The following is a 55,558-nucleotide window of genomic DNA, read 5'->3' on the forward strand; positions in this document are numbered from 1 at the left end:
CTTCGCCGGATACTCCCGATGCATCTGCGCAAGCAGCGCATCCTTATCTTCCCACAACTGATTGATCCACCCCTGAAACTGCAAGCGATACTCGCCATCCTGGTCGTAATTCTTGCCAATGAACTGCGGCGGAATATTCAGTTCCTGAAAATGCACCACCACATCCTTGACATTCCCGCACAGCAAATCCCAATAACCCGGGCGTCCGGCCGGGTAATGAATGGTGACGTTGACGATCGACTCCAACTGTTCGCCCATAGCATCCAGCACAAACGCGATACCACCGGCCTTGGGTTTAAGCAGGTAACGGAATGGAGAGCTCTGCTGTGCGTGCTTGCCCTTGGTGAAGCGCGTGCCTTCGACGAAGTTGAAAATCCCCACCGGGTTATTGCGGAACTTGTCGCAAGTCTTGCGGGTGGTTTCCAGGTCTTTGCCTTTCTTCTCGGGGTGCTTCTCCAGATAGGCTTTGGAGTAACGCTTCATGAACGGAAAGCCGAGCGCCCACCACGCCAGACCAATCACGGGGACCCAGATCAGTTCCTGTTTGAGGAAAAATTTCAGCGGGCGGATGCGCCGGTTCAGCACGTACTGCAACACCATGATGTCGACCCAGCTCTGGTGGTTGCTGGTGATCAGGTAAGAGTGCTGATAGTCCAGGCCGTCGAGCCCGCTGAGCTTCCAGCGTGTGTGCCCGAGCAAATCCATCCAGGCCTTGTTGTTGCTGATCCACGCTTCATGGATGTGGCTCATCAGCCAGTCGGTGACGCGTTGGGCAGCCGGGAAGGGCAACAGCAGTTTGAAGATCGCCACCACGAACAGCGGCGTGCAGCAGAGGATAGTGTTCAGCGCCAACAGCAGTGCGGCGATCACGCCGCGTACAGGTGCAGGTAGAGAATCCAGCATTTAAACATCCATAGGTCGGTTGGCGGCTTGAATCGCGGTCAGGGCGATGGTGTAGACGATGTCGTCGACTTGTGCGCCGCGCGGCAGGTCGTTCACCGGCTTGCGCAGGCCTTGCAGCATCGGCCCGAGGCTGACGCAATCGGCGCTGCGCTGCACGGCCTTGTGGGTGGTGTTGCCGGTGTTCAGGTCGGGGAACACGAACACCGTGGCACGGCCGGCGACCTGGCTGTTCGGCGCCAGTTGCCGGGCGACCGATTCGTTGGCCGCTGCGTCGTATTGCAACGGGCCGTCGATCAGCAGTAAGTTTTGTGCTTCATGGGCCAGCAGGGTGGCTTCGCGGACCTTTTCGACTTCTTCGCCGCTGGCCGATTCGCCGCTGGAATAGCTGATCATCGCCACCCGAGGGGTGATGCCGAACGCCGCCGCCGAATCTGCACTTTGCAGGGCGATCTCGGCCAGTTCAGTGGCGCTTGGATGCGGGTTCATCACGCAGTCGCCATAGACCAGCACCTGCTCCGGGAACAGCATGAAAAACACCGACGAGACCAAGGTGCAGCCCGGTGCGGTCTTTATCAGCTGCAGGGCCGGGCGGATGGTGTTGGCGGTGGAGTGAATGACTCCCGAGACCAGGCCATCCACTTCATCCAGCGCCAGCATCATGGTGCCGATCACCACAGTGTCTTCCAGTTGCTGTTCGGCCATCGGCGCGTTGAGGCTTTTGGTTTTGCGCAGGGCGACCATCGGCTCGACATAACGCTGACGAATCAGGTCCGGATCGAGAATCTCCAGACCTTCCGGCAGCTCGATGCCTTGGGCGCGGGCCACCGCTTGCACATCGTCGGGCTTGGCCAGCAATACGCAACGGGCAATGCCGCGGGCCTGACAGATGGCGGCGGCCTGCACGGTCAGTGGGTCGCTGCCTTCCGGCAAGACAATGCGCTTGTTGGCGGCCTGGGCGCGCTGGATCAGTTGGTAACGGAACACCGCCGGAGTCAGGCGCATTTCCCGTGGTGTGCCGCAGCGTTGATGCAGCCATTTCGCATCCAGATGGCCAGCGACGAAATCGGTGATGATTTCCGCGCGTTCACGGTCATCGATCGGGATTTCCTTGTTCAGCCCGTTCAACTGGTTGGCGGTGTCGTAGGAGCCAGTGCTCACCGACAGCACCGGTAGGCCGGCCTGCAAGGCGCCCCGGCACAGATCCATTATCTGTGGGTCGGGCAGGGTATCGCTGGTCAGCAACAGGCCGGCCAGCGGCACGCCGTTTATGGCTGCGAGGCTGACGGCGAGGATGATGTCGTCGCGATCCCCTGGGGTAACCACCAGTACGCCGGGCTTGAGCAGCTCGACCGTGTTGCGCATGGTCCGGGCACAGATGATGATTTTGCTCATGCGCCGGGTTTCGTAGTCACCGGGGTTGAGCACCTGGGCGCCAAGCAGGTCGGCCACATCACGGGTGCGCGGGGCGTTCAGTTCCGGCCGGAAGGGGATGCAGCCGAGCAGCCGGAAGTCGCCACTGCGCAGCAAAGGCGAGTGTTCTTTCAGGCGCGCGGCGAAGGCCTCCATGCTTTCATCGGTGCGGACCTTGTTCAGGATCACGCCGAGGACTTTCGGGTCTTTCGGTCCACCGAACAACTGGGCTTGCAACTCGACCCGCCCTGACAGCTCGGTGAGTACTTCGTTTTCCGGCGCGGACACCAGGATCACCTCGGCATCCAGGCTTTTCGCCAGGTGCAGGTTGACCCGCGCGGCATAGCTGGCGCTACGGGTCGGGACCATGCCTTCGACAATCAGCACGTCTTTGCCGATGGCCGCTTCCTGGTACAGGGTAATGATTTCTTCCAGCAACTCGTCCAGCTGGCCATCGCCGAGCATTCGTTCGACATGGGCCAGGCCCAGCGGTTTTGGTGGTTTCAGGCCATGGGTGCGGGCCACCAGTTCAGTCGACCGCTCAGGTCCCAGGTCGCCCGGGTGGGGCTGGGCAATGGGTTTGAAAAAGCCGACTTTAAGCCCGGCCCGTTCAAGGGTACGCACCAGCCCGAGGCTGATGGAGGTCAGACCCACACCAAAATCGGTGGGCGCGATAAAAAAAGTCTGCATGCGAGATTCTCGGAATGTGCGCAAGGGTGATCGCCTATGCCTGGCCATCTACCGGATATCAATCGCTAAGGTTATCGCTATCCGGGCCTTGAGCACACCAACCGCAGGCAAAGGGCTGACCTATTTTTTCCTGACGTCGCACAGGATCCATCACCCAGCCCCGGGATTGCCACGGTGGCTGGTGGCGCAGGTGCTGGGTGTGGCCGCAGGACAGCTCGACAACCCAGTGCCGATCTTCATCTTGACGAAAGCCAATGATCGTCGAGCCTTTCGAAGCGACCCGTTTGTCCGGGTTCTGTTCGCTTTCGGGCGTTTGCTTCGCTAAACTTGAACATTCTTTATTCTTTTGCAAAAGGTCTCGCCCCATGCTGATCGCCGCCAATAAGGCTGTCTCCATCGACTATACCCTGACCAACGACGCTGGTGAGGTCATCGACAGCTCCGCCGGCGGCGCGCCGCTGGTCTACCTGCAAGGCGCAGGTAACATCATTCCGGGCCTGGAGAAGGCTCTGGAAGGCAAAAAGGTCGGTGACGAACTGACTGTTGCCGTAGAACCTGAAGATGCCTACGGCGAATACTCAGCCGAACTGGTCAGCACCCTGAGCCGCAGCATGTTCGAAGGCGTCGACGAACTGGAAGTGGGCATGCAGTTCCACGCCTCCGCTCCGGACGGCCAAATGCAGATCGTCACCATCCGTGACCTGGACGGCGACGAGGTTACCGTCGACGGCAACCACCCGTTGGCTGGCCAGCATTTGAATTTCCAGGTCAAAATCGTTGATATCCGCGATGCCAGCCAGGAAGAAATCGCTCATGGTCACGTCCATGGCGAAGGTGGTCACCACCACTGATTTTCTGCGCTAAGCTCAGAATTCTGGAGAGGCGCCCGTGGGCGCCTTTTTAGTCCGCGGCTGTTCCTGACTGCAATGCGCTGCACTGTCGAGTAGCTATTTCGAGAAGAACACGGGAAATTTGGAGTTCGTCATGAGTGCTTTTCACGACCTAACATTGAAAGCTCTGGATGGCCAGGACCTACCTCTCGCGCCGTTGAAGGGGAAAGTCGTGCTGGTGGTCAACGTCGCCTCCAAGTGTGGCTTGACTCCACAATACAAAGAGCTTGAAGCGCTTTATCAACGCTACAAGGATCAAGGTTTCAGTGTGCTGGGCTTGCCGTGCAATCAATTTGCCGGACAGGAACCAGGCTCCGAAGCAGAGATCAAAGAGTTTTGCAGCCTCAACTACAACGTGACGTTTCCCTTGAGCAGCAAGCTCGAGGTCAACGGGCAAGATCGTCACTCCTTGTATCGCCTGTTGGCGGGCGAGGGTGCGGAGTTCCCGGGTGAAATCACCTGGAACTTCGAGAAATTCCTGCTGGGTAAGGACGGACGTGTGCTGGCGCGTTTCTCGCCACGGACCACTCCCGATGATCCTGCAGTTGTTCAGGCCATCGAAAAAGCGCTGGGCTGAAACGCAGACAGCAAAGATCAAAAGATCAAAAGATCAAAAGATCAAAAGATCGCAGCCTTCGGCAGCTCCTACACGCGCTGCGATCTTTTGTTTCTCCTGCATCCCCGCCTTCTACCCCTCAATCACCGAAATCAATAGTGCTTCTCAAGTCGTGCGGCTCTCAATATTATCGCCGTCATAAAACTTCCGTCCCGTCGATACTGTTTTCGTGGAGCGCCCCATGCCCGTCAAAGCCCTGTTCAAACCGTTCAATCTTGGCAACCTCGAACTGCCGAGCCGCGTCGTCATGGCGCCGATGACCCGGTCTTTCTCCCCGGGCGGCGTGCCGAACCCGAAAGTCATCGAGTACTACCGTCGTCGGGCCGCCGCTGGCGTGGGTCTGATCATCACCGAAGGCACTACCGTCGATCACAAGGCTTCCAATGGCTACCCGAACGTTCCGCATTTCTACGGTGAAACGGCATTGGCTGGCTGGAAGAAAGTCGTCGATGCAGTGCACGCTGAAGGCGGCAAGATTGTTCCGCAGCTGTGGCACGTGGGTAGCGTTCGGCGTATCGGCACCGAGCCGGATGCCAGCGTGCCAGGCTATGGTCCTTCGGAAAAGCTCAAGGACGGCCAGGTCGTCGTGCATGGCATGACTCAACTAGACATAAAGGACGTCATCGACGCGTTCGCCCAGGCCGCCAAAGACGCTCAGAGCATCGGCATGGACGGTGTGGAGATTCACGGTGCCCACGGCTATCTGGTGGATCAGTTCTTCTGGGAGGGCAGCAACCAGCGCACCGACGAATATGGCGGCAGCCTGGCCAATCGTTCACGTTTCGCCATCGAGCTGATTCAGGCCGTACGCGCCGCGGTCGGCCCGGGATTCCCGATCATTTTCCGCTTCTCCCAATGGAAGCAGCAGAACTACACGGCTCGTCTGGTGCAAACCCCGGAAGCCTTGGGTGAGTTCCTCCAACCGTTGTCCGACGCCGGTGTGGATATTTTCCACTGCTCGACGCGACGTTTCTGGGAGCCAGAGTTCGACGGTTCCGAGCTGAACCTGGCCGGCTGGACCCGCAAGCTGACCGGCAAGCCGACCATCACCGTGGGCAGCGTTGGCCTGGACGGTGAATTCCTGCAGTTCATGGTCAACACCGACAAGGTCGCCCAGCCGGCGAGCCTGGGGAAACTGCTGGAGCGTCTGAACAACGAAGAATTCGACCTGGTTGCCGTCGGCCGCGCGCTGCTGGTCGACCCGGACTGGGCGCTGAAAGTGCGTGAAGGCCGTGAGCAGGACATCCTGCCGTTCAGCCGTGAGGCGTTGATGAGCCTGGTTTAAGCGGCGTCTGGACAGCCCCTGTGGCAAGGGGGCTTGCCCCAATGCCACGGACCACCGGCTCTTCCTGACAAGCCCCACGCAATTGGCTTTCCAACTGCTCAATCACCGCCGCCCAACCTTGTCGGCTGGCATGTTGGCGGGCATTGAGGCGTACCCGCCGCAAGGTTTCGTGCTCCTCCAGCAACCAGCACGCCACATCGCAGAACGCATCCTCGTCGCCGGGCATGGCCAGCACGCCGCTGTAACCATGTCGAATGTGTTGCCCCGCCGCCGCCTGATCGTATGCCACCACCCCCAGGCCAGAAGCCAGCGCCTCAAGCACCACGTTGCCGAAGGTTTCGGTCAGGCTTGGGAACAGAAACAGATCCCCAGACGCATAGTGGCTTGCCAGTGCTTCCCCGCGTTGTGTGCCGCAAAAAATCCCGTCCGGCAGTTCCTGCTCCAGCGCTGCGCGTTGCGGACCATCACCGACCACCACCAATTTCATCCGCCGCTGTGGATAAGCAGCCTGCAAGGCGTCGAAACTGCGCTTGAGCAACCCGAGGTTCTTCTCCGGTGCGAGGCGTCCTACGTGGATGACGGCAATATCGTTATCCTCCAGGCCCCAGGATTCACGCAGCGCATTCAGACGTTTGGCCGGGTGAAACAGCTGGCTGTCGACGCCACGGGAGAGCAGCGCCAGGCGTTCGAAGCTCCTGCGCTCCAGCTCCATGCGCTGGCTGGCGCTGGGCACCAGGGTCAATTGCGAACGGTTGTGAAACCAGCGCAGATAGTGCGTCAGCAGCCGGGTCAGCAGGCTCAGGCCGTACTGGCTGGTGTACTGCTGAAAGTTGGTGTGGAAGCCACTGACCACCGAGATGCCCAGGCGTCGAGCAGCCCGGAGTGCCGCCAGGCCCATCGGTCCTTCGGTGGCGATGTACAGCACATCCGGCCGCTGGCGCTTCCAGCGCCGCAGCAACTTGTGCATCGAGCAAACCCCCCATTGCAAGCCGGGATAGCCGGGCAGCGGCCAGCCGCGACAGAGCAGCAGTTGTTCGTCACCTGGCGGGCCCTGGTCATGGTGCTGACGTGGCCGGATCAGTTCGACCTGATGCCCGCGCGCGCGCAAGCCGTCGTAAAAGCGCCCAAGAGTATTGGCCACGCCATTGATTTCCGGAGGGAAGGTTTCGGTGATCAGAGAGATACGCAGAGCTGTCGTCATGACCTCAGTGTCGGCTGAGGCCATGTCGTCATTGTGTCAGCACGATGATGGATTTGTGACGAGATCAGCGCTGGTTGACCACCAGGTTCTCAGCGCCGCGCTCACGCACCCAGAACAAGGTCGCCCCGGCCACCGCTGCCGGCATCATCAGGATGTTGACCAGCGGAATCAGCAGCACCAGATAGACGATTCCACCGAAGCTCAGGCTCTGCCAGCGTTTCTCCCGCAGCCAGGCGAGCATTTCGTTCCAGCCGAGCTTGTGGTTGTCCGCCGGGTAGTCGATGTATTGGATCGCCATCATCCACACGCCGAACAGCAGCCACAGTGGCGCGGCGACCAGGTTGAGCACGGGGATGAACGAGAGGATGAACAATGCAATGGCTCGCGGCAGGAAATAGCCGAGCTTGCGCATTTCACGCGCCAGGGTGCGGGGGACCATGGCAAACAATTCACCCCAGCTGAAGGCCGGGAAGTCATCGGTGCCGCGTACCACCACTTCGACTTTTTCCGCGAGAAAACCATTGAACGGCGCGGCGATGACGTTGGCCAGCATGGTGAAGGTGAAGAACACCATCAGCACCACCAGCACCACGAACAGCGGCCAGATCAGGTAGCTGAGGAAACTCAGCCAATCTGGCAGCGACGGCATCAGGGTATCGACCCACAGGCTGAACTGATGGCTGGCCAGATAGATCAATCCGACGAACAGCACCAGGTTGATCGCCAGCGGTAAAAGGACAAATAAACGAAGGCCGGGGCTCAAGACCAGCTTCAGGCCTTCGCGCAGGTATTGCGGGCCGGACAGAACGGGGGCGGGCATAACAGAGTCCTTGCAATGGGTAAACGCGCCGACCTTACCGGCTTTACCTTGCAGGCGAAAGCGCGGCACTGGCGTCGACATTAACTGTAACAAAGGCGTCCTTAAATCCGCTTCATGGAGATAGAGACCGCCTATGAGCTGGATTGTTAATCCGTATTTCCTTAATCTTCGCCCCCTCGATACGCTGCATCCATATTTTTCAGGACTGTCGGGTTCAAGCCTTCCCCAAGTGCTTTCGCAGTCCTTTTTTTATTCCAGCCGGTTTCCGGCGTTCCGCGCCAGAGTCCCGGGCCGGTCAATAGGAGTGAGTCATGTCTGATGTACGTCATTCGCGAGTGATTATTCTCGGTTCCGGCCCTGCCGGATACAGCGCTGCGGTCTATGCCGCCCGTGCCAACCTCAAGCCTTTGCTGATCACCGGCATGCAGGCCGGCGGCCAACTGACCACCACCACTGAAGTCGACAACTGGCCGGGCGATGTCCATGGCCTGACCGGCCCGGCGTTGATGGACCGCATGAAAGAGCATGCCGAGCGTTTTGAAACCGAAATCGTGTTCGACCACATCAACGCTGTCGATTTCGCCGCCAAGCCTTACACCCTGACCGGTGACAGCGCTACTTACACCTGCGACGCACTGATCATCGCCACCGGCGCCAGCGCCCGTTACCTGGGTCTGCCTTCGGAAGAAGCCTTCATGGGCAAAGGCGTTTCGGCCTGCGCCACCTGCGATGGTTTCTTCTACCGCAACCGTGAAGTGGCCGTGGTCGGCGGCGGCAATACCGCCGTTGAGGAAGCACTGTACCTGGCCAACATCGCCAGCAAGGTCACGCTGATCCATCGTCGCGAAACCTTCCGCGCCGAGAAGATCCTGATCGACAAACTGCACGCGCGGGTTGCCGAGGGCAAGATCGTCCTCAAGCTGAATTCGACCCTCGACGAAGTGCTGGGCGACAACATGGGCGTGACCGGCGCGCGCCTGAAGAACAACGATGGCAGCTTCGACGAGCTGAAAGTCGACGGCGTGTTCATCGCGATCGGCCACACCCCGAACACTTCGTTGTTCGAAGGTCAGCTGACATTGAAAGACGGCTATCTGGTAGTGCAGGGCGGGCGTGAAGGCAATGCCACCGCGACCAGCCTCGAAGGTATCTTTGCCGCCGGTGACGTGGCTGACCACGTTTACCGTCAGGCCATCACCTCGGCCGGCGCCGGCTGCATGGCTGCACTGGATGCTGAGCGTTATCTGGACGATCTGCAGAACGCCAGGTTCTGAATCTGATGAAATGAAAAAAAACCGGCGAAAGCCGGTTTTTTTATGATCTGCAATTGGCTTCAATCTCTGCAACTTTCGAAAAGATCGCAGGCTTCGCCAGCTCCTGCGCTGACCCTGTACACCCGTGATTGACCGGTTGTACGCCCCCCGTAGGAGCTGCCGCAGGCTGCGATCTTTTGATCTTCCAATCAGCGGCGCTGCAGTGGCTGTGCTACGAACGTCACTCCTGCCAACCCATGAGCGATCAACGCGCGGATGTTGCCGTGGTCGCTGCCATCCGGGGTCGCTACCACTGAGCGATAATGCTCACCGAATGCCAGCAAGGCTTCTTCGTCGCTCAAGCCTTCCAGCAGCGCCAGACCCAGGGTCTTGCACGAACCTTCGTTTTGCCCGGCAGCGTTTTCCACACCGCCGTTGTTGAAGGCCTGAGGCTGGTAATCGTAGCCCGCGGCGATAAACGCCAGGGTATCGGCGAAAGCGTGTTCGCCGCTTTTCAGGCTGGCGCGCAGGGTGTTCAGATCAGTCATGGGTTTTTCCTTTGGCGAACGCCGCTTGCTGTTCGGCGCTGGCTTCTTGCTGGTATTTGGCTTTCCATTCGGCGTACGGCATGCCGTAAACCACTTCACGGGCATCGTCCATGCTGACCTCGATCCGGCGATCGTCGGCCTCGGCCTTGTACCACTTGGACAGGCAGTTGCGGCAGAATCCGGCGAGGTTCATCAGGTCGATGTTTTGCACATCCTTGCGGCTATCCAGGTGCGCGACCAGGCGGCGGAAGGCGGCGGCTTCGAGTTCGAGGCGTTGTTGCTCGGTCATGATGGGCTCTGTGCGATCTATCGTGGCGCGGATGATAAAAGTCTGGCGGGCAATTGGCCAGACGCGGGTCAGCGACTTGCGGCGAGGGTGATCGACACCGACTCGGCAAAACGCAGGGCATGGGGTTTGTCGACTTCGACTTCGGCGTACAGTACCGATACGTTGCTCATCACCAGATCGAGCAATTCCTGGGTCAGGCGCTCGAGCAGGGCAAAACGGTTGCCCTCTACGTGGGCAATGATCGCCTTGGTGATGGTCCGGTAGTTCAGCGCGTGGTCGATGTCATTGTCGCGCACGGCATCCTGCGCGGCATACAGGATGGTCAGGTTGATCAGCACATCCTGCTTGTTGAGTATCTCGTCCTCGTTGATCCCGATATAGGTACGCAAACACAGGTCCTTGACCCGGATGCGTGCCATTCCTGGTTGAAGTTGTGGCATTGCTACTTGCTCCGTCCAATCAATTGCAGGAACTCCTGGCGGGTGGTGCTCGAGTCGCGAAAGGCGCCGAGCATCACTGAGGTGTTCATGGTCGAATTCTGCTTCTCGACGCCGCGCATCATCATGCACATGTGTTTGGCCTCGATCACCACCGCGACACCGGCGGCATGGGTCACGCGCTGAACCGCCTCGGCGATTTCCCGGGTGAGATTTTCCTGGATCTGCAGGCGGCGGGCGAACATATCGACGATCCGCGCGATCTTTGACAGCCCCAGCACCTTGCCGGTTGGAATATAAGCCACATGCGCCTTGCCGATGAAGGGCAGCAGATGATGTTCGCAGAGTGAGTAGAGTTCGATGTTGTCGACGATCACCATCTCGTCGTTATCAGAGTCGAACAGCGCCCCGTTGACGATCTCCTCCACGCTTTGTTCATAGCCATGACAGAGGTACTGCATGGCCTTGGCTGCACGGGCGGGAGTGTCGAGCAAACCCTCGCGATCCGGATTTTCACCCAGGCCGATCAGGATCTCGCGGTAATTCTGGGGTAGGGATAACGTCATACAACATCCTCGCGGGGCGGCTTACTTGAGGTGCCGTCCGCCGTTGACTGTCAGGGTCGTTCCTGTGACATAAGGGTTGTCCAGCAGATAGCGCAGGCTCTGGTAAATCACCTCGCTGCCGGGTTCGATACCCAGCGCGGACTTGGCCAGTGCCTTGGAGCGATACGCTGCATCGTCCTCGGGGTTGAACAATAGCAGGGCCGGGGCGATGCCATTGACTTTGATCCGCGGGGCGTATTTCGCCGCGAAGGACAGGGTCAGGCTGTCGAGCCCGGCTTTGCTGGCGCAGTAGGCGATGTGTCTGCTGCTGCCCTTGCGGGTCACATCGTCGCTGATATGCACGATGTCCGCCGGCTTCGAGCGCTCCAGCAAGTCAGCACAATGCAGGTTGATCAGATAGGGCGCAAGCATATGCACGCTGAACATCCGGGTGAATGCGGCGGTTTCGCTATCGGGCGTTTCGGCCAGCCAGGCCGAGGCGTTATGCACTATCGCCCGCAGGCGATCGGTGTGGGTTTTCAGTTCGGCGATGAACGCCAGGATGCCGGCTTCGCTGGAGAAGTCGGCAAACAGCGCAATGGCCCCGCGTTCGCGCAGGGCTTGCACGCCAGGCCGCTCGCTGCGGTAACTGATAATTACCGGATGACCTTCCTCCAGCAGCCGCAACGCGCAATGCAGGCCGACGCGCTGGCCGGCACCGGTGATCAGGATCGGGGCAGGAGAAAGATTCATTGACGGCTCGGCTCGCAGGTAAGGGAAAACTATACCAGCGACCATGGGTGTACAGCCATGGAGCCTTTGTGGAAGCGCGATTGCCCGCGAAACAAGCGCCGCGCAGTGTCAGGCAGAACCGGTCATCGTTCTTCGCGGACAAGCCCGCAAGTTGCACCGGGCGATGATCGTGCAGGTGCAGTGTTCAACCAGCCTGCCAGCAGGCGGGTGGACAGCGGGATAAAGAAATACACCATCAATGGCGTCAGGGCCAGGGTGCTGAGCAATACCCGGCTCAACAGGTCCAACTCGCCCAGTAACGGACCCAGCAGCAGGTTGAACATTAACGAGACCGGAAAGAATGCCAGCCAGATCGCCACTGCCTGCTTCCAGCGGGGTGGACGTTGACCGACGGCGCCAAACCAGCCATCGATACCGCTGACCCGATGTTCCGAAGGATGCGCGAACAAGTCGCTGCCCCGCACCAGCCAGGCACTGCGCGAGGCGGAGTGTTCCCAGGCATGCAAGGTCTGTTCATTGGAAAAGCGGAAGATGATCTGGAATTCGTCATCACCCGGCGGCGGCGCAAGCACGCCAGAACCGAGGTAGCCGGGGAAGTCGGTGGCCAGTTGTTCGCCTTCGCCAAGCCAGGCGATCAAGTCCTGGTAACGACCATTGGCGACGCGGCGCGCGACCATCAAAGTGACAGGTGAGGCAGACATTATGTATCTCCGTATTGCAGGCGTGCGCTCCCGGATAGGGCACGCACGGCACGCAGCACCGGGGTGGTGGGCTGCGTTTAAGTACAAGCAAGGATTATTCCTGATTTCGTCAAATACACCAGTGGTGTTGATCGACTATCCACCCCTTGGATGAACGGTACTGATTGAGCGTAGAATCGGATCCAATTTATCGGCTGAGACTCAGTACCCAGATGACCGTCACTACTGAACTTGCCCCGGCTTCACTGAAATCTCGCCAACTTGAGCAGGAACACCTGTTCCCGATCCGGGAGGTGGCACGGCTGACAGGCGTCAACCCGGTGACCCTGCGCGCCTGGGAGCGACGTTACGGGTTGATAGTTCCTACACGTACCGAGAGTGGGCATCGGTTGTACTCAATGACCGATATCGACAAAGTGCGCAGTATCCTCAGCTGGATTGAACGTGGGGTTGCGGTCAGTAAGGTCGACAAGATCCTGGCCAAAACCGGCGCGGCACCAGCACTGTCCAATGACTATTGCAGTGAAGATGCCCAAAGCGAATATGGGCAATGGCAGATGCAACTCAAGACTGCTGTCAGTGCGTTTGATGACCTGCAACTGGAACGGCTTTATGGGCGGATTTTTTCCAGTTACCCACAGACTGTGGTGTTTCAGGACATTTTGATGCCTCTCTGGAAACAGCTGGTGCCACAACAAAATACCTTTGGTCAGACCAGCGAGTGGCTGTTCCTGGATGGCTTCTTGCGTGCTCGGGTTGTGCAACGTTTACTGTTGCTGCGCGGCTCGCAACCGCAACGGGTGCTGCTGACAGCCAAGGTCAGAGAGTGTCGCGAGCTTGAATTGCTGGTGGCTGCCTTGTTCATGGGAAGCCCGGAGGTCGGTGTCAGGGTACTGACGGTGGGGCAACCGTACGATGAGTTGGCCTTGGTCTGCGAAAAAATCAAACCTCAGGGGCTGGTGCTGTTCTCCAGCCATGCGCCGGCTCCCGATTTACCCAGACGTTTGAGCCGTCTGGCCATGACCCTGAATTGTCCGGTAATGCTGGCGGGTGAGGTGGCGGATCTGGCGCAGGAGAGTCTGGCGGGGTCGTCGATCGGGTGTCTTGGCAGCGATGGTCTGGTGATGCAGCAGCGCCTGCAACGATTCCTGGCAGGTACACTGGATACCTGAGAAGGAGTGGCCGTCAGGCGTGCAGTGCGGGATGGGTCAAGCGATGCTGCTGGAGAATGTACTGGCGCAGGCGCTCGGTCTCGTCCTTGTCGCCCTGGTTCAGACAATAGGCGTAATAGCCGTGCTCGGTTTCCCGTTCGAAGGTGCCACGCAGAGCGATGCGTTCGTAACCTGAAGGGCTGAACCAAAGGGCGAAGTGCTTCGGCGGCTTGGTTCGGTTGCGAATCTCCAGCAACACCCCTTTGAACGAAATTTCGTGGACCCACAGTGTCCCCGGTTGGCCCTTGGCGTTTTCCAGAGCAACCGGTTCCTCCAGCATCAAACGCCATGGCCGGACCATGGGCCCGTCTTCATAAATGCTCGGCACACCGAGGCGCAAATGCAACGCGTGAAATTCGTCTTCCACCAGGTGCAGCGGAAAGGTCATTTGCTGATTTTCGAAGGTTGCCTGGATGGTCACCTGCTCATGAGCGGCCAGGCGCGTGAGCAAATCGCGAATCTGTGAACCACCGTTGACCAGCAGGCTCGAGTTTGCATCCCGCACGTTGAGCTGCGGGTTGTGCTGCATCGTCTGGATAAAATCCAGCTCATCCTGGGTCAGGAGTGCGTTGCGGTGCATGGTTTGCTCGAAAAAAAGAGTACAGAGTCGTTGGTGATTGTAGTTAGTGACACCTAATTCGCAGATTGGTTTAAACCGTTCGTCGCCTTTAGCGCTGCGAGTTCGGCTTTGACCTCTGCCAATTGCGCTTCAAGCTCTTCTACCCGGCGCTGAGCCTTGACCTGCAGGGTGACATCTTTTTGCACGCCAACGAAATAAGTCTGTCTATCGCCATCATTGAACACTGTCGATAGTGACAGTTCATTCCAGAAATGTGTGCCGTCTTTACGGTAGTTCCGCAAAACTTCCCGGCAAGCTGTGCCTGAACCCAGCGCCTTGCGAATCAACTCGAGTGCCGGTTGATCGCGGTCACCGGACTGAAGAAAGCGGCAGTCCTGATACAGGATCTCTTCGCTGCTGTAACCCGTCAGGCGTTCGAATGCCGGATTTACATAAATCAGAATGTTGTCTTCACCTTCTTTTTCGGCGATCACAATGCCGTCGTTGGAGGCGTTTATCACCATTTGCATCAATTGAGCATTGATCATCGATAGAGTCCGTCCTGTGTCGATTGGGGCGCAGCATTCTATTACCTCCTGTCCACCTGCCGTCAGCGTGAATCGAGGGGCACCCGCAGGTTTTCGTGCGCGTGCTGTTAATATCCTGTTCTTTTACTCAGTTTCAGGATCAGATTGATGAAAGTCGCCATTCTTTCCGGCTCGGTATACGGCACGGCTGAAGAAGTTGCCCGGCATGCTGCAAAAATTTTAAATGATGCAGGTTTCGAGGCCTGGCACAACCCGCGCGTGAGCCTGGCCGATATCCTGGCCTTTGGCCCCGAGGCTTTTCTGGCGGTGACCTCGACCACCGGCATGGGTGAATTGCCGGACAACCTGCAACCGCTGTACTCGATGATTCATGATCAATTACCAGCGGCCTGGCGCGGCCTGCCAGGCGCAGTGATCGGTTTGGGTGATTCCAGCTACGGTGACACTTTTTGTGGCGGCGGCGAGCAGATGCGTGAACTGTTCGCCGAACTCGGCCTGCGTGAAGTCCAGGAAATGCTGCGTCTGGACGCCAGCGAAAGCGTCACCCCGCAAACCGATGCCGAGCCTTGGCTGGCGCAGTTGGTCAAGGCTTTGCGCGACTGACCGGATACTCGCGCAGCAGCGCCCGCCAGGCCTGCGCCGCTTTTGATAGATACGCTCCCTGACGCCAGATGAAGGCGATGTCCCAGCGCAGATACTCGGGCGCCTTCAGTGTCAACCGCACGACGCCTGGTCTGACCAGGCCGCGTGCGACGACTCTGGGCAGTAACACCACGCCCTGGCCCGCAGCCACCAGCGCCGCGAGAAAGTCCGCCTGACCGCTGCGTCCGCTCAATCACCACGCCCTTCGCCATGTCTTTGGCCCATGACCTGGGTGGCGTGCCGGAATTGACCGCCGTCTTCGTGATGTTCACCGGGGTCAGTCGGGCCCATGAAGTGGGGGGCGAAGAAGGTTCGGTGGCGGGGCTGGTGATGGTCCTGACCGGGCTATTGAATCTATTTGCGGCGCCTTTATTGGCGTCTATGCTTTGACACCGAGTTGAACCGATTGATACCAGGCTCAGGTCTGACTCGCACGGCCAGTAAGCTGGCTGCCAATGCAACTACCCCAACTCGAGAGGCTGGCTAGACTGGACGGACATTAACAAAAAATAATAAAAAACCAACGTCTGCCGAGGTCCTTGCCGTGAGCGTAGTCCCCGTCCAATCGACACCGAATGTGAAAGACCAGGTCAGTGCCGCCGAGTGGCAGGCCCGGGTAGATTTGGCCGCGTGCTATCGGCTGGTGGCAATGCATGGTTGGGACGATCTGGTGTTCACGCATATTTCGGCCAAGGTTCCGGGCACTGAAGATTTTCTGATCAATCCCTTTGGTTTGATGTTTCACGAAATCACCGCTTCCAGCCTGGTGAAGGTCGATCAGGCCGGCAACAAGCTGATGGATAGCCCCTACGAGATCAATCCTGCGGGTTACACCATCCATAGCGCTGTACACGAAGTGCGACACGATGTGGTCTGTGTCCTGCATACCCACACCGCCGCCGGCGTCGCGGTTTCCGCGCAGAAGCAGGGCATATTGCCGATCAGCCAGCAATCGCTGTTTGTGCTCTCAAGCCTGGCCTGTCACGCCTATGAGGGCGTCGCGCTGAACCATGAAGAGAAGGCCCGGTTGCAAGCCGATCTGGGCGAGAACAATTTCCTGATGCTGCACAACCACGGTCTGTTGACCTGTGGCGGCACCATCGCCGATACCTTCCTGATGATGTTTACCTTCCAGCGTGCCTGCGAAATCCAGGTGCTGGCGCAGAGCGGAGCGGCGGAACTGATCGTCATCGAACCGCAGATTCTCGCAGGGGCCAAGGCGATGATCGCCGGGGTCACCAAAAGCGCCCAAGGCATGGGCGGCACGCTGGCCTGGCCGGCGCTGCTGCGCAAACTCGACAAACAAGACCCGGGGTACAGACTCTAATGCCACTCGCCGAGATTCCTCTGTGCGCCTGGCGCAAACGCGGGCAGAACTTTCTGTTTCGCGGCCAGGTCATTCGCTACTGGGTGGCGGGGCAGGGTGAACCGCTGTTGCTGATTCACGGTTTCCCGACCGCCAGTTGGGATTGGCATTATCTCTGGCAGCCTCTGACCCAGCGCTATCGGGTCATCGCCTGCGACATGCTCGGTTTCGGCGACTCGGCCAAACCGCTGGATCACCACTACAGCCTGCTGGAGCAGGCGGATTTGCAGCAGGCGCTGCTCAAGCATTTGTCCATCGATCAGCCGGTGCATGTGCTGGCTCATGATTACGGCGATAGCGTTGCCCAGGAACTGCTCGCCCGGCATTACGAAGCCAGCATCCAAATCGCCAGCTGCGTGTTTCTCAACGGTGGGTTGTTTCCGGAAACCCATCGTCCGGTGCTGATGCAAAAACTCTTGCTCAGCCCATTGGGCTGGATGATCGGCCGCGCGTTCAGTCGTGAAGGGCTGGTCAGGAGCTTCAGTCAGATCTTCGGCCCTCAGACCCGGCCCAGTGAAAGTGTAGTGGATGACTTCTGGAGCCTGATCAAAAGTAATCACGGGCCACGGATCCTGCACAAACTGATCGGCTATATCCCGGAGCGTCGCGTACAGCGCGAGCGCTGGGTCATCGCCATGCAGCGCGGCGAGGTGCCCCTGCGGGTCATCGATGGCGAAGTCGATCCGATTTCCGGCAGGCACATGGTCGAGCGTTATCGGCAATTGATCCCCAATCCGGACACCGTATTACTGGCGGAAATCGGCCATTACCCACAAACCGAAGCCCCAGGCCAGGTACTCAAACACTATCTGGATTTTCGCGACCTGCTGGTCTCCAAACCTCGGAAAAGGGCCTGCTCCTGAAGAGGCTGTGGCGAGGGATCATCGCCCTGCCTTATCGCGCACCATTCAGCTCGTGCCGTGTTTATTGTGACCCGCCAAGCTGTGGCTGACACTCAATGCATTGTCCATTGGCCCTGCTGGAGTTCTGTATGAATGAGTCTGTGCGCTTCGAAGATAAAGTCGTGATCGTCACCGGTGCAGGCGGCGGTCTGGGACGGGCTCACGCGCTATTGTTCGCCAGACACGGCGCCAAAGTGCTGGTCAATGATCTTGGCGGCTCGGCTCAGGGCGAAGGTGCCAACGCTTCAGCGGCAGACCGTGTGGTGGCAGAGATCCGTGAGGCCGGCGGCACCGCGCAGGCTAACCACAACTCGGTGACCGATGGCGACAAGATCGTTCAGAACGCCCTGGACGCCTTCGGTCGCGTTGATGTGGTGGTCAACAACGCGGGGATACTGCGGGACAAAACCTTCCACAAAATGGACGACAGCGATTGGGACCTGGTTTACCGGGTACATGTCGAAGGCGCCTACAAAGTCACCCGCGCCGCCTGGCCGCATATGCGCGAGCAAAATTATGGCCGGGTCATCTTCACCGCGTCGACCTCGGGCATCTACGGCAACTTCGGCCAGTCCAACTACGGCATGGCCAAACTGGGTCTCTATGGCCTGACCCGCACCCTGGCCATCGAAGGCCGCAAGAACAACATCCTGGTCAATGCCATCGCCCCCACCGGCGGTACGCGCATGACCGAAGGCCTGATCCCGCCGCAAGTCTTCGACCAGCTCAAACCGGAGCTGGTCAGCCCGCTGGTGGTGTACCTGGCCAGCGAAAACTGCCAGGAAACCTCCGGACTGTTTGAAGTGGGCGGCGGCTGGATGGGCAAAGTCCGCTGGGAACGCAGCCTCGGCGCCGGGTTCGATCCTCGCACCGGGTTCTCGCCTGAAGACGTGGCGGCCCAATGGCAACAGATCTGCGACTTCGAAGGCGCCGCGCATCCAAACGACAACATTGAGGCGTTGAAGGAAATGATGGCGAACCTGCAGAAGCACTCGCTCTGAACCCAGGCTTTAACTCAGTACCGTCGAAGGCTGCCCAGGCTCCCGCAGGAGCCTTGGCATTTCTCATGCCGGGAAATATTTGTGAACCAGCGCCGCAAGGTTTGCAGCGGTTTCAGCGTCCAGCACACCGTCATGGTTTGCCGGACGGAAGTGTAGCTGGAAGGCCCGAACCAACCGCTGAAAACCCGCCGCAGTGGTCGCGGCGGAAATGTCATACCCGTACTTCTTGAACCTGGCGAGTATGTCCTCCCGAGAGGGCAGTCCCTTGAGGGAATAGTCCCTCAGGAAAGTATTTCGACTGTCTTCGTCAAACCAGGCGCCGATACCTTTCAAATACAGTTGATGCCAGGGAAACATCGGCCCCGGATCACTCTTCCTGCCGGCAGCAATATCCGAATGGCCCACGACGTTGACCGGGCTGATATCCGGATAGCGTTTCAGAATATTCAACGCCAACTGTTCAACCGCCGCTATCTGTTGTGGCTGATAAGGCGGGAAAGTGAACTGGCCATTGTTATCGGTTGCCAGGTTGACGATCTCAATGCCGATTGACGTGTCGTTCAAATTGCTTCGATTGCCCCACGCACTGACGCCCGCATGCCAGGCGCGATCACTCTCATCCACCAGATTGAAAATCTCCTGTTCACTGAATCCTGCCTGCAGGTAACTCGGGTCAGTGATATCGGGCACCAGATAATGAGCACTGACATTGGGGCCGGTCAGGGCGTTTTTTGAAGCAGAGAAGTTTGCGGCGGTGTAATGCATGACCAGGAAACGAACTCGGCTGTTAAAACCGTTAACGGAGCGGTAGCTGGTGTAGTTGATGGGTTTCATACAAATACTCGTGGCAAATGCGGATGGAGTGCATGTCAGGTTGGTTGATATGCATTGATGTGTATCTTTCTTCAGGTTAGTAGCCACTTGCACGAGTGAGGGGTGTTTGTTCTGTAGGTGATTTCTTTAATGGTTGTCGGTTTTTAAGCGATATTCTGTAGGGCGCTGCTACCAAGCCGCTGGTCTGCAGTGGCTTGGTAAAAATTAACAGTCAGACGTATCTTTTTTCTGTCACGAATTTTGGCTCTTTCCAGTTAGGGCCTTTGGTTGCCAGTCCTTTTTCACCGTTGGCCAGTACGCCTTCTTCGAAAAGTTGTGCATAGACTTTTTGAAGTTCTCCGTGCTGGATTGCTCCACGATTGTAGCGTCTGATCATCATATCTAAGTGTGGAGGTGCTTTGGCTAGTGCGAAGACAGACACAATATCCTCTAGTGACTCATTTTTAACGATTTGTTCAATAGTGTTCATTGCTGCATCTCCTTCAGAAGACTTTGAAAAAATTTTCTGTCCTGTTCGTCTGCTGCGGCTAATGCTTTTTCCGTGTAAAGTAGTGAGTTATCGTCTTTAACTTTGTAATCTTCGAGAGTTGCAGTGTGAGCATTGTTCCATGTAGGGGAGTCTTGTTGTGGCGTGTCTGTGTCGCTGTAACCTAAAGCTCTAAATCTATCCAGCTCTCTGATTTCATGAGTGTAGTAACGTTTGTCAATGTCAGTGAGATCGAGTTCTCCCTTCAGGATTTTTTCCAGTCGTTCGATCATCACGTTGTTGGCGTCAGAGGCTGCAAGTCGACCAGTATGAAGTTTTACCAAATCCAATCCTCCTTGAGAGATTATGGCAGAACTCCATTCCAGATCCTGAATCGGCCCCCCCGCCTGCTCTGGATTAAAATCGCGGCCACTGTGCTCCCCCGTGGCAGTGGCGCCGTCGTATGGGCTGCTGAACACCACATAGAGAGGCGGTATGCCGGAATCATCCGGGAACACCGTGATGAAGCTTTCCCAGCCAGTCTCCAAGACAGGAAATATATCTATGCGCCCCTCCACCGGTACAACCGTAGCACCGGGATGAACGGGAAGGTCAGGCTGTGCAACTGGCAATTGGGTAGAACTGTTACCTGGTGTCACCGCGGGTGTCCAGGTCAGAGTGCTGGTTGACGAGTTGGACGGCGTCACACGATAAACATTGCCCTGTGTATCGTAGATCGCCATCCTCAACGGAACGGTTGACGGTAGGTTCACTCCGTCGGCTGTCGAAACGAAGACCTCTGTTCCTACCCCTGTCGACCTGAAACCGATACGCACAGGGAGCTCGATTTCTCCCCCAGCGGCGGCAATTGCGTGGAAATCCCGACCATGGTCAGGCGCAAGTTCCGAAAGTGGGACGCTAATGGAATAGAGATCGCTGTTGCCTAACTTTGACGGAATGAGCAGCGCAGCGAATCCACCTAAAATTGCACCCGCCGAAGCGGCTGCACTTGCAATAACCGTGGACACCGCAGTGCGCAGAGCGGCTTTTAGCGCCAAGGAGGTCGCCGGGTTGGTCGCGATCGCTCCTGTGGCGGAGGTAAAAACCGGGCCAAATGCCGCCGATGAACCCGCGTTGGCAAACGTTATGACTTGCTGGCGGGCATGTTCCTCTGCCAGTTTTTTTGCTTGCTGTTCCGCTTCCCGGCGAACCTGTTCGGCTTGCCTTTGAACTTCGGCTTGCGCCGCGAGATGAGCCTGTTCGGCGGCGATGTGCTGCGCGGCTGCTTTTGCAGCAACCTCAGCCTGCTCGTTGGCCAATCGTTGAGCTTCTGCCAATGCTGCAACCCGCGCTTGCTCTCGAGCCTGGGCCTCTGCTTGCACGTTGATGCGTGCCAATTCAGCAGCGACACTCTGGGCTTCCTGTTCTGCATCGATTCGTGCCTGATCATCTGCCTGCACAGCGCGGAGGAGGTTCTCCACATTGACGGATTGCTGGTTGAGCATCTGGATGGTTTGAGACAACAATCTTGCGTCATGGGCGGCGCTGTACGACGTGACCCATGCCTGCATCGCGATACCATTCGGGCTGACCTGCTTCTCCATGGTCAAGGCTTTTGGGTAGAACTCCTGCAACGGCCTGTTAATTGGGTCGAAGCCATAAAACCCATTGGCGATAGCTGTTTTGTTATGGAACTCAGCGGTCTTTCGAAGCAAAAGTTTGTTACGCACGCCCAATTCGCGAATGATCGCTTCGGCGGGCGGAAGCGGGTCAGTTGGGCCTTCCAGCCTTGTTTCGGCCAGTTCATTCTCAATGGTTTGCGGTAGTTGGTTGGATCGGGCTTGATATTCCTCTGCCAATGCCTTGACGGTGGTCCGCAGTTTGCGAAAATTTTTCCGACTGCCGGCTGGAAGCCGAAATGGCCACTGTTAGGGTAGTTTGGTGAAGTTTCGGGTGCGGGGTTTATGCCCGGAGGAGCTATTGCTGTAGTATGGACAGCTTCAGTTAATTCCCATGGTGGAGGCTTCTGCATATTCATATCCTTTTGAATGCCTGCTATGGTTGAAAAATAATATCTTTGTATCGATCGTCACTTATGAGGGGCGACTTTCGCTGTGTGATTTAAAGTTACATTAAAAGTGGAAGTTATGGGTCTGAGAGGAGTGTGAGTCGTTACGCGCAATATTGAGCGAGGTTTCGATAGGTCAGGAATGAAAGCAGAATTATCGTTGGAGTAAAAAGATGTTTTCTATAGACCTTGCGAAAACTTCTTGTAGGAAGCGAAAAGTCGTCATTTGCCGGAGTGCCGCCCATAAAAAAGGCCGCTGCATACGCAGCGGCCAAGGTAAGACGTTCGATCAAGGAGCTATAAATCAACGTCAGTGAAATCGGGGTGACGAATTGAAACAAGTTTTTTCAATCGGTCTGAAATCTGTCAATCATCAAGTGGCGTGGTCACACTTTTGATAGTTGCGCTTTTCGGTGGTTTTCCGTGAAATCCCGACAAGAATAAGCGCTTATCCACAAAGAAAAAATAGCGATTCGCGACATGCACTGTTACATCCTGGGTAACAGTCGGCAGCTGCTACGAAACCTGTTGTGCCTCGCGCTATCCATTCCCCTGATAGCCCGCGATCCAGCCCATGGATGCACCGCGCAAAGCCCCGCTCTGCATGGCCTGTCATCCTTTAGAGCTACACCGCGAATACCTCCTTGGTGCGCTTATCGCTCCCCCCATGCGGCAGTAGGGTGAGGCCTTCTGTCACTCACCGGGGAAGACGCATGACAAAAACAACAATGCGCGCCATCTTCAGGCCGCAGGCGCTGGCCGCTGCGGTTGCCTTGGGTTGCTGTGCCCAGGCGCAGGCTGTTTCATTCAACATCGGGGAAATCGAGGGGCAGTTCGACTCATCGCTGTCGGTAGGCGCCAGTTGGGGACTGCGCGATGCTGATAAGGAACTGGTCGGCATTACCAATGGCGGCACAGGCCAGGCGTCGACCGGGGACGATGGGCGTTTGAATTTCAAGAAGGGCGAAACCTTCTCGAAAATCTTCAAAGGCCTGCACGACCTCGAGCTCAAATATGGCGACACCGGTGTGTTTGTCCGCGGTAAGTATTGGTATGACTTCGAACTTCAGGATGAAGATCGCGAATTCAAGCCCATCAGCAACCACAACCGCAAAGAAGGCGCCAAGTCTTCCGGCGCGCAGATTCTCGATGCCTTCGTCTATCACAATTATTCCATCGCCAATCTGCCCGGCACGGTGCGGGCCGGTAAACAGGTGGTCAGTTGGGGCGAAAGTACCTTCATCGGCAACTCGATCAACAGCATCAACCCGATCGACGTTTCCGCTTTCCGTCGCCCTGGCGCGGAAATCAAGGAAGGTCTGATTCCGGTCAACATGCTGTTTGCTTCCCAAGGCCTGACTGACCAACTGACGGTAGAAGGCTTCTACCAGCTGGAGTGGGACCAGACAGTCGTTGACAACTGTGGGACCTTTTTCGGTAACGATGTGGTTCAGGACGGTTGCGACTCCAACTATACCGTCGGCAGTCCAGCCATCGCGCCGTTGCAACCGCTGGCGGCGGCATTCGGGCAAGGCTTCGATGTCACTTCCGAGGGCGTTGTCGTGCCCCGCGGCGGTGACCGCGATGCCCGCGACTCCGGGCAGTGGGGCACGGCGTTGCGCTGGTTGGGTGACGACACCGAGTACGGCCTGTACTTCATGAACTATCACAGCCGCACGCCGACGGTCGGTACCACCACTGCCGGGCTGTCGACGCTGGCCAGCCTGCCGGGCATGGTCAGTATTGCCAACCAACTGGCGCCGGGCAGTGGCTCGGGGCTGGCGCGAAGCGTGATGCTCGGGCGCGGTCAGTACTACCTCGAATACCCGGAAGACATTCGACTGTATGGCGCCAGCTTCTCCACCACCTTGCCCACCGGCACTGCCTGGACCGGGGAAATCAGCTATCGCCCCAACGCTCCGGTACAACTCAACACTACCGACTTGACCCTGGCGTTGCTCAACCCGATTGCCGGTGGTGCCGCATCACCGATCCAGACTACAGCGGGGGCCGACAATACCGGTTACCGGCGTAAGGAAGTCACCCAGATCCAAAGCACCATGACGCAGTTCTTCGATCAAGTGCTGGGTGCTGATCGCCTGACCCTGGTCGGGGAGGCAGCGGTGGTGCACGTCGGTGGTCTGGAGCCGAGGAGCGAGTTGCGTTATGGCCGCGACTCGGTCTATGGCCAGTATGGTTTTGGCGGCGATACCCAGGGGTTTGTCACCTCTACCTCCTGGGGTTATCGCGCCCGGGCGATCCTCGATTACAACAACGTGATTGCCGGGATCAACCTCAAGCCCAACCTGTCCTGGTCCCATGACGTTGATGGCTACGGTCCCAACGGACTGTTCAACGAAGGCGCCAAGGCAGTCAGCCTCGGAGTCGACGCCGACTACCGCAACACCTACACCGCCAGCCTCAGTTACACCGACTTTTTCGGTGGCGACTACAACACCCTGACTGACCGTGACTTCGTCGCTTTGAGCTTCGGCGTGAACTTCTGATATGGCTGAGAAGGACAACAACATGATGCGCAAAATGATTCTGCAATGCGGTGCCCTGGCCTTGAGCCTGTTGGCTGCCAACGTAATGGCCGCGGTCTCGCCCGAAGAGGCCGCCAAGCTAGGCACTACACTGACGCCAGTGGGGGCCGAGAAGGCCGGCAACGCCGACGGCTCGATTCCCGCGTGGACCGGCGGCATTCCGAAAAATGCCGGCGCAGTGGACAGCAAAGGCTTCCTGGCCGACCCGTTCGCCAGTGAAAAACCGCTGTTCACCATTACCGCTGCCACCGCTGACAAGTACAAGGACAAACTCTCGGACGGGCAGCTGGCGATGTTCAAACGCTACCCGCAAACCTACAAGATTCCGGTGTATCCAAGTCACCGCACCGTCGCGTTACCGGCGGATGTCTACGAAGCGGCCAAGCGCAGCGCCCTCAACGTGAACTCGATCAACGACGGTAACGGTCTGGTCAACTTCACGGGCAACCGTTACTACGCCTTCCCGATTCCGAAGGCCGGCGTCGAAGTGCTATGGAACCACGTCACCCGTTATCGCGGTGGCAATCTCAAGCGCATCATCACCCAAGCGACACCGCAAACCAACGGCAGCTATACCTCCATCCGCTTCGAAGAAGAAGTCGCGGTGCCTGGGAAAATTCCCGATATGGACACGGAAAAAGGCGCCAATGTGTTGCTCTATTTCAAGCAGTCGGTGACGGCACCGGCGCGCCTGGCGGGCAACGTGCTGCTGGTTCACGAGACCCTCGACCAGGTCAAGGAACCGCGTCTGGCCTGGGTCTACAACGCTGGTCAACGGCGGGTGCGTCGCGCGCCGCAAGTGGCCTACGACGGGCCGGGCACTGCCGCCGACGGCCTGCGCACCTCGGACAACTTCGACATGTTCTCCGGAGCGCCGGATCGTTATGACTGGAAGCTGATCGGCAAGAAGGAAATGTACATTCCGTACAACGCCTACAAGCTCGATTCGCCGAGCCTCAAGTACGACGACGTCATCAAGGCCGGGCACATCAACCAGGACCTGACCCGTTATGAGCTGCATCGGGTCTGGGAAGTGGTCGGTACCGTCAAGCCGGGCGAGCGGCACATCTACGCCAAGCGTCATATGTTTATCGACGAGGACAGCTGGCAGGTGGCGCTGGTGGACCACTACGACGGTCGTGGCCAGCTCTGGCGGGTAGCCGAAGGGCACCAGCAGTTCTACTACGATCACCAGGTGCCGGCTTATACGCTCGAAGCGCTTTACGACATTATTGCCGGTCGTTACATCGCCCTCGGGATGAAGAACGAAGAGAAGCACAGCTTCGAATTCGGCTTCGCGGCCAAGTCGGCGGATTACACGCCATCGGCGCTGCGCAGCGAGGGCGTTCGCTAGACCTTACACGCGCCATGCAGGCCCTGTTCATCGCTCGTACCCATTGGCACGAGCGAAGAACAGGGTTTTTTTACTGAGTTGAATTGAATTTGAATAGGACTGTGTAGTGGGTGGGAAGTTTCTTATGTGTTTGTGAGTTGTTTTCTGGTTATTGAGTAACGTCGAAAGTTCACCCGTTTTTTTTGTTGGAAGAGTTGTTTTCTGAAATATCATTTATTCTTTTATACAGGTCTGAGCGGGCGGTATCGCCAGGATTGAATTACTCTCTGAGTATGCAGTGGATCTGTCGCCTGATGTCGCGTTATCGGTGGGATAAGGCGCCGACAGGTTCGCAGGAGTAACAGAACATGGATGCTCAGAATCAAATACAGCATAAACGTCATCTACGCGGAAGTTGGATCGCCACGGTCATTAATCTCGATTGGCCCTCTACTACTTCCCGTACAATCGTTGACGAGACAGAACGGGTAAGGGTTCAGAAGAGTGAGCTGATCGCCATGCTGGACGAGGCAGTCGACCTGCGGATGAACGCGGTGTTCTTTCAGGTCAAGCCCTGTTCGGATGTCTTCTATCGTTCCGCCATTATGCCCTGGTCGTCGTACCTGACCGGAACGCTTGGCAAGGACCCGGGCTTCGATCCGCTGCAGTTCGTGATCGACGAAGCCCACCGGCGAAACCTCGAACTGCATGCCTGGTTCAACCCCTACCGGGTTTCGATGAACACCCGGCAAAGCACCATCGAGCAGTTGACTGCCGTCTTGCCAGGGGCGCCCGCCAGTGTCTACGTCGCCCATCCGCAATGGATCGGTGTGGCCTCGGATCGCTTTGTGCTCGACCCTGGAATTCCCGAAGCACGAGCCTGGATCATCGAAGGCGTAATGGAAGTGGCGCGCAATTACGCTGTCGATGGTATCCAGTTCGATGACTATTTCTACTATGAGTCATCCAGCTCGAAACTCAACGATGACGCCACATTTACCCTGCATGGGCAGAGCTTTTCCAGTAAGGCGGATTGGCGTCGTAACAATACTTTGCAGTTGATCAGTGAATTGTCTCAGTCGTTGCGACAGTTCGATTCCGCTATCAAATTTGGTATCAGCCCAGCCGGGGTATGGCGTAATAAAAGTGATGATCCGCAAGGTTCCGATACCTCTGCCGGTATTCCAAATTTTGATGCGGGATTTGCCGATACACGCCGCTGGGTCCATGAAGAATTGATCGATTACATCGCCCCGCAAGTTTATTGGAGCTTTGCTTTGAAAGCGGCACAGTTCGATATCGTGACCCGCTGGTGGGCCGATACCGTGCAGGGGAAAAACGTGCATTTGTACATTGGCGAGGCGCTTTACAAAGTGGCTGTGCCAAGTCAAAGCGAGCCACAATGGACGCAGGACAATGGCGTCTCGCAAATCAATAAACAACTGGCGTGGAATATCGATATCCCGCAGATCCAGGGTAGCGTGCTGTTTCGTCACCTGTTCTTGCGTGAGCCAGCGGTTCTGCCTGCCATTGCCAGGATCCGTGAAGGGGTGTGGAGGTCTGTGGCCCTGGTGCCGACCATGCCTTGGAAGGGAGGCTCCCCGCCAGTTCCTCCGGCCTGCGTTCAACAGATCGGAACGCTGGCCGGCACACAGGTCAAATGGCATGAGAGTACCGCCAATCCACCGGGCAAGACCTGTTATTACGCCCTCTACAAGTTCCCTGCAGGGGAGCCGGTGGATACCGGGCGAGCGGATCGATTGGTGGCAACCGTCAGGCGAGACGAATGCCTGCATGTCTGGACCGACCCGGTGCAGCGCAATGGCGAGGTGACCTATGCGGTCACGGCGCTGGACCGAGGACATTTCGAGAGTGCGGCTACGATCGCGTCCTGAAACGCTCTGGCAGTTACAGGGACTGAGTCCATGGCGACCCACGGGTCGCCTTTTTTATGGGGGCCAATCAACGCACTGAATACTTGTTCAATCCGCTCGGGCAAGAGGGCTAGGGTGGCCGGATAAAATCAAGAAAAGGCATGCCGCAATGACCGCCATGACCGCACGTCTGGATCCTCCTGGATTTCTGCCTCGCTTGCCCTCCCTGCACGTGTACCGTCCCCGCTTGAGTAATGCTTTGCTGGCTTCGTCGGCCAGGGTCAAGTTGCTCTGCGCGCCAGCCGGCAGCGGCAAAAGCGTATTGCTCGGCGAATGCCTGTTGCAGGTCCCGTCGCAGTGCAAGGTCGGTTGGTTGCCGTTGGCGGGACAGCGGCAAACGAGCGCGCAATTCTGCGAGCTGCTGGCTCAGGTGCTGGGTCTGGTGGCGGCCGATGAGGCTTCCCTGCTCAATTATCTGAGTCGATTGCGGACCCCGACCTGGTTGTTTCTCGACGACTATTGCCGCGTGCCAGCTGCGGAACTGGACCTGCTGCTCGATCGGCTGCTGGCCGTCAGCAGTCCGGCATTGACCTGGTGGCTGAGCGGCCGCAGGCGTGCGCAATGCAACTGGCCGCGCCTGCTGCTGGATGATGAGTTGTACGAGTGCAACGCAGCGGACCTGGCCTTCGATCAGGCTGAAATCGAACAGCTGCAGCAGGCATCTCCGTACAACCCTGGCGCACATAATGCCGGGCGGATTTTCCAGCTCACCGGCGGCTGGTGTGTCGGGGTGCGGATCGCCCTGATGGACACTGCGGGCGGAAAATTCACCCGTTCAGGGACTCTGCTCGATTATCTGGAGCATGAACTGTTCAGCGGTTTGTCGCCGGAACTGGCAGAGGCCTGGCGGGTGCTGGCCCATCTGCCGCGTTTCAATGCGAGCTTGTGCGAGCATCTGTTTGGCGCAGGGGAGGGCGCCCAATGGCTGCGTTCGTTGCATGAGTCGGGCTGCTTCATAGAAGCCTGGGATGCTTCGGCGGATTGGCTGCAGGTCTTTGCACCGTTGGCGCGGCGCATACGCGCCGAAGAGTGGCCCGGCGGGCGTTCCTGGCACCGTCGCGCCTGCCAGTGGTTTGTCACTCAGGAGGACTGGCAGGCCGCCTTCGAGCAGGCGTTGCTGGCCCAGGAGTATGAAGTGGCGGTCAGCTTGCTCCAGCACTTCAGCTTCGAGCACCTGTTCCAACAGCAGAACGTGGTGCTGCTGTTGCGTCTGCATGAGCAGCAAGGTGACGAACTGATGCTCGGTACCCCGCAACTGGTCGGGCTGATTACCGCGGCATTGCTTTTTGCCGGCCGCTTCGAACAGGCCGCCGCCTGCATCGATCAGATGGCGCGGTTCGCTCCACAGCCGTCTGCCACCTTGCAGCGGCAGTTGGTCGCGCGTTGGCAGGCTCAACAGGGATGGTTGTTGCACCTGCAGGGTAGACAGGAGTGTGCCCGGACGCACTTTCTCGACGCCCTGACCGAGCTCCCCGCGTCCGCATGGACTGCACGACTGCTGTGCTTGTCCGGGTTGACCCAGCAAGCGTTGCTCAACGGAGAGCTGGATGTAGCGCAGGCGACCAATCGCGAAGCGTTGTGCCTGGCGCGCGCACAAGGTTCGTTGTTACTCGAGAGCTTGCTGGAACTGGATCACGCGCAACTGCTGGAGCAGCGTGGAGCTCTTCAGAGGGCGGACAGTCTGTTGGGCACTGTCTATGAGTTGCTCGGCGAGCAAGTCAACCGCCCCTCGCCATTGCTGGGGAGGATTGCCTTGCGTCGTGGACGCCTGGCGTTACGCCAGGGGCAGGGTGAGCAAGCCGCGCAGTACTTTCAATCGGGGCTGCTAGAGTGTGTGCACAGCCAGGACAAGCTAGCCTTGTATGGCTTTCTCGGCCAGGCGCTGTTGGCGGGTAATCAACGTGACTATGCCCAGGCCTTTGTGCGCTTGCGCGATGCCGAGCGGCTGATGCAACAGCGGCATATCCCGGACACGGTTTACCGTGGCGTACTGCTGCAAGTCAGCAGTCACTTCTGGTTGCAGCAAGGTCGTCCGGAACTGGCCCATGAAGCCTTGAGTCGGGTACTGCGGCATTACCGCGGGCCGCATGCGCGTCAGGCGCCTCCGGCGACCCTGGAGTTGATTCCGCGTCTTGAATATTTGCTGGTGTTGGCTGAGGTATATCTACAGCAAGCGAAAGAGCCTGCAGTTCGGTTTGGTGTCTTGCTCGAGGCTGCACAGCGTCAAGGAATGCTGGGCCTTGAGGCTGAACTGCAGTTGGCGCTGGCCGAGGTCGCATGGCTTTGCGGGGATGCGGTCCTGGCCAGAAAGTCTCTGGAAACCGGCCTGGCCTTGGTGAGCCGTTGCAATCTGCAGCAGGCGCTACACGAGTTGAATTTGCGCCAACCGAATTTAATGTGTGACTTGGGTTATGGGGGGAGAATCCAGGAGCAGCAGTTTTCAGGGATCAACGACAACCCTCTGAGTCAGCGCGAGCTGGAAGTGCTCAAACTGATTGCTGTCGGTCATTCCAATCAGCAAATTGCCGAGCAACTATTTATCTCGTTACATACAGTAAAAACTCATGCTCGCAGGATTCACAGTAAGCTTGGCGTGGAACGCAGGACTCAGGCAGTTGCCAAAGCCAAGGTGTTGGGGATGATGAAGTGATGAGCGTCAGGCGTATTGTCTTGAATGTTCACTATATTGCTGACATTAAATTTTACGAATGCATACAGGTTTAAATGTGCGCTCTGTTTGGTCGGGCGCTATAGTCGAAGGGCGGCCAAGGAGAATTGAGTTTTATTTATTGTTTGGTCGTTAAAATCAACTTCATATTTAGAGTCTTGTTATGTCCTACCAAACACTTTTACACGAAGTCAGCGCCAAGCTACGTACCCTCTTCACCGATCTAAAATACGATCTGGACCCCGATAAGACCTACCTTAACGCGGTAGTGATCAATGACCTGAAGGAACAAGTGGTCGGCTACTCCCAGACGCTCAGTTGGGCGATCATGGAAAAAGTACAAGACAACGAATTGCCTGCGTTTAATAGCGAATTTGCGGGTATTTATTCTGCTCCATGGACCTTCGATCCGCAGTATCGTGTCAATATTCTCGAGATGAATGTAGATAAACTCAACATCCTCGGCGGTGGGGTAGTTCGTTCTTTCAGGGAGGAATGAAATATTTGTTGGCCTGTGGCCATGTCTCGTTATTCGAGATTCTGTGTTAATGGAAAGGTGTTTATGTATAGCAGTTCGGACATGGAGTCCGGGCGCATGAACGCTAAAAGGAGTTGTTATGAGTGATCGTTATTATTACAGAAGTGATCAGCGTATTATCGAGCTTGGCAAAGGCCATATTGCGCATGCAGTACGTGTACTGTTGGAGGAGCGTCCTGCAAAGCTGGGGCTTCATTCTGAAAAAAATATACATTACCCGAATTGACGATCTTATATTCCGGCAGTACTGAATTAATAATCGTGGACGCTGCACTGGACGATTCTATTGCGCCGTCCGGTCAGCGCTCATAGCCCATTCTCCAGCTAATCGCCTGGGTCGCCGCCAACAAGCGTTGCGCCGCCGGGCCATGTTCATCGGCATGAAATAACGAAGTCGGGCCAACCACGGTGAGCACCGCGGCCACGTTCCCGACTGCGTTGAACACCGGTGCCGACAAGGCGTCCACGCCTGGCATCAGCAAGCCATGGACATGATGCAGTCCGCGTTCGCGAATCTGCTCGCACAGCTGCGCATAAACCTGGTCATCGGCCAGCAGATGGTTATCGCTCGCCTTCAACTCCTGTTCGCGCAATTCGACGGTTTCACGGTCAGGCAGGAATGCGCTGAACACCAATCCGGTCGATGAACTGAGTAATGGCAATACCGACCCCAATTGAGTGACCACTGTCACCGCCCGCACGGCCGGCTCGATATGCACCACGGTCGCGCCCTGGTTACCCCATACCGCGAGGAAACAGGTTTCGTTCAGCTCGTCGCGCAACTCCGCCAGAGGCAGGGCGGCGACTTTCAGCACGTCCATACTGGCCAGAGCGGCCAGACCCACGCGCAACGCTTCCCGGCCCAGGCCGTAATGATTAGTGGCACTGTTCTGCTCGGCAAAGCCACTGGCAATCAGCGCCTGCAAATAGCGGTGAACCTTGCTCGCCGGCATCTGCACGTGTTCGGCCAGACGTGACAAAGAAGTCGACGGTGACAGTTGCGCCAGGGCCTTGAGGATGTCGGTGCCGACCTCGGCCGAGCGGACTTTCTGTTTACCGTTGCTGTCGCTGGTGCTGCGCGGCTTTTCCATGGAGGCGGTGTGATCCCGAGACGAATGGGCGTCTTTATAGCTTGACGGTCAATCTCAATCAAATTACGTTATGCGTAATTGGATTACGATAAAAACAATGCAGCGTGCCGAGGCTTCTTATTGGAGATGCGGCTCACTGCCCACTCCATTTTCAGGAGGCTCCATGACCCTCGATTCCGCGACACCAGCGCTGGCTTATCAGTCAGGCTTCGGTAATGAATTCAGTAGTGAAGCGCTATCTGGTGCATTGCCCGTCGGCCAGAACTCCCCGCAAAAGGCGCCCTACGGTCTCTACACCGAACTGTTCTCCGGCACTGCCTTTACCATGGTCCGTAGCGAAACACGGCGCACCTGGATGTACCGCATTCAGCCATCGGCCAATCATCCGGCCTTTGTGAAGCTCGATCGGCAACTGGACGGTGGCCCGCTGGGTGAGGTGACGCCCAATCGTCTGCGCTGGAATCCACTGGATATTCCTTCCGAGCCGACCGACTTCATCGACGGCCTGGTGAGCATGGCCGCCAATTCGACGGCGCAGAAACCGACCGGGATCAGCATTTATAACTACCGCGCCAACCGCTCCATGGAGCGGGTATTCTTCAATGCCGACGGCGAGCTGCTGCTGGTGCCTGAGCAAGGCCGTCTGCGCATCGCCACTGAACTGGGCGTGCTGGAACTGGAACCGCTGGAAATCGCCGTACTGCCTCGTGGTCTGAAATTCCGTGTCGAGCTGCTCGATGCCCAGGCTCGCGGATACATCGCCGAGAACCATGGCGCGCCGCTGCGCCTGCCGGATCTGGGGCCGATCGGCAGCAATGGCCTGGCCAACCCGCGGGATTTCCTGACCCCGGTCGCGCATTACGAAGACCTCAAGCAGCCGACCACCCTGGTACAGAAGTTTCTTGGCGAGCTTTGGGGTTGTGAGCTGGATCATTCGCCGCTCAACGTGGTCGCCTGGCATGGCAACAATGTGCCGTACAAATACGACCTTCGGCGTTTCAACACCATTGGTACGGTCAGTTTCGACCATCCCGATCCGTCGATCTTCACTGTCCTTACGTCGCCCACCAGCGTCCACGGCCTGGCTAACCTCGACTTCGTGATTTTCCCGCCACGCTGGATGGTGGCCGAGAACACCTTCCGTCCACCGTGGTTCCATCGCAACTTGATGAACGAGTTCATGGGCCTGATCCAGGGCAGCTACGACGCCAAGGCCGAAGGTTTCCTGCCGGGCGGCGCGTCCTTGCACAGCTGCATGAGCGCCCACGGACCGGATGGCGAAACCTGCACCAAAGCAATTGCCGCCGAGCTTTCACCGAGCAAGATCGACAACACCATGGCCTTTATGTTCGAGACCAGCCAGGTGCTGCGGCCGAGCCGTTTCGCCCTCGACTGCCCGCAGTTGCAGAACAACTATGATGCTTGCTGGGCCTCGCTGCCCGCTACTTTCAATCCGAACCGGAGATAACCGATGAATCAGCCAACCATTACTCGCAGCTGGGTTGCCTCCGCCAACGGCCACGCCGACTTCCCGCTGCAGAACCTGCCGCTGGGCGTGTTCAGTATCAAGGGCGGCACACCGCGCAGCGGCGTGGCCATCGGGGAGCATATCTTCGACCTGGAGGCGGCGCTGGGTGCCGGTCTGTTTGACGGCGCCGCACGCACGGCGGTCGAAGCCACCCTCGGCGGCCAGCTGAATGCCTTCTTCAATCTGGGCCGCAGTGCCCGGGTCGCGTTGCGCGAACGTCTGCTTGAATTGTTCGCCGAAGGCAGTACCCTGCGCGGCAAGATCGAAGCCCAAGGCGCGAAACTGCTGCCGCTGGCGGTGAACTGCCAAATGCACCTGCCGGCGAAGATCAACGATTACACCGACTTCTACGTCGGCATTGAGCACGCGCAAAACGTCGGCAAGCTGTTTCGTCCCGACAACCCGCTGCTGCCAAACTACAAATACGTACCGATCGGCTACCACGGTCGCGCTTCGACCATTCGCCCGTCGGGCACTGACGTGCGCCGGCCAAAAGGCCAGACCCTGCCGGCCGGCCAGACCGAACCGACTTTCGGCCCGTGCGCGCGCCTGGACTATGAACTGGAACTGGGCATCTGGATCGGGCAGGGCAATGAAATGGGCGACTCGATCGCCATTGGTGATGCCGCCGAACACATCGCCGGCTTCTGCCTGCTCAACGACTGGTCGGCGCGGGATATCCAGGCCTGGGAATACCAGCCGCTGGGGCCGTTCCTGTCGAAAAGCTTCATCACCAGTATTTCGCCGTGGGTGGTGACCGCTGAAGCGCTGGAGCCATTCCGGCGTGCCCAGCCGGCTCGTCCGGAAGGCGATCCACAGCCGTTGCCGTACCTGTTCGACAAGCGCGACCAGGCCGCCGGTGCCTTCGATATCGAACTGGAAGTGCTGCTGCTGACCGAGTCGATGCGCGAGCAGAACCTGCCGGCCCATCGCCTGACCTTGAGCAACACCAAACACATGTACTGGACCGTGGCGCAGATGGTCGCGCACCACAGCGTCAATGGCTGTCAGTTGCAGGCCGGTGATCTATTCGGTTCGGGCACCTTGTCGGGGCCTGAGAATGGTCAGTTCGGCAGCCTGCTGGAAATCACCGAGGGCGGCAAAAAGCCGATCGAACTGGCCTCGGGCGAGGTGCGCAAATTCCTCGAAGACGGTGACGAAATCATCCTGCGTGCGCGCTGCAGCGCTGAGGGTGTTGCCTCCATCGGTTTCGGTGAATGCCGCGGCAAAATCCTCCCGGCACGTTAAGAGGTTCGAGCCATGGAACTCTACACTTACTACCGTTCGACCTCGTCTTATCGGGTGCGAATCGCGCTGGCGCTCAAGGGCCTGGATTACCAGGCACTGCCGGTCAATCTGATCGCCCCCCAGGGCGGCGAACATCGGCAGTCGGCGTACCTGGGCATCAACCCCCAGGGCCGCGTCCCGGCTTTGCGCACCGATGAAGGCGAGCTGCTGATCCAGTCACCGGCGATCATCGAGTACCTCGAGGAACGTTATCCACAGCCGCCGCTGCTGTCCACCGACCTGGCCACCCGTGCTCACGAGCGTGGAGTGGCGTCGTTGATCGGTTGCGACATACATCCGCTGCACAACGTCAGCGTGCTCAATCTGCTGCGTCAATGGGGCCACGACGAGGTCCAGGTGGTGCAGTGGATCAGCCACTGGATCACCCAAGGGCTGGCGGCGGTCGAACACTTGATCGGCAACCAGGGTTACTGCTTCGGCGATGAGCCGGGACTGGCGGATGTTTACCTGATACCGCAGCTGTATGCGGCCGAGCGGTTCAACATTGCCCTCGAAGCCTATCCGCGGATTCGCCGGGTGGCCGCGTTGGCGGCCCAGCATCCGGCGTTTTTCAAGGCTCATCCGGCGCAGCAACCGGATACCCCGGTAACTTGAGCGGACACTGGCATTTTTTGTGGCGAGGGAGCTTGCTCCCGCTGGGTCGCGCAGCGGCCCCGATGGCGTAGAGCTTGCCCGCGAAGGCGGCCTGACAGCCGGCCTGGCGCTTCAGGGTCGGTGTACATATCCATTCCTGCGGTAACGGCCACTTAGGGTTTCGCCCTTACGGCGAGGCACTTTTGGCAAACGCCGGAGTGCCGGCCCAGCCCAAAGTACCCAAAAGGTCTCGCCCCGAGCGTATGGCACCTCGCTAAGGCTCGGTGTTCCCCGGTGTCCATCATGGGGCGCCGCAATGCGACGCAGGCAGCTGCGCTGACGACGCTTCACGCCACCCCCCTGATGAACACCTCCACTCGGCCTGCCGAAGGGGCGGGCAGATCAAAAGCCAAAGCAACGGCAAAAGCGAGGCGGCTGACCGGCCGGCTTGGATGTACGCGTCCCCTTGTAGGAGCTGCCGCAGGCTGCGATCTTTTGATCTTGATTTTGCGGGGCTTGCTTGCGATGAAGGCGGCTCTGACAAGGCCAAACCGAGTTGACGGAAAGGCTCAGGGCGTGAAGGCGGCCTGACAGCCGGCCTGGCGCTTGAGGTCGGTGTACATATCCATTTCTGCGGTTACGGCCACTTAGGGTTTCGCCCTTACGGCGAGTCACTTTTTTTCAAACGCCAAAAAAAGTAACCAAAAAACGCTCGCCCCGAGCGTACGGCACCTCGCCAAGGCTCGGTGTTCCCTCGCTCCGGTGTCCATCATGGGGCGCCGCAATGCGGCGGAGTCAGCTGCGCTGACGGCGCTACGCGCCACCCCCCTGATGAACACCTCCACTCGGCCTGCCGAAGGGGCGGGTAGATCAAGATCAAGATCAAGATCAAGATCAAAAGCCAGAGCCAGAGCCAGAGCCAGAGCGAAAGCGAACAAGCGAACAAGCGAACAAGCGAACAAGCGAAGCAAAAACCGTCCGTGACAGTTCTTCAATGGTTCTGATAAGCATTGCTCTCACAGGCTAGGACCAGGCCCCTTTTCCAGTAGAGCCGAGTGGAGGTGTCATCCAGGGGGATGGCGCGAAGCGCCCCTCGGCGAAGCCGAGTTCCGCCGCATTGCGGCGCCCCCTGGATGGCACCGGAGCGAGGGTATGCCGAGCCTGGGCGAGGGACCGGATGGAGGGGCAAGCGTTTTTTGGTTACTTTTTTTGGCGTTTGAAAAAAAGTGACTCGCCGTAAGGGCGAAACCGCCAGCAGCCGTTACCGCAGGAACGGATATGTACGCCGAAAAAGCAGCCAGCCGCCGTTACCGCTGGAACGGATATGTACTCGGTAAAACACTGGCCGCCGTTACCGCAGGAACGGTACTCAATGCACAATCGAATTCGGCGGCAAATGCCCCAGCCGTTCGGTCAGCCGCAACCGCTGGATCGGATCCTCACTAAGCAACAACGCATGCTCCAGGTCGAAACGTTCGGCATTCGGGCAGTCGAGGCGCTGGTAGAGGCTGGCACGGGCCAGGTAGTCGGAGGCGCTGGCGTTGCCCAGTTCCAGCACGCGCTCGGCGTCGATCAACGCGCCGAGGTTGTCGTCGTTGGCCAGGTGCAGCTGACGCAAGTTGCGCGACAGGCGCTGCAGCATTTGAACCGGCTCGGCGGTGAGCAAATGCTCGGCACTGAGCTTCATGTTCTGGCCATACTGGCGTTGCAGCAGATCGCGGCAGTCATTGGGATACAAGCGGCGCCCGCCACAAGGGTCGAGCAAATGATCGGCGCCCGGCACTCGCAGCAGGAAATGCCCGGGGAAGTTGACTCCGACCAACGGGATCTCCAGGCGCCTGGCCAACTCCAGGGCGATCAAGCCCAGCGCCAGGGGTTGTCCGCGTTTACGTTCCAGTACTTTATTGACCAATGCGGCCTGGGGCCGTAGCGGTGTGGCGTCATCCTGGGCGAACCTCAGGTCATTCATCCGGCGCAGCAAAGGCTGCCCGAGTTCACTCACCGGCAGCAGGGGTAAACCGCAGCTGACCCGTTGCACCAGTTCCTTGAAGTTGCGCAGCAGCACCTCTGGCTCTACCGCCGGATCATGCTCGACAGCGATCCACACCGCCGCTTCAAAGAGCGCTGGCGGAGAGCGTTGCAGACAGTCGAAAAAAGCCTGGCGCGGGGTCATCGAAATCTCCGGTCAATGCCTCGTTTTAGCCCCGTCGCAGGCTTTCGTCCAGTGCTGTACACATGAGGTTGCAGGTTATGTCTTAAAGCTTGAAATCCGCCTCGGCTTATTCTCGGGCGTTTCTGCAATCTTTCGCCACAAGCCTATACTGGCGACTAGAAGCTTGATTCGGGAGCCCGATGATGTTCGCTCTCATGCAAAGCACCCGCCTTGAATCGCTGCACCTGAGTGTCGACCCAGCGACCGGTTTGAAGGCGGTGATTGCTATCCATTGCAGTCGCCTGGGACCTGCCCTTGGCGGTTGTCGATACCTTGCCTACCCCGACGATGAAAGTGCCGTGGCGGATGCCGTGCGCCTGGCCCAGGGGATGAGTTACAAAGCTGCTTTGGCCGGACTGCCCCAAGGCGGCGGCGTAGCGGTGATTATTCGCCCGCCCCATGTCGAAAGCCGTTCCGCATTGTTTGAAGCCTTCGGTCGCTGCGTCGAACAACTCGACGGTCGCTATATCACCGCCATCGACAGCGGCACCTCGGTTGCCGACATGGATTGCATCGCCCAACAAACCCAACATGTCACCAGCACCACTGCAGCGGGCGATCCGTCGCCGCATGCCGCCATGGGTGTGTTCGCCGGAATCCGCGCCACCGCCATCGCCCGCCTGGGTATCGATAACCTCGAGGGCTTGCGGATTGCCGTTCAGGGCCTGGGCAATGTCGGTTTTGCGCTTGCCGAACAGCTGCATGCCGCCGGTGCCGAGTTGCTGGTCAGCGACATCGACCCGGGCAAAGTGCAGTTGGCCATGGAGCAACTCGGTGCCCACCCGATTGCCAACGAATCATTGCTCAGCACGCCTTGCGACATTCTTGCGCCGTGTGGCCTGGGTGGCGTGCTCAACAGTCACAGCGTCGCCCAATTGCGCTGCGCGGCGGTAGCGGGATCGGCGAACAATCAGCTGACCAATCTGCAAGTCGCCGATCAACTGGAGAACCGCGGGATTCTGTATGCGCCGGATTACGTGATCAATTCCGGCGGGCTGATTTACGTCTCGCTGAAACATCGCGGCGAGGAGTTGCCGGTCATTACGGCGCATTTGTCGAAAATCGGCGCGCGGCTGACCGAAGTCTTCGCCCACGCCCAGGCCGAAAAACGCTCCCCGGCGCGGGTCGCGGACGAGTTGGCGGAGCGTCTGCTGTATCCTTAGGAGCATAGGCTGCAACCCGGCCAACTTGCTCCACAGTCCAGCGTCACGAGCGCCGGGCTTATCAGCTTCACGCTTATCCGGCGTGCAAGGAGCTGTGCCATGCCTTGTAACAAGGTCGACCTTCCCTACACCCGTTATTTATCCCCCAATGGCCAACTGCTCGGTGAACTGCCTGCCTGGGCGGATGATTTCAATCTGCTGACGCACCTCTACCGGCAGATGGTGCTGACTCGCCTGTTCGATCAGAAAGCTGTCGCCCTGCAACGTACCGGACGCATCGGTACCTACGCGCCGACCCTCGGCCAAGAGGCGATCGGCGTGGCGATCGGCAGCCTGATGCACGCCGAAGATGTGCTGGTGCCGTATTACCGCGACACCGCCGTGCAGTTGATGCGCGGGGTGCGAATGGAAGAAATCCTCCTGTACTGGGGCGGTGACGAGCGCGGCAGCCACTTTGCCGAGCCTGCGGTGGCTCAGGACTTTCCCATCTGCGTACCGATTGCGACCCAGGCGCTGCATGCCTGCGGAGTCGCCAGCGCGTTCAAGATCCGCGGCGAACACCGGGTGGCGGTGACCACCTGCGGCGACGGCGCCACCAGCAAGGGCGACTTTCTCGAGTCTCTTAACGTGGCGGGTGCCTGGCAGTTGCCGGTGGTGTTCGTGATCAACAACAACCAGTGGGCGATCTCGGTGCCGCGGCGGATTCAGTGCGGTGCGCCGACTCTGGCGCAGAAGGCGATCGGCGCCGGGTTCCATGGTGAACAGGTCGACGGCAATGACCTTCTGGCAGTCTATGACCGTATGCAAGTCGCTCTGGAACGGGCGCGTCACGGCAAAGGTCCGGTGTTGCTGGAATGCGTGAGTTATCGCCTCGGCGACCACACCACTGCCGACGATGCCACGCGCTATCGCTCCGCCGAGGAGGTCAAGCACGCTTGGCTCGAAGAGCCGATCAAACGCCTGCAAACCTTCATGGCCGGGCAGGGCATCTGGGACGAAGGTCGCGAGCAGGCGCTGATTGCCGAGTGCCAGGGGCTGGTGCAACGCGCAGTGGATAACTTCGACGCGGCCGGCATTCAGCCGCCCGAAACGCTGATGGATTACGTCTACGCACAATGGCCGGCAGTCATGGCCGATCAGCGCGAATGGTTTCTCGAACGGGCAGCCCGGCGCGCGGGAGGTGCGGCTCATGAGTGACGTCAAAGTCAGCCAGCTCGAAGCGGTGAACCTGGCCCTGCATCGAGCCATGGGCGAGGACGAAAATGTCATCGTTCTGGGCGAAGACGTCGGCGTGAACGGCGGGGTGTTTCGCGCCACCCTGGGGCTGCGGGACAGCTTCGGCTTCAAGCGGGTGATCGACTCACCGCTGGCCGAAACCATGCTCGGCGGGCTGGTGATAGGCATGGCCGCCCAAGGTTTGAAACCGGTGGTGGAAATCCAGTTCATGGGCTTCATCTACGCCACCATGGAGCACCTGGTGTCCCACGCCAGTCGCATGCGCAACCGTACGCGGGGACGGATCACCTGCCCGATGGTGCTGCGCTCCCCGATGGGGGCCGGGATTCGTGCGCCGGAGCATCACAGTGAGAGTACCGAGGCGTTGTTCGCGCATATTCCGGGGCTGCGAGTGCTGATCCCATCTTCGCCGGCCCGGGCCTATGGCCTACTGCTGGCGGCCATTGACGATCCGGATCCGGTGGTGTTTCTGGAACCGACCCGGCTCTACCGCATGAACCCGCAACCGCTGGTCGATGACGGCAAGCGCCTGCCGCTCGATAGCTGTTTCACCTTGCGCGAAGGCAGCGATATCACCTTGATCAGCTGGGGCGCCAGCGTCATGGAAACGCTGCAGGCCGCCACCGCACTGGCCGAGCAGGGCGTGTCGGCGGAAGTGATCGACGTCGCCTGCATCAAACCCTTGGACCTCGACACCCTGGAGGCCTCGGTGCGCAAAACCGGTCGTTGCGTGATTATCCATGAAGCGCCGCGCTCCTGCGGTGTCGGTGCGGAAATCGCTGCCAGCCTCTACGAGCGGGCGTTGCTGGAATTGCAGGCGCCCATCCTGCGGGTTACTGCGCCGGATATCCCGCCACCGCTGTATCGGCTCGAGCAACTGTATATTCCCAGCGTTGAAGACATTCTTCACGCCTGCGATAGCGTGCTGAATTTCGCCTGAGCCCGAGGAAGGAGTGATGAAATTTTTCAAACTGCCCGATCTGGGCGAAGGTCTTCAGGAAGCGGAAATCGTCAAGTGGCACGTCAAGGTTGGCGATACGGTCAAGGCCGATCAATTGCTGGTCTCGGTGGAAACTGCCAAGGCACTGGTGGATATCCCCGCGCCCTATGGCGGAGTGGTCGCGAAAACCTACGGCGCTGAAGGCGACATCCTGCATGTTGGCGAGCCATTGCTTGGTTATGAAGGCGAGGCGGATGCCAGTACGGTGGTCGGGCGCCTGGAAGGGGGTGGCAGCGGCCAGGTCGATCAGTTTTTCGTCGGCGCGGCCCCCTCGACGCGTGAGCACATGACCACCCGCGCCACCCCGGCGGTACGGCAATTGGCCCGGCAACTGGGGATCGACTTGAGCGGGTTGAGCGGCTCCGGCGTTGATGGCCTGATCACCCGCAGCGATGTCGAGGGTGCATCGCGGACCGAGCGCGAAAAATTCGGCGGCGAGAAGCTGCGTGGCGTGCGTCGCAGCATGGCGCTGAACATGGCCAGGTCCCACGCCGAAGTAGTGCCGGTGACGATCTTCGGGGATGCCGACTTGCATCGCTGGGGCCAGGCCCGGGATCCGTTGATTCGCCTGGCCAAGGCCATGGCCGCCGCCTGTGCGGTAGAACCGGTGTTGAACAGTGCGTTCGACGGCAAGTCGTTGTCGATCAAGCAGCACCAGACGCTCGACCTGGGCATCGCCGTGGACACGTCGGACGGATTGTTCGTGCCGGTGCTGCGCGACGTCGGCAAGCGTGCGTCGGCCGACCTTAAAGAGGGCATGAATCGATTGCGCGCCGACGTCCAGGCGCGCTCGATACCGCCCCAGGAGATGATGGGCGCGACCCTGACCCTGTCCAATTTCGGCACCTTGTTCGGGCGCTACGCCAACCCGGTAGTGGTGCCGCCACAAGTGGCAATTCTCGCCGCCGGCGCCATTCGCGATGAACCGGTCGCGATGAACGGCAAGGTCGTGGTGCATCCGATCCTGCCACTGTCGCTGACCTTCGATCACCGGGCGGTGACCGGCGGCGAGGCGGCCCGGTTCTTCAAGACGCTGGTCGAGGCGTTGGAAAAACCTGAGGATTAAACTTTCCTGCAAGCCTGAAAAAGGCCCTGAGTCAGTGACTCAGGGCCTATTCAATTCGGGCGTTGCTTACTTCGCGGGTTTGGCGGCTTTCACGGCTTTTGCGGGCTTGACGGGCTCCGCTGCTTCAGTTGCTTCAACTGGCTCAGCTGCTGCAGTTGCTTCAACCGGTTCAGCTACTTCGACTACTTCAGCCGGCACGTTGAGCAACTCGGACAGGGCGTCCGGCTGGCTCTTGAATGCCTTGGCGAACACATCGCGGTTTTTCGCCATATAGATCCCGGCTTCTTCCACTTGCTGCTCGGTCAGCGACGGAACGGCTTTTTGCAACACTTCAGCCAGCAACTCGGCGAGTTCGAGCATTTTGTCATGACGGTCAGCTTCGGCTTTATCCATGAACAAACGCTCCAGATCTCGGCTGCTGCGGTATACCACTTCGACGGCCATTCACCACCTCACATGCCTTCACGAAAATTGTTTTTTGCGACTACTGTATTTTTATACAGCTAAAAGGATAAGCGAATCCGGGCGCTTTGGGTAGTGGCTTTTTAATGTAGCTGTGTTTTAAGGTTTGTCAGGGAGGCTGTGTTGCCTGGCCACTGTGGGAGCGAGCAAGCTCGCTCCCACAAAGGACCACGTTTCCGGGCGAAGTCATCGGAAATTTCCCGCGGATTGTGGCGGTTTGTGTGAACTGGCGAGGGATTGGCTTCGTCGATAGGCTTTGGGTGTCACTGCAAATTCAGTGACAGGGTGTAGGAACCCTTTAATACGAGAGACGCGTTTAGCGTCGACACCTGATTGCGGCGATTAACGTGCGTCCGTAAGATCAGTTTCGGCGGCTGTGCGCGGGCACGTTTCGACGTGGCCGAGTCTCTCTGGTACTCGGTATTCCTACCCCGCGTATAGCTGCCACCCAAGCCCGTAGGAAGGCCGTTGGCAGCTCCCATGCATCACTGGAGCTCTCAAATGAAAACACTTACCCCCGATCCACCTTTTTCCACCCATCGCTACATGCCCCTCACCAGCAACGATTGCGATATCCCGACCCTGTTCGTCGACACCCAGGCGCCACTCGATGTGCTGCAAGACGCTGCCGATTACCGCATCCGTGCCGTCACTCAGCTGATGGAGAATCTGGCCATGCGCGAGGAGATTCATACCGATGCGGTGATCCTCCACGACTTCGCGCGGCTCTGCGCCATTGCGCTGCGCGATGGGTGTGATTTGCTGGACGTGATCGGTCGACGGTTACAGGCGCAGATCTCGAAGTAGGCACAAGTCAGACAGACACCCCAGAAAGTGCCTCATGCCAACCCGCCACCATCTCACCTATCACTCTCTGGCCTTTTTTCTGCATGCAGATCAACCGTCACATCAAACCCGCATGATCCGGTCGAACCGACCTAAGGAAGTACTATCGTGAAAATCAATTGGGCCGAGAACCTGCGGCAAAACGTCCACGAAGTGGCCGAATCCCTGGGCAATCTGTTTGTCGAGACCTTCCACTACCTGGCGCTGTTCGCCATTGGTGCGGTAACGGCCTGGGCTGCGGTGATGGAATTTCTGCAGATGATCGAAGAGGGTCATATCAAGATCGATGACATTCTGCTGCTGTTCATCTACCTCGAGCTGGGTGCGATGGTTGGCATTTACTTCAAGACCAACCACATGCCGGTGCGCTTCCTGATCTATGTGGCGATCACTGCGCTGACCCGTTTGCTGATTTCCAATGTGTCGCACCACAGCCCGCCAGACCTGGGGATTATTTATCTGTGCGGTGGGATTTTGCTGCTGGCGTTTGCGATTCTGGTGGTGCGTTACGCCTCGTCGCAGTTCCCTTCGGTGAAAGTCGAACGCCCGCAACGCAAGGGCAGAACGGGTTCGGTCGAGTACCTGGAAGTGGAGAAGGGCGAGATTTAGATCCAGTCTTTAAATACCCGCGCGCGAGGGCTGGCTGGCTGACCGGCCTTTACGCGATAGCGGCAGATTGAGGGTATCGCTGTCGGTCATGGCTTCGAGAATCGCCATGGCGCTGTGGCCATGTTCGATGGCGATGCCGAACTGAATACTTTGCACCAGCCGTTTCAGGCGCTGCGGGTCATTGCGTTGTTCAGCACTGATTATCCGTTTGGCCACCACGTGGCCGGCGTTGGAAAGGGTCAGCATGATGCTGCCGTCGAGCCCCTGAATGCTCAGGTTGACCTGATAGTTGGGGGCGAAAGCGTCGGTAATAATCTGAAATGGATTGTCCATGTTGCGTCACCGCCTGATTGGAACATGCAGTCATTGACCGGCTGTGATCAGGATAAGTTCGCAATTCCGGACCACCGGCTAGCCGTTCGCTGAGGTTTCAAACCTCCATTCCCTCATGACTGAACAAAGCAAAGGGCATGCCGCAATATCGTTCAATCCGCTGTGCTCAACACTTGTGGCGAGGGAGCAAGCTCCCTCGCCACAAGTGCGAAATTCGTCTCGAAATCCTTAACTGACTGGCATTGGCAGGCCCACTTTCCCGCCTTTCATGCGGTGCCCGTTTCAGGGCATAAACGAGAAGATGATCGCTGACAGTGCCACCAAACCGATCACGACCACGAACACATTCGACAGCGGCCCGGAGTACTGGCGCAGTGCCGGTACCCGACGAATCGCATACATCGGCATCAGGAACAGCAGGCAGGCGATGATCGGTCCGCCAAGGGTTTCGATCATCCCGAGGATGCTCGGGTTGAAGGTTGCCACGGCCCAGCAGGTGAGCACCATGAACAGCGCGGTCGCACGGTTCAGCCAGTTCGCCGACATGACCCGGCCGCGGCTGCGCAGGCTTTTCACGATCAAACCCTGGAAGCCTTCGCTGGCGCCGATGTAGTGGCCGAGGAAGGATTTGGTGATGGCCACCAGCGCGATCAAGTGTGCGGCATAGGCGATGACCGGGGTCTGGAAGTGGTTGGCCAGGTAGGACAGGATCGAGATGTTCTGCGCCTTGGCAGCCGCCAGGTCCGCGGGAGACAACGCCAGCACGCAGCTGAAGCAGAAGAACATCACCGTCAGCACCATCATGCTGTGGGCGATCGCGAGGATGCCGCTGCTCTTGCGTTCGGCCTGATCGCCGTAACGTTGTTTCTGGTCGAGCGCAAAGGCGGAAATGATCGGCGAATGGTTGAACGAGAACACCATCACGGGAATCGCCAGCCACAGGGTTTTGAAGAACATTGGCAGCGACATGCCTTCGCTGGCGGAGGCGAAGAACGAACCGTTCCAGCTGGGGATCAGGCTCAAGCCGAGCAGCAGCAGGGCCGCGACGAACGGGTAGACCAGCACGCTCATGGCCTTGACGATCACACTCTGGCCACAGCGCACGATGGCCATCAAGCCGAGGATCAGCAGCAGCGAGAGGATCGCCCGTGGTGGCGGGGTGATGTGCAGCTGATGCTCCATGAAACTGCTCAGGGTGTTGGTCAGCGCCACGCTGTACACCAGCAGGATCGGGAAGATCGCAAAGAAGTACAGCAGGGTGATCAGCTTGCCGGCGCCAACGCCGAAGTGTTCTTCAACCACTTCGGTGATGTCGCCGGAACGCCCGGACAACACAAAGCGGGTCAGGCCTCGGTGGGCGAAGAAGGTCATCGGGAAGGCCAACACGGCCAGCACCAGCAGCGGCCAGAAACCGCCTACGCCAGCGTTGATCGGCAGGAACAAGGTGCCCGCGCCGATCGCTGTGCCATAGAGGCCGAGCATCCAGGTGGTGTCGTGTTTGCTCCAGCTATTGCTGGTCGCAACTGTGTGTCGTGAAACGTCTACAGCGGGATTATCGGCAGCAGGTGTACGTACATCGGTCATCGGTATCGCCTCGTTATTGTTCTTGCTCGGGCTCACGCGGGAATGACGGTCAGGGAATGCGTCTCAGCATTCCACCCAGCTCACCGCCAGGCCGCCCCGTGAAGTCTCTTTGTATTTGTCATGCATATCGGCGCCGGTATCGCGCATGGTGCGGATCACCCGGTCCAGGGAAATGAAATGTTTGCCGTCGCCGCGCAGGGCCATTTGCGTGGCGTTGATCGCCTTCACGGCGGCGATTGCGTTGCGTTCGATGCACGGCACTTGCACCAGTCCGCCGACCGGGTCGCAGGTCAGCCCCAGATTGTGTTCCAGGCCGATCTCGGCGGCGTTTTCCAGTTGCTCCGGGGTGGCGCCGAGGATATCGGCGAGGCCGGCGGCGGCCATTGCGCAGGCAGAGCCGACCTCACCCTGGCAGCCGACTTCGGCACCGGAGATCGAGGCGTTTTTCTTGCACAGGATTCCCACCGCCGCAGCACCGAGAAAGAACGCCACGACATCGTCGTCGCAGGCTTCAGGATTGAACTTCATGTAGTAATGCAGCACGGCCGGGATGATCCCGGCGGCGCCATTGGTAGGCGCGGTAACCATGCGCCCGCCGGCGGCATTTTCTTCGTTCACGGCCAGGGCAAACAGGTTGACCCATTCCATTGCCGACAAGGTCGAACTGATGACATTCGGCTTGCCGATTTCCAGCAGGCTGCGGTGCAGTTTCGCTGCCCGGCGCGGCACATTCAGGCCACCTGGCAGGATGCCTTCGTGGCGCAGACCTTGCTCGACGCACTCGCGCATAACCGACCAGATATGCAGCAGGCCACTGCGGATTTGCGCGTCACTGCGCCAGGCCCGTTCATTGGCCATCATCAATTCGGAAACCCGCAGGCCATGCTGGTTGCAGAGAGAGAGCAGTTCAGCGGCGCTGGAAAAATCGTAAGGCAACTCGACATCAGCGGCAGGAGAGACCCCGGATTCGGCTTCGGCCGCTTCGACAATGAAACCACCACCGACCGAGTACCAGGTCTGTTCCCAGAGCTCGCCGGTTTCGCCAAAAGCCGTCAGAGACATGGCATTCGGGTGGTAGGGCAGGCTTTCGTCGAGCAACAGCAAATCGCGCTGCCAGTCGAAGGCAATGGTCGAGCGACCGCCCAGTGACAATTCACCGGACTCATGCAGCTGCTGAATGCGCGGGCCGATGCTGGTCGGATCAATGCTGTCGGGCCACTCGCCCATCAGCCCCATCACGCAGGCACGGTCGGTCGCATGGCCGACGCCGGTGGCGGAGAGTGAACCGTACAGGCGGATTTCCACCCGTCGAACCTCATCCAGCAGACCTTGGTCAAACAGCGATTGGGCGAAGGTCGCGGCGGCCCGCATAGGGCCGACGGTATGGGAGCTGGACGGCCCGATACCGACTTTGAATAGATCGAAAACACTGATAGCCATGCTAAACCCTTACAAGCAATGGAGTAGAAATCGCTGCCATTTTTTGTAGGACGAGCGCAATGTCGGCGATACTGCCTCTCTCGGTCCTGGGTGACCAACGAAACTTTCTAAGACAGCCTTTAGCAGGACTAAACGATGAGTCGTCAACTTCATGCCCAGACTTACGTCTGGTTGCATGTGTTTTCATGCGCAGCGCGTCACCTGTCCTTCACCCGTTGCGCGGAAGAACTGCACATCACGCCGGGTGCGGTCAGTCAGCAGATTCGGCAACTGGAAGAACGGCTGGGTTTTCGCCTGTTTCACCGTCGCGCCCGGGGCGTCGAGTTGAGCGCCGAAGGCCAGCGACTGGCCATTACGGTCAACGAGGCCTACGGCAACATCGATGCGGAATTACGACGACTGGACGCCGGGATGATCAGCGGGATTTTACGGCTACGCTCGATTCCGTCGTTCCTGAGCAAGTGGCTGACCCCGCGCCTGCCGCGTTTGCAGCAGCGTTTCCCGGATATCCAATTGCGTCTGGTGGCCGAGGACAGCAGCGTGCCGTTGCATGAAGGCGACTTCGATCTGGCTATTGACCTGAATGACGGCAGTTATCCCGGATTGTTATCCACAGCCTTGCTCGACGAGCAGATTTTCCCGGTGTGTGCTCCCAGCCTGCTGCGTGGCCGACCGCCACTACACGGGCCGGCGGACCTGATGCATTTTCCGTTGCTGCATGACATCACCGCCTGGCGCGGCAGTTATGAATACGCGGAGTGGGAGTTCTACCTGAACGCCATCGGCTTCGAGGGCGCGGATGTGCGACGCGGGCATACCTTCAATCGCAACCACCTGACGATTGAGGCGGCGATTGCCGGTATGGGCGTGGCCATTGCCCGTCGCACATTGCTCAATGACGAACTGGAACGCGGTACGTTGATCGTGCCGTTTGGTCTCGCGGTGCCCAATCACAAGCGCTATGTACTGCTCTATGCGCCGGGTGCGCTGAGCCATCCGGGCGTGCGCGCGGTGCATGACTGGCTGGTGGAGGAGGCAGGAATTTTTCGCAGCCTGCACCCCTTGGGCGAGGGGCAGTTGTGAAGAATGGAGAGGGGAAGCCGGTGCGACCCGACTCCCGACCTTAACAGCGCATTTGTCCTTTGTCCGGCTTTTTTTGCGAATCCGAAATTATCTTTTTTTAGGGGTTGAATTGTTTTGCGAGCAGACCGATTGTGTAAGCAAGAGGTCACGGTGAACACGCCCAAAGGCAACCGGGGAGCCTCTCGCGAGCTAGCTGAAATAAGGGATGAACTATGCAAATCCAAGTCAATAGCGATAACCATATTCAAAGCAGCATCCGACTGGAGGAGTGGGTACGTACTACCATTGAGAGCACGCTTGACCGATACGAAGAAGACCTGACACGGGTCGAGGTTCACCTGCGGGACGAGAACGGCGATAAACCCGGTCCCCACGATATGCGCTGCCAGCTGGAAGCGCGGCCAAAAGGCCATCAACCGATTTCGGTCACCCATACAGCTGCTTCGCTGGAACTGGCGATCGAGGGTGCAGCCACCAAACTCGAACATGCACTGGAACACCTGTTCGGCAAACTGCGTGGCAAACCACGTGCTGCTGTGGTGCCAATCGGATCTCGCGCCCATGCCGATGTGCTGCTGGAAGAAGAATTTCTCGAGAATGAACAGGCTGCGCAAAACGGCTGAAGCCTGACTGACTTTTTACCTTTCCATTGAAAACGGGCCTGCTTAAGCAGGCCCGTTTTGGTTTGGGCGCTTAGAAAGCCACCGACGTCTGCACATACACCGTCCGCGGTTCCCCCACGTATTTGCCCTTGTTGTTGTCATCGAACGACCGGGTGAAGTACTGGTGGTTGAAGATGTTTTTGATCCCCACCGCTACATTCAAGTCTGCCAGTTGCGGTCCGAAGTCGTAGGCCGCGCGGCTGCTGAACAGCACGTAGCCCGGAATCTTCCCAGTGCTGCCATCGGCGCTTTCTGCCGAGGTGTTGGCATTGTCGGCGAACTGGTCGCTCTGATAGCTGCTGTCCAGGTTCAGTTTCCAGGCGCCTTCGGTATAACCGACGCCGATCGTGCCTTTATGTTTCGAAGAGAACGGTACGCGATTGCCTTTGTTCGGCCCGTCTTCGCGGATGGTCGCATCAACATAGGCATAGGTGGCGTACACATCGAAACCGGCCAGTGCCGGGCTCAAATCATCGAGGGCATAGTTGACACTGGTTTCGATGCCTTGATGGCGGGTTTCGCCCCGGGCGATCACCGAGTCGTTGGTCTGGTTGCTTTCGTACTGGTTGTCGAAGTTGATCAGGAACGCGCCGATCTCGGCGCGCAATGCACCGTTGTCGTAACGGGTGCCAAGCTCCCAGGTGCGAGCTTTCTCGGGTTTGACTTCGCCGCTGGTCACCCGGTTAGGCATCTGACTGTACTGCACGCTGCCGAATGAGCCTTCGGTATTGGCGTAGAGGTTCCAGCTGTCAGTCAGGTGATAAAGCACGTTCAACGCCGGCAGTGCGGTGTTGTAGTCGCCCTTGAATTTCACGTTGGTCAGGTTGTTAGTCTGCTGCGACTCGATCATCTCGTAGCGGATGCCCGGCGTGATCGTCCACTTGCCGATGTCGATCCGGTCGTCGACGAAGAACGCATTGGCTTCGGTACCGCCACGGGTGTCACGGTCATTGCGGCTGTTGGTGGTCGGGTATTCGTTGCTGGCGATCGGCGTGCGGTAGCGCAGTTCGTGGCCGGCCTCGTTGATGTAGCGATAGCCAACGCCCACTTCATGACGGGTGGGGCCGAGATCGAAGCCTTGGGCGAATCGGGTTTCCAGACCTCGCACCCAGTACTCCCGAGGCGACAGCGAGAGGAATGTGCCCTGATCCAGATAGCCACTACGCAAGGTTTTGGTGAAGAAGGTGTTGGCGGTGAATTCCCGGCGATCTTCCTGGTAGCGATAACCGAAGTTGAACATCGTCCGACGGCCCCAGAACTGGTCTTTCGGGCGGGTCGACTGGTACGGGTCGGCATCGTAGTCGGCGACGTTCAGGCCGCCGGGCATGTCCGCCTTGCCCTCGTAATACTGCGCCATGGCGTTAAAGCTGTTGGCGTCGTCGAGTTGGTATTGGCCCTTGAGTATCAGATCGTCAATTTCGCTATCGCTGTGTTCGCGCCAGTCGCCCCCGCGGGTGCCCGAGTACAGAATCGCGCCGCCCAGGCCGTTATCGGCGGTGCCACCGGCCAGCAGGTTGCCGGTGGTCTTGAAACCGTCGTGGCTGGAGGAAGGGCTGGTTTCAGTCTGCAAGCCACCCTTGACTGTCGGTGCATCGGGAATCGCGCGGGTCACGAAGTTGACCACGCCACCGACGTTCTGCGGGCCGTAGCGCACCGCACCGCCGCCGCGCACCACATCCACTGCGTCCATGTTGCCCATGCTGATCGGGGCGAACGACAGCTGTGGCTGGCCGTAAGGTGCGAAGGGCACCGGGATGCCGTCCATCAGCACCGTCGAACGCGACGCCAACCGTGGATTGAGGCCGCGAATGCCGAAGTTCAGCGCCATGTCATGGCTGCCGGTGCCGTTGTTGTCCGGTGCGTTGACCCCGGGGATGCGGTTGAGCACGTCCCTGGCCTGGGTCGCGCCCTGGCGTTCAAACTCTTCGCGACGGATTACGTCGCGAGCGCCGGGATGCTCGAAGACGTTGGTTTGCGCCGCGTCACCCAGCCAGTCGCCGACCACTTTCGAGGTGTCCAGCTCCAGCGCGGCATCATCCACTGGCTGCAGGCTGAAGGCGTTGTTGCCCTCGGCGCGGGCTTGCAGGCCGGTGCCTTCAAGCAAGGCGTTCAAGCCTTGCGAGGGGGTGTAGTTGCCTTCCAGACCGCGACTCTGCACGCCGCTGGTGACTAGCGAGCCAAAGGAAATCAGCACACCGGCTTCACGGCCGAACTGGTTGAGCGCGTTTTCCAGCGAGGACGGTGCGATGTGGTATGGCTTGGCGTCTGCGGCATGTCCCGGCGCCACGGCGCAAAAACTCAGGCTGGCGCCCAGTAGAAGTTGGCGCAAGGTACGGGCCAGCGGTGTGAGGCGGGTGGGTTGCATGGATGACGATCCTGAGAAGGTAAAAACAAGGGGGCTTTCCTTCTCTGTCACGCCAGATCTGAAAAACGGCTCACGTGTTTGGGTTTTTTTAGATCAAAAGATCAAAAGATCGCAGCCTTCGGCAGCTCCTACAGGCAGCCTGCGATTTTTTGATCCTGCTTTTAAACCTTCGCCTCAACCGTCACCCAATACCGGGTAAAGCGTTTCACTTTCACCGGCAAACTGATTTCCAGCAGGTCGAGAATCCGTTCGCTGTCGTCCAGTGGATACGTGCCGGAGATCAATAGATCAGCGACCTGTGCGTCGCAGTTGAGTTGCCCGCGGCGATAACGACCGAGTTCATCGAGAAAATCCCCCAGGCGCATGTGTGCGGCCACTAACATGCCGTCGGCCCAGGCGCCACTGTTGGCGTCCAGCGGCCGGGGATTGCCGATGCTGTTTGCGCCAAAGCTCAACTGCTGGGCAGTTTGCAGCATCAGCGGTGAACCGCCGTCTGGCGTCAACTCGACGCGACCCTCGAACACCGCGACCTGGGTGTGATCGGAAAACTGCCGCACGTTCAGTCGCGCGCCCTGGGTTTTCAACAGGCCCTGGGTGGTGCGCACTTGAAACGCTTGAGCAGCGGTCAACAGTATTTCGCCTTCCAGCAAATGGATCAGCCGGTGCTGACCTTCGCTGCGGACATCGACCGAGCTGGCAGTATTGAGCTGCAACTGACTGTCATCGCCGAGCGGCACCTTGCGCCGTTGGCCGATCGGGCTGCGGTAATCGGCCAGCAGCGGGGTCAGCGGATTGTGCTCGCGTATGCCCCAGGTGGCTGCCGAGCCGGCCCCGAGAATCAGTAACAGCTTCAATGCCTGACGACGGCTGCCGGGCTTCGGCGCATTGAGTGCGGCGTGGGCCAAGGGGGAAGACAAACCGCGAAGTCGTCGATTGACCTGCTGGATATGCTCCCAGGCCCGTTGATGCTCACTATGAGCATCGTGCCATTGCTGCCAGGCGTGCTGCTGGCGCGGGCTCAAAGGCCCTTGCTGCATTTCCATCAACCAGTGCACAGCCTGCTCGGCGATCCGGGAGGAAAAATCCGCTGGAGTGTTCATTGTGTTGTTCACAGGGCGAAGTAGCAGCGCATCGCCGCTTTGTTCAGGTGTCGTTTGACCGTGGCGATGGAAATGCCCAGCTCGGTGGCGATCTGTGGATACGTCAGCCCATCGACCTGAGCGAGCAGAAAGGCGCGTTTGACCAGGCGCGGCAGGCCATCGAGCAACTGGTCGAGCTCCATCAGGGTTTGCAGGATGATCGCCCGTTCTTCCTCGGACGGTGCGACGTTTTCCGGCATCTGCGCCAGTGCGTCGAGGTAGGCACGTTCCAGGTCCTGACGGCGGTAATGGTTGAACAGCACGCGCTTGGCAATGCAGGTGAGGAACGCCCGTGGCTCGATGATCTGCGGTGTTTCCCGTGCGATCAGCACCCGCATGAAGGTGTCCTGGGCCAGGTCCGCCGCGCTGTCAGGACAGCCGAGCTTGCGTCGCAACCAACCGTTGAGCCAGTTGTGATGGGCGTGATAGAGGGTTTCGACTGGCTGCAATGGGACCACTCCGGCCGCATCAAAATGCGTTAGAGAACAAGAATTGTTCGCATTGTAGGGGCGAGCACCGGCATCCGGCAAATCCGTTAGCAGTGCGACCTGATCTGACACTTTTGCGTATGAGAATATTTATCATTAATATCGCAGTCTTGTTGGTCCCGTGACGTTCACGAGTCCTCACTCGTTTCAAGGTCGAAACATGAAAGGCAAAACCAGCTCGCTCCCCGTTTCCTATCGATTGGCGGTCACTTCGCGGGTACTGGCCGCGGTGCTGGGCGGTTACCTCGTCGCGTCGCTGGCCAGTGTGTGCCTGAGCTTGTTGCTGCCCATGGCACGCGCCGAAGCAGTGGTGAGCGCGATGATGACCTCGTTTCTGGTCTATCTGGTCGCGGTGCTCTGGTGTTTCGCCTGTCGCAGCGCCTGGCAGGCGTGGCTCGGGCTGATACTGCCGAGCCTGGTGCTGGCGGCGGTCTGCGGGCTGGCGTACAGGATGGGCCTTTCATGAAAGAGGGCTTTCGTCAGGCCATGGCCTGGCTGCATACCTGGAGCGGGCTGATCTTCGGCTGGCTGCTGTTCGCGATTTTCCTGACGGGTACCCTGGCTTACTTCAAAGCGGAAATCAGCCACTGGATGCAGCCGGAAGTCCCGGCGCGTTTGATCAACAGCGATGCCAGTCTGGAGCTGGCGCAGAATTATCTGCAACAGCATGCCGGAGGCGCTGCGCGTTGGTTTATCAGCTTGCCCGATGTCCGTGAACCGGGGCTTTCGGTGATGTGGCAGGAGCAGGCCAAGGAGGGGAAGCGCGGCGAGGTCTTCGACAGGTGGCTCGACCCCTTGACCGGTGCCGAAGTCCAGGCCCGCGAAACAGCCGGTGGCGAGTTTTTCTACCGTTTCCATTTCGAGTTGCAGATGCCCCGTCCATGGGGCCGCTGGTTATCGACCACAGCGGCGATGGTGATGTTCGTTGCCTTGATCAGCGGCATCATCACCCACAAGAAAATCTTCAAGGACTTCTTTACCTTCCGCCCGCGCAAGGGCCAGCGTTCCTGGCTCGACGGGCATAACGCAGTCGGCGTGCTGGTGTTGCCGTTCCATCTGATGATCACCTATAGCAGTCTGGTGATCTTCATGTCGATGGTGATGCCGGCGAGCCTCGTCGCTTCCTATGGCAAGGATACCCGGGCATTTTTCAATGAGGTATCCCAGGCCACCGACAACCCGCCGGTAACCGATCAACCTGGCAAATTGATGGCGCTGGGGCCGTTGCTCGAACAGGCGCGCAAGCAGTGGCCGGGTGGACAAGTCGGGCAACTGACGGTGAATAACCCGGGCGACCTGAACGCTTCGGTGAATGTCTTGCGCCATAGCGCCGACGGTGTGGTCCGCGACTTTGGCAGCGGGGAGTCATTCAACGCAGTGACCGGTCAACGACTCAAAGTGTCCACGGAACAACCCTTGCCGATAGCGATCGCCGGCAGTTTTTTCGGTCTGCATATGGGCCATTTTGCCGGTCCGCTGTTGCGCTGGCTGTACTTCATCTGCGGTTTGGCGGGCACGGCGATGATCGGTACCGGACTGGTGCTCTGGCTCGGCAAGCGCCAGTTGAAACACGCCAAAAGCGCGGTAGTGCCGTTCGAACTACGGCTGGTGCAAGTGCTGAACATCGCCAGCATGTCTGGCCTGCTGGTCGCGGTGGCGGGGTTTTTCTGGGCCAATCGCTTGTTGCCGGTGAGTTTCGCCGAGCGCGCCGATTGGGAGGTCAATAGCTTCTTCATACTTTGGGGGTTGAGCCTGTTACACGCGATGGTCCGTGCCGGTCGCGGGGCCTGGGTCGAGCAATTGGGGCTGGCGGCGATATTGTTCGCGGGTGTGCCATTGCTCAATGCCTTGACCACCTCGCAACACCTGGGTGTTTCCCTGATGCAGGGTGACTGGAGCATGGCCGGTTTCGATCTGACGTGCCTGGGCAGCGGGCTGTTCCTCGCTTGGGCTGCCTGGAAAATGCAGCGCTCGGGTAGGGCAAAAACTCTGGGTCAATCGCGTAACAAGCGGGCGCGTCCGGTAGCCCTTGAACCCGAGGTGAACTGAATGTACCTGGTGCTGTTGCTCTGCTATGGCGGTTTCACCGCGCTGTGCCTGTCGATGGACCGTCACCACTCGGACCTGCTGGGGCGCAAGCCATCGGCCCGCCGCCGTCAGGCCCTGCGGGCGAGCGGCTGGGTGCTGCTGACGCTGTCTTTATGGGTCGCGGTGGCGGCGACCGGTTGGAGCCTGGGCCTGGTGCAATGGTGTGCGGTATTGATGCTCAGTGCCTTGGTGCTGGTATTGCTGATGCCGTATCAACCGCGTCTGGCTTTGTTCCTGGCGGGGCTGGGTGTGCTCACCAGTGCGCTTGTTGCGTTCGTGCAGTTTTAGGTGAGCCAGTCTTCGATGATTCAGCCTTCGAGAGTCC

General features: G+C 58.7%; 54 protein-coding genes and 3 pseudogenes (2 of these 57 only partly in view). 31 read left to right on the plus strand and 26 right to left on the minus strand.

Annotated features, from left to right (window positions below; translation table 11 throughout):
* The 3 genes in view from yihG to AC3IUA_RS05260 are tightly spaced (at most 58 nt apart) and all read right to left on the minus strand, a layout consistent with a single transcriptional unit that may run on beyond the window.
* Positions 1 to 903 carry the 5' portion of a 1-acylglycerol-3-phosphate O-acyltransferase, YihG family gene (gene yihG, locus AC3IUA_RS05250; RefSeq protein ID WP_489359446.1) on the minus strand. The gene continues 6 nt to the left of window position 1, outside the view, so 903 of the gene's 909 nt are visible here — the first part of the coding sequence; its start codon is at positions 901 to 903; its stop codon lies off the left edge, out of view.
* On the minus strand, positions 904 to 3,003 hold the full coding sequence (gene pta / locus AC3IUA_RS05255; protein WP_489359447.1) for a phosphate acetyltransferase: 2,100 nt from the start codon (positions 3,001 to 3,003) through the stop codon (positions 904 to 906).
* Between the two features lie 58 nt (positions 3,004 to 3,061).
* A complete protein-coding gene (locus AC3IUA_RS05260; RefSeq protein ID WP_489359448.1) occupies positions 3,062 to 3,400 on the minus strand; it encodes a DUF3565 domain-containing protein in 339 nt (112 codons plus the stop codon).
* Between AC3IUA_RS05260 and AC3IUA_RS05265 the strand changes: the two genes are divergently transcribed.
* The 3 genes from AC3IUA_RS05265 to AC3IUA_RS05275 all read left to right on the plus strand — a co-directional run bounded on the left by AC3IUA_RS05265 (position 3,369) and on the right by AC3IUA_RS05275 (position 5,794).
* Positions 3,369 to 3,854 carry an FKBP-type peptidyl-prolyl cis-trans isomerase gene (locus AC3IUA_RS05265; RefSeq protein WP_150805884.1) on the plus strand — a complete coding sequence of 162 codons (486 nt, stop codon included), beginning with the start codon at positions 3,369 to 3,371 and terminating at the stop codon, positions 3,852 to 3,854. The two genes, AC3IUA_RS05260 and AC3IUA_RS05265, sit on opposite strands and share 32 nt — an antisense overlap.
* Before the next feature lie 133 nt (positions 3,855 to 3,987).
* Entirely contained in the window at positions 3,988 to 4,470 is a 483-nt protein-coding gene (locus tag AC3IUA_RS05270; RefSeq protein ID WP_489359449.1) for a glutathione peroxidase, read from the plus strand.
* Between the two features lie 220 nt (positions 4,471 to 4,690).
* The gene (locus AC3IUA_RS05275) at positions 4,691 to 5,794 is read left to right on the plus strand and encodes an NADH:flavin oxidoreductase (protein ID WP_489359450.1); all 1,104 of its coding nucleotides are present in this window, start codon (positions 4,691 to 4,693) and stop codon (positions 5,792 to 5,794) included.
* Here the strand turns inward: AC3IUA_RS05275 and AC3IUA_RS05280 are convergent.
* Positions 5,763 to 7,019 (minus strand): glycosyltransferase family 4 protein, encoded by a 1,257-nt coding sequence (locus AC3IUA_RS05280; protein WP_489359451.1) that lies wholly within the window; start codon positions 7,017 to 7,019, stop codon positions 5,763 to 5,765. The genes AC3IUA_RS05275 and AC3IUA_RS05280 overlap by 32 nt on opposite strands.
* A gap of 40 nt (positions 7,020 to 7,059) precedes the next feature.
* Positions 7,060 to 7,815 (minus strand): sulfate transporter CysZ, encoded by a 756-nt coding sequence (gene cysZ / locus AC3IUA_RS05285; RefSeq protein WP_489359452.1) that lies wholly within the window; start codon positions 7,813 to 7,815, stop codon positions 7,060 to 7,062.
* 311 nt (positions 7,816 to 8,126) lie between these two features.
* On the opposite strand from cysZ, the gene trxB reads away from it, so the two are divergent.
* Complete coding sequence (gene trxB / locus AC3IUA_RS05290; protein ID WP_489359453.1) at positions 8,127 to 9,089, plus strand: thioredoxin-disulfide reductase; 963 nt, start codon at positions 8,127 to 8,129, stop codon at positions 9,087 to 9,089.
* A 188-nt stretch (positions 9,090 to 9,277) separates the two neighbouring features.
* On the opposite strand, the gene AC3IUA_RS05295 is transcribed toward trxB, so the two are convergent.
* The 6 genes from AC3IUA_RS05295 to AC3IUA_RS05320 form a co-directional block, all read right to left on the minus strand.
* Positions 9,278 to 9,616: a HopJ type III effector protein gene (locus tag AC3IUA_RS05295; protein ID WP_489359454.1), complete on the minus strand. Its 339-nt coding sequence runs from the start codon at positions 9,614 to 9,616 to the stop codon at positions 9,278 to 9,280.
* Entirely contained in the window at positions 9,609 to 9,905 is a 297-nt protein-coding gene (locus tag AC3IUA_RS05300) for a DUF1244 domain-containing protein (RefSeq protein WP_150640609.1), read from the minus strand. The genes AC3IUA_RS05295 and AC3IUA_RS05300 overlap by 8 nt, the downstream gene beginning before the upstream one ends.
* A gap of 68 nt (positions 9,906 to 9,973) precedes the next feature.
* Complete coding sequence (gene folX / locus AC3IUA_RS05305; RefSeq protein ID WP_489359456.1) at positions 9,974 to 10,345, minus strand: dihydroneopterin triphosphate 2'-epimerase; 372 nt, start codon at positions 10,343 to 10,345, stop codon at positions 9,974 to 9,976.
* Between the two features lie 2 nt (positions 10,346 to 10,347).
* Positions 10,348 to 10,908, minus strand: a complete 561-nt coding sequence (folE, locus tag AC3IUA_RS05310; RefSeq protein ID WP_489359457.1) for a GTP cyclohydrolase I FolE — start codon at positions 10,906 to 10,908, stop codon at positions 10,348 to 10,350.
* Between the two features lie 21 nt (positions 10,909 to 10,929).
* The gene (gene folM / locus AC3IUA_RS05315) at positions 10,930 to 11,640 is read right to left on the minus strand and encodes a dihydromonapterin reductase (protein WP_489359458.1); all 711 of its coding nucleotides are present in this window, start codon (positions 11,638 to 11,640) and stop codon (positions 10,930 to 10,932) included.
* Between the two features lie 122 nt (positions 11,641 to 11,762).
* On the minus strand, positions 11,763 to 12,341 hold the full coding sequence (locus AC3IUA_RS05320) for an antibiotic biosynthesis monooxygenase (protein WP_489359459.1): 579 nt from the start codon (positions 12,339 to 12,341) through the stop codon (positions 11,763 to 11,765).
* Between the two features lie 212 nt (positions 12,342 to 12,553).
* On the opposite strand from AC3IUA_RS05320, the gene AC3IUA_RS05325 reads away from it, so the two are divergent.
* The gene (locus AC3IUA_RS05325; RefSeq protein WP_489359460.1) at positions 12,554 to 13,513 is read left to right on the plus strand and encodes a MerR family transcriptional regulator; all 960 of its coding nucleotides are present in this window, start codon (positions 12,554 to 12,556) and stop codon (positions 13,511 to 13,513) included.
* 13 nt (positions 13,514 to 13,526) lie between these two features.
* On the opposite strand, the gene AC3IUA_RS05330 is transcribed toward AC3IUA_RS05325, so the two are convergent.
* Complete coding sequence (locus AC3IUA_RS05330; protein ID WP_489359461.1) at positions 13,527 to 14,132, minus strand: hypothetical protein; 606 nt, start codon at positions 14,130 to 14,132, stop codon at positions 13,527 to 13,529.
* A gap of 53 nt (positions 14,133 to 14,185) precedes the next feature.
* Complete coding sequence (locus tag AC3IUA_RS05335) at positions 14,186 to 14,659, minus strand: PAS domain-containing protein (protein WP_489359462.1); 474 nt, start codon at positions 14,657 to 14,659, stop codon at positions 14,186 to 14,188.
* Positions 14,660 to 14,806: 147 nt separating this feature from the next.
* On the opposite strand from AC3IUA_RS05335, the gene AC3IUA_RS05340 reads away from it, so the two are divergent.
* Positions 14,807 to 15,262: a flavodoxin gene (locus tag AC3IUA_RS05340; protein WP_489359463.1), complete on the plus strand. Its 456-nt coding sequence runs from the start codon at positions 14,807 to 14,809 to the stop codon at positions 15,260 to 15,262.
* On the opposite strand, the pseudogene AC3IUA_RS05345 reads toward AC3IUA_RS05340, so the two are convergent.
* A pseudogene (locus tag AC3IUA_RS05345) lies at positions 15,243 to 15,488 on the minus strand (LysR substrate-binding domain-containing protein); the annotation flags it as partial. The gene AC3IUA_RS05340 and the pseudogene AC3IUA_RS05345 sit on opposite strands and share 20 nt — an antisense overlap.
* Here AC3IUA_RS05345 and AC3IUA_RS05350 point away from each other — a divergent pair.
* The 4 genes and pseudogenes from AC3IUA_RS05350 to AC3IUA_RS05365 all read left to right on the plus strand — a co-directional run.
* A pseudogene (locus tag AC3IUA_RS05350) lies at positions 15,488 to 15,691 on the plus strand (LrgB family protein); the annotation flags it as partial. The pseudogenes AC3IUA_RS05345 and AC3IUA_RS05350 overlap by 1 nt on opposite strands.
* 154 nt (positions 15,692 to 15,845) lie before the next feature.
* Positions 15,846 to 16,628, plus strand: coding sequence for a class II aldolase/adducin family protein (locus tag AC3IUA_RS05355; RefSeq protein ID WP_489359465.1), 783 nt, complete (start codon positions 15,846 to 15,848; stop codon positions 16,626 to 16,628).
* On the plus strand, positions 16,628 to 17,530 hold the full coding sequence (locus AC3IUA_RS05360) for an alpha/beta fold hydrolase (RefSeq protein ID WP_489359466.1): 903 nt from the start codon (positions 16,628 to 16,630) through the stop codon (positions 17,528 to 17,530). Before AC3IUA_RS05355 ends, AC3IUA_RS05360 begins: the two co-directional genes overlap by 1 nt.
* Positions 17,531 to 17,658: 128 nt before the next feature.
* Positions 17,659 to 18,570: an SDR family oxidoreductase gene (locus tag AC3IUA_RS05365; protein WP_489359467.1), complete on the plus strand. Its 912-nt coding sequence runs from the start codon at positions 17,659 to 17,661 to the stop codon at positions 18,568 to 18,570.
* Between the two features lie 63 nt (positions 18,571 to 18,633).
* On the opposite strand, the gene AC3IUA_RS05370 is transcribed toward AC3IUA_RS05365, so the two are convergent.
* The 3 genes from AC3IUA_RS05370 to AC3IUA_RS05380 all read right to left on the minus strand — a co-directional run bounded on the left by AC3IUA_RS05370 (position 18,634) and on the right by AC3IUA_RS05380 (position 21,729).
* A complete protein-coding gene (locus AC3IUA_RS05370; protein ID WP_489359468.1) occupies positions 18,634 to 19,404 on the minus strand; it encodes an N-acetylmuramoyl-L-alanine amidase in 771 nt (256 codons plus the stop codon).
* A 211-nt stretch (positions 19,405 to 19,615) separates the two neighbouring features.
* Positions 19,616 to 19,873 carry a hypothetical protein gene (locus AC3IUA_RS05375; protein WP_489359469.1) on the minus strand — a complete coding sequence of 86 codons (258 nt, stop codon included), beginning with the start codon at positions 19,871 to 19,873 and terminating at the stop codon, positions 19,616 to 19,618.
* On the minus strand, positions 19,870 to 21,729 hold the full coding sequence (locus AC3IUA_RS05380; protein ID WP_489359470.1) for an S-type pyocin domain-containing protein: 1,860 nt from the start codon (positions 21,727 to 21,729) through the stop codon (positions 19,870 to 19,872). The genes AC3IUA_RS05375 and AC3IUA_RS05380 overlap by 4 nt, the downstream gene beginning before the upstream one ends.
* Positions 21,730 to 22,651: 922 nt before the next feature.
* On the opposite strand from AC3IUA_RS05380, the gene AC3IUA_RS05385 reads away from it, so the two are divergent.
* From AC3IUA_RS05385 to AC3IUA_RS05410, 6 genes are all read left to right on the plus strand, one after another.
* Positions 22,652 to 24,445 (plus strand): DUF1302 domain-containing protein, encoded by a 1,794-nt coding sequence (locus AC3IUA_RS05385; RefSeq protein WP_489359472.1) that lies wholly within the window; start codon positions 22,652 to 22,654, stop codon positions 24,443 to 24,445.
* Between the two features lie 25 nt (positions 24,446 to 24,470).
* Complete coding sequence (locus tag AC3IUA_RS05390; protein WP_489362246.1) at positions 24,471 to 25,838, plus strand: DUF1329 domain-containing protein; 1,368 nt, start codon at positions 24,471 to 24,473, stop codon at positions 25,836 to 25,838.
* Between the two features lie 347 nt (positions 25,839 to 26,185).
* Complete coding sequence (locus AC3IUA_RS05395; protein ID WP_489359473.1) at positions 26,186 to 27,712, plus strand: glycoside hydrolase family 10-like protein; 1,527 nt, start codon at positions 26,186 to 26,188, stop codon at positions 27,710 to 27,712.
* A 148-nt stretch (positions 27,713 to 27,860) separates the two neighbouring features.
* Complete coding sequence (locus AC3IUA_RS05400; protein WP_489359474.1) at positions 27,861 to 30,401, plus strand: LuxR C-terminal-related transcriptional regulator; 2,541 nt, start codon at positions 27,861 to 27,863, stop codon at positions 30,399 to 30,401.
* Positions 30,402 to 30,582: 181 nt separating this feature from the next.
* Entirely contained in the window at positions 30,583 to 30,918 is a 336-nt protein-coding gene (locus AC3IUA_RS05405; RefSeq protein WP_489359475.1) for a hypothetical protein, read from the plus strand.
* A gap of 118 nt (positions 30,919 to 31,036) precedes the next feature.
* Entirely contained in the window at positions 31,037 to 31,183 is a 147-nt protein-coding gene (locus AC3IUA_RS05410; protein ID WP_489359476.1) for a hypothetical protein, read from the plus strand.
* A 73-nt stretch (positions 31,184 to 31,256) separates the two neighbouring features.
* On the opposite strand, the gene AC3IUA_RS05415 is transcribed toward AC3IUA_RS05410, so the two are convergent.
* Positions 31,257 to 32,048, minus strand: coding sequence for an IclR family transcriptional regulator (locus tag AC3IUA_RS05415; RefSeq protein ID WP_489359478.1), 792 nt, complete (start codon positions 32,046 to 32,048; stop codon positions 31,257 to 31,259).
* Between the two features lie 163 nt (positions 32,049 to 32,211).
* Here AC3IUA_RS05415 and hmgA point away from each other — a divergent pair, with 163 nt between their 5' ends.
* From hmgA to maiA, 3 genes are read left to right on the plus strand one after another with little or no spacing between them, the layout of a single operon-like run.
* Positions 32,212 to 33,516: a homogentisate 1,2-dioxygenase gene (hmgA, locus tag AC3IUA_RS05420; protein WP_489359479.1), complete on the plus strand. Its 1,305-nt coding sequence runs from the start codon at positions 32,212 to 32,214 to the stop codon at positions 33,514 to 33,516.
* Positions 33,517 to 33,519: 3 nt separating this feature from the next.
* A complete protein-coding gene (gene fahA, locus AC3IUA_RS05425; RefSeq protein WP_489359480.1) occupies positions 33,520 to 34,824 on the plus strand; it encodes a fumarylacetoacetase in 1,305 nt (434 codons plus the stop codon).
* Positions 34,825 to 34,836: 12 nt separating this feature from the next.
* Positions 34,837 to 35,478, plus strand: a complete 642-nt coding sequence (gene maiA / locus AC3IUA_RS05430) for a maleylacetoacetate isomerase (RefSeq protein WP_489359481.1) — start codon at positions 34,837 to 34,839, stop codon at positions 35,476 to 35,478.
* Positions 35,479 to 36,826: 1,348 nt separating this feature from the next.
* Here the strand turns inward: maiA and AC3IUA_RS05435 are convergent.
* Positions 36,827 to 37,630, minus strand: coding sequence for a SirB1 family protein (locus AC3IUA_RS05435; protein ID WP_489359482.1), 804 nt, complete (start codon positions 37,628 to 37,630; stop codon positions 36,827 to 36,829).
* 182 nt (positions 37,631 to 37,812) lie between these two features.
* Between AC3IUA_RS05435 and AC3IUA_RS05440 the strand changes: the two genes are divergently transcribed.
* The 4 genes from AC3IUA_RS05440 (at position 37,813) to AC3IUA_RS05455 (ending at position 42,134) form a co-directional block, all read left to right on the plus strand.
* Positions 37,813 to 38,832: a Leu/Phe/Val dehydrogenase gene (locus AC3IUA_RS05440; RefSeq protein WP_489359483.1), complete on the plus strand. Its 1,020-nt coding sequence runs from the start codon at positions 37,813 to 37,815 to the stop codon at positions 38,830 to 38,832.
* 99 nt (positions 38,833 to 38,931) lie between these two features.
* Complete coding sequence (gene pdhA, locus AC3IUA_RS05445; RefSeq protein ID WP_489359484.1) at positions 38,932 to 40,029, plus strand: pyruvate dehydrogenase (acetyl-transferring) E1 component subunit alpha; 1,098 nt, start codon at positions 38,932 to 38,934, stop codon at positions 40,027 to 40,029.
* Complete coding sequence (locus AC3IUA_RS05450) at positions 40,022 to 41,008, plus strand: alpha-ketoacid dehydrogenase subunit beta (RefSeq protein ID WP_489359485.1); 987 nt, start codon at positions 40,022 to 40,024, stop codon at positions 41,006 to 41,008. Before pdhA ends, AC3IUA_RS05450 begins: the two co-directional genes overlap by 8 nt.
* 16 nt (positions 41,009 to 41,024) lie before the next feature.
* The gene (locus AC3IUA_RS05455; RefSeq protein ID WP_489359486.1) at positions 41,025 to 42,134 is read left to right on the plus strand and encodes a dihydrolipoamide acetyltransferase family protein; all 1,110 of its coding nucleotides are present in this window, start codon (positions 41,025 to 41,027) and stop codon (positions 42,132 to 42,134) included.
* A gap of 204 nt (positions 42,135 to 42,338) precedes the next feature.
* Here the strand turns inward: AC3IUA_RS05455 and AC3IUA_RS05460 are convergent.
* Positions 42,339 to 42,578 (minus strand): annotated as a pseudogene (locus tag AC3IUA_RS05460) (YebG family protein); the annotation flags it as partial.
* A 519-nt stretch (positions 42,579 to 43,097) separates the two neighbouring features.
* Between AC3IUA_RS05460 and AC3IUA_RS05465 the strand changes: the two are divergent.
* Complete coding sequence (locus AC3IUA_RS05465; protein WP_489359488.1) at positions 43,098 to 43,403, plus strand: hypothetical protein; 306 nt, start codon at positions 43,098 to 43,100, stop codon at positions 43,401 to 43,403.
* A 147-nt stretch (positions 43,404 to 43,550) separates the two neighbouring features.
* Positions 43,551 to 44,051, plus strand: coding sequence for a phosphate-starvation-inducible protein PsiE (locus tag AC3IUA_RS05470; protein ID WP_489359489.1), 501 nt, complete (start codon positions 43,551 to 43,553; stop codon positions 44,049 to 44,051).
* Positions 44,052 to 44,060: 9 nt separating this feature from the next.
* On the opposite strand, the gene AC3IUA_RS05475 is transcribed toward AC3IUA_RS05470, so the two are convergent.
* The 3 genes from AC3IUA_RS05475 to AC3IUA_RS05485 form a co-directional block, all read right to left on the minus strand.
* Positions 44,061 to 44,384 carry a DUF3509 domain-containing protein gene (locus AC3IUA_RS05475; RefSeq protein ID WP_489359490.1) on the minus strand — a complete coding sequence of 108 codons (324 nt, stop codon included), beginning with the start codon at positions 44,382 to 44,384 and terminating at the stop codon, positions 44,061 to 44,063.
* 282 nt (positions 44,385 to 44,666) lie between these two features.
* Positions 44,667 to 45,968, minus strand: coding sequence for a serine/threonine transporter (locus AC3IUA_RS05480; protein ID WP_489359491.1), 1,302 nt, complete (start codon positions 45,966 to 45,968; stop codon positions 44,667 to 44,669).
* A gap of 63 nt (positions 45,969 to 46,031) precedes the next feature.
* A complete protein-coding gene (locus tag AC3IUA_RS05485; RefSeq protein ID WP_489359492.1) occupies positions 46,032 to 47,408 on the minus strand; it encodes an L-serine ammonia-lyase in 1,377 nt (458 codons plus the stop codon).
* 135 nt (positions 47,409 to 47,543) lie between these two features.
* Here AC3IUA_RS05485 and AC3IUA_RS05490 point away from each other — a divergent pair, with 135 nt between their 5' ends.
* Together AC3IUA_RS05490 and AC3IUA_RS05495 are read left to right on the plus strand one after the other, a co-directional pair.
* On the plus strand, positions 47,544 to 48,491 hold the full coding sequence (locus AC3IUA_RS05490; RefSeq protein ID WP_489359493.1) for a LysR substrate-binding domain-containing protein: 948 nt from the start codon (positions 47,544 to 47,546) through the stop codon (positions 48,489 to 48,491).
* A 212-nt stretch (positions 48,492 to 48,703) separates the two neighbouring features.
* Positions 48,704 to 49,114: an HPF/RaiA family ribosome-associated protein gene (locus tag AC3IUA_RS05495; RefSeq protein WP_489359494.1), complete on the plus strand. Its 411-nt coding sequence runs from the start codon at positions 48,704 to 48,706 to the stop codon at positions 49,112 to 49,114.
* A gap of 70 nt (positions 49,115 to 49,184) precedes the next feature.
* Here the strand turns inward: AC3IUA_RS05495 and fecA are convergent, their stop codons facing one another.
* From fecA to AC3IUA_RS05510, 3 genes are all read right to left on the minus strand, one after another.
* Complete coding sequence (gene fecA / locus AC3IUA_RS05500; protein WP_489359496.1) at positions 49,185 to 51,518, minus strand: TonB-dependent Fe(3+) dicitrate receptor FecA; 2,334 nt, start codon at positions 51,516 to 51,518, stop codon at positions 49,185 to 49,187.
* Between the two features lie 161 nt (positions 51,519 to 51,679).
* On the minus strand, positions 51,680 to 52,618 hold the full coding sequence (locus AC3IUA_RS05505) for a FecR domain-containing protein (RefSeq protein WP_489359497.1): 939 nt from the start codon (positions 52,616 to 52,618) through the stop codon (positions 51,680 to 51,682).
* Between the two features lie 8 nt (positions 52,619 to 52,626).
* Positions 52,627 to 53,115, minus strand: coding sequence for a sigma-70 family RNA polymerase sigma factor (locus tag AC3IUA_RS05510; protein WP_489359498.1), 489 nt, complete (start codon positions 53,113 to 53,115; stop codon positions 52,627 to 52,629).
* 190 nt (positions 53,116 to 53,305) lie between these two features.
* Here AC3IUA_RS05510 and AC3IUA_RS05515 point away from each other — a divergent pair, with 190 nt between their 5' ends.
* The 4 genes in view from AC3IUA_RS05515 to AC3IUA_RS05530 are tightly spaced (at most 15 nt apart) and all read left to right on the plus strand, a layout consistent with a single transcriptional unit that may run on beyond the window.
* On the plus strand, positions 53,306 to 53,611 hold the full coding sequence (locus AC3IUA_RS05515; RefSeq protein WP_489359499.1) for a DUF3649 domain-containing protein: 306 nt from the start codon (positions 53,306 to 53,308) through the stop codon (positions 53,609 to 53,611).
* Positions 53,608 to 55,194: a PepSY-associated TM helix domain-containing protein gene (locus AC3IUA_RS05520; protein WP_489359500.1), complete on the plus strand. Its 1,587-nt coding sequence runs from the start codon at positions 53,608 to 53,610 to the stop codon at positions 55,192 to 55,194. Before AC3IUA_RS05515 ends, AC3IUA_RS05520 begins: the two co-directional genes overlap by 4 nt.
* The gene (locus AC3IUA_RS05525) at positions 55,195 to 55,521 is read left to right on the plus strand and encodes a DUF3325 domain-containing protein (protein WP_489359501.1); all 327 of its coding nucleotides are present in this window, start codon (positions 55,195 to 55,197) and stop codon (positions 55,519 to 55,521) included. It abuts the gene before it with no gap.
* Positions 55,522 to 55,536: 15 nt separating this feature from the next.
* A protein-coding gene (locus AC3IUA_RS05530; protein WP_489359502.1) for an RNA polymerase sigma factor crosses the window boundary here: on the plus strand, positions 55,537 to 55,558 show its start. The gene runs 569 nt beyond the window's last position; 22 of the gene's 591 nt are visible here — the first part of the coding sequence; its start codon is at positions 55,537 to 55,539; its stop codon lies off the right edge, out of view.

It is taken from the genome of Pseudomonas sp. KH_050, from assembly GCF_057838875.1.

Coding starts and splice junctions, on each gene's coding strand:
- pta (WP_489359447.1), bottom strand. CDS start 3,003: ATGCAGACTTTTTTTATCGCGCCCACCGATTTTGGTGTGGGTCTGACC.
- AC3IUA_RS05265 (WP_150805884.1), top strand. CDS start 3,369: ATGCTGATCGCCGCCAATAAGGCTGTCTCCATCGACTATACCCTGACC.
- AC3IUA_RS05260 (WP_489359448.1), bottom strand. CDS start 3,400: ATGGAGACAGCCTTATTGGCGGCGATCAGCATGGGGCGAGACCTTTTG.
- AC3IUA_RS05270 (WP_489359449.1), top strand. CDS start 3,988: ATGAGTGCTTTTCACGACCTAACATTGAAAGCTCTGGATGGCCAGGAC.
- AC3IUA_RS05275 (WP_489359450.1), top strand. CDS start 4,691: ATGCCCGTCAAAGCCCTGTTCAAACCGTTCAATCTTGGCAACCTCGAA.
- AC3IUA_RS05280 (WP_489359451.1), bottom strand. CDS start 7,019: ATGGCCTCAGCCGACACTGAGGTCATGACGACAGCTCTGCGTATCTCT.
- cysZ (WP_489359452.1), bottom strand. CDS start 7,815: ATGCCCGCCCCCGTTCTGTCCGGCCCGCAATACCTGCGCGAAGGCCTG.
- trxB (WP_489359453.1), top strand. CDS start 8,127: ATGTCTGATGTACGTCATTCGCGAGTGATTATTCTCGGTTCCGGCCCT.
- AC3IUA_RS05295 (WP_489359454.1), bottom strand. CDS start 9,616: ATGACTGATCTGAACACCCTGCGCGCCAGCCTGAAAAGCGGCGAACAC.
- AC3IUA_RS05300 (WP_150640609.1), bottom strand. CDS start 9,905: ATGACCGAGCAACAACGCCTCGAACTCGAAGCCGCCGCCTTCCGCCGC.
- folX (WP_489359456.1), bottom strand. CDS start 10,345: ATGCCACAACTTCAACCAGGAATGGCACGCATCCGGGTCAAGGACCTG.
- folE (WP_489359457.1), bottom strand. CDS start 10,908: ATGACGTTATCCCTACCCCAGAATTACCGCGAGATCCTGATCGGCCTG.
- folM (WP_489359458.1), bottom strand. CDS start 11,640: ATGAATCTTTCTCCTGCCCCGATCCTGATCACCGGTGCCGGCCAGCGC.
- AC3IUA_RS05320 (WP_489359459.1), bottom strand. CDS start 12,341: ATGTCTGCCTCACCTGTCACTTTGATGGTCGCGCGCCGCGTCGCCAAT.
- AC3IUA_RS05325 (WP_489359460.1), top strand. CDS start 12,554: ATGACCGTCACTACTGAACTTGCCCCGGCTTCACTGAAATCTCGCCAA.
- AC3IUA_RS05330 (WP_489359461.1), bottom strand. CDS start 14,132: ATGCACCGCAACGCACTCCTGACCCAGGATGAGCTGGATTTTATCCAG.
- AC3IUA_RS05335 (WP_489359462.1), bottom strand. CDS start 14,659: ATGATCAATGCTCAATTGATGCAAATGGTGATAAACGCCTCCAACGAC.
- AC3IUA_RS05340 (WP_489359463.1), top strand. CDS start 14,807: ATGAAAGTCGCCATTCTTTCCGGCTCGGTATACGGCACGGCTGAAGAA.
- AC3IUA_RS05360 (WP_489359466.1), top strand. CDS start 16,628: ATGCCACTCGCCGAGATTCCTCTGTGCGCCTGGCGCAAACGCGGGCAG.
- AC3IUA_RS05365 (WP_489359467.1), top strand. CDS start 17,659: ATGAATGAGTCTGTGCGCTTCGAAGATAAAGTCGTGATCGTCACCGGT.
- AC3IUA_RS05370 (WP_489359468.1), bottom strand. CDS start 19,404: ATGAAACCCATCAACTACACCAGCTACCGCTCCGTTAACGGTTTTAAC.
- AC3IUA_RS05375 (WP_489359469.1), bottom strand. CDS start 19,873: ATGAACACTATTGAACAAATCGTTAAAAATGAGTCACTAGAGGATATT.
- AC3IUA_RS05385 (WP_489359472.1), top strand. CDS start 22,652: ATGACAAAAACAACAATGCGCGCCATCTTCAGGCCGCAGGCGCTGGCC.
- AC3IUA_RS05390 (WP_489362246.1), top strand. CDS start 24,471: ATGCGCAAAATGATTCTGCAATGCGGTGCCCTGGCCTTGAGCCTGTTG.
- AC3IUA_RS05395 (WP_489359473.1), top strand. CDS start 26,186: ATGGATGCTCAGAATCAAATACAGCATAAACGTCATCTACGCGGAAGT.
- AC3IUA_RS05400 (WP_489359474.1), top strand. CDS start 27,861: ATGACCGCCATGACCGCACGTCTGGATCCTCCTGGATTTCTGCCTCGC.
- AC3IUA_RS05405 (WP_489359475.1), top strand. CDS start 30,583: ATGTCCTACCAAACACTTTTACACGAAGTCAGCGCCAAGCTACGTACC.
- AC3IUA_RS05410 (WP_489359476.1), top strand. CDS start 31,037: ATGAGTGATCGTTATTATTACAGAAGTGATCAGCGTATTATCGAGCTT.
- AC3IUA_RS05415 (WP_489359478.1), bottom strand. CDS start 32,048: ATGGAAAAGCCGCGCAGCACCAGCGACAGCAACGGTAAACAGAAAGTC.
- hmgA (WP_489359479.1), top strand. CDS start 32,212: ATGACCCTCGATTCCGCGACACCAGCGCTGGCTTATCAGTCAGGCTTC.
- fahA (WP_489359480.1), top strand. CDS start 33,520: ATGAATCAGCCAACCATTACTCGCAGCTGGGTTGCCTCCGCCAACGGC.
- maiA (WP_489359481.1), top strand. CDS start 34,837: ATGGAACTCTACACTTACTACCGTTCGACCTCGTCTTATCGGGTGCGA.
- AC3IUA_RS05435 (WP_489359482.1), bottom strand. CDS start 37,630: ATGACCCCGCGCCAGGCTTTTTTCGACTGTCTGCAACGCTCTCCGCCA.
- AC3IUA_RS05440 (WP_489359483.1), top strand. CDS start 37,813: ATGTTCGCTCTCATGCAAAGCACCCGCCTTGAATCGCTGCACCTGAGT.
- pdhA (WP_489359484.1), top strand. CDS start 38,932: ATGCCTTGTAACAAGGTCGACCTTCCCTACACCCGTTATTTATCCCCC.
- AC3IUA_RS05450 (WP_489359485.1), top strand. CDS start 40,022: ATGAGTGACGTCAAAGTCAGCCAGCTCGAAGCGGTGAACCTGGCCCTG.
- AC3IUA_RS05455 (WP_489359486.1), top strand. CDS start 41,025: ATGAAATTTTTCAAACTGCCCGATCTGGGCGAAGGTCTTCAGGAAGCG.
- AC3IUA_RS05465 (WP_489359488.1), top strand. CDS start 43,098: ATGAAAACACTTACCCCCGATCCACCTTTTTCCACCCATCGCTACATG.
- AC3IUA_RS05475 (WP_489359490.1), bottom strand. CDS start 44,384: ATGGACAATCCATTTCAGATTATTACCGACGCTTTCGCCCCCAACTAT.
- AC3IUA_RS05480 (WP_489359491.1), bottom strand. CDS start 45,968: ATGACCGATGTACGTACACCTGCTGCCGATAATCCCGCTGTAGACGTT.
- AC3IUA_RS05485 (WP_489359492.1), bottom strand. CDS start 47,408: ATGGCTATCAGTGTTTTCGATCTATTCAAAGTCGGTATCGGGCCGTCC.
- AC3IUA_RS05490 (WP_489359493.1), top strand. CDS start 47,544: ATGAGTCGTCAACTTCATGCCCAGACTTACGTCTGGTTGCATGTGTTT.
- AC3IUA_RS05495 (WP_489359494.1), top strand. CDS start 48,704: ATGCAAATCCAAGTCAATAGCGATAACCATATTCAAAGCAGCATCCGA.
- fecA (WP_489359496.1), bottom strand. CDS start 51,518: ATGCAACCCACCCGCCTCACACCGCTGGCCCGTACCTTGCGCCAACTT.
- AC3IUA_RS05505 (WP_489359497.1), bottom strand. CDS start 52,618: ATGAACACTCCAGCGGATTTTTCCTCCCGGATCGCCGAGCAGGCTGTG.
- AC3IUA_RS05515 (WP_489359499.1), top strand. CDS start 53,306: ATGAAAGGCAAAACCAGCTCGCTCCCCGTTTCCTATCGATTGGCGGTC.
- AC3IUA_RS05520 (WP_489359500.1), top strand. CDS start 53,608: ATGAAAGAGGGCTTTCGTCAGGCCATGGCCTGGCTGCATACCTGGAGC.
- AC3IUA_RS05525 (WP_489359501.1), top strand. CDS start 55,195: ATGTACCTGGTGCTGTTGCTCTGCTATGGCGGTTTCACCGCGCTGTGC.